Genomic DNA, 56935 nt, shown 5'->3' on the forward strand with positions numbered 1-56935 from the left:
GCCCAGCGTGAACCAGCCGGTCGTGTCCTCGCGCACGCTCAAGGGCGCGACCTGCGCCACCGCGCGTCCCTGGCGCAAGCTGAGTCCGCCGGGACGCACATACTGCAGGCGGTGACCACGCCGCTGCGCTTCCAGCAGCATGGCGAAGGTGGTGTCTTTGGCGATCTTGATGGAGGCGATGGGATCCATCACCACGACGACGTCGAGCGACATGGGCAGCTAAACCTTTAGAACAGGCTGCCGATGGTAACTTCAAGCGGTGGGCGATGGCGCGCCCGGCCGGTCGTGAATGCGCGACTTGCCGGTCGACCTGCAGCCGTACACAGTCGGAACGTCCGCCTGGCGGGCCCCCGGCAACGCACCCTTGACAGTCAATGCGGGTCTTGGGATATACATGCAGTTTCGTAGCGACGCCGGAAGGGAAGAAGCGTCGCGCGTCCGGGGATATTTGCATGACTGAAAACATTGCTGCGGGTGGGGAACTCGCAGGACTGAAGGTGATGGTGATCGATGATTCGAAGACCATTCGCCGCACCGCCGAAACGCTGCTGAAGCGGGAAGGTTGTGAAGTAGTGACAGCGACCGATGGTTTCGAGGCACTGGCCAAGATTGCCGACCAGCAACCTCAGATCATTTTTGTCGACATCATGATGCCGCGCCTGGATGGGTACCAGACGTGCGCGTTGATCAAGGGCAACCAGCTCTTCAAGTCGACGCCGGTGATCATGCTGTCGTCCAAGGACGGCCTGTTCGACAAGGCACGCGGCCGCATCGTCGGCTCCGAGCAATATCTGACCAAGCCGTTCACACGTGAAGAACTACTGAGCGCGATTCGCACGTACGTCCACGCCTGACCAGGGGGAAAGGCAACATGGCTCGAATTATATTGATCGAGGACTCGCCCACCGACAGGGCAGTCTTCAGTCAATGGCTGGAAAAAGCAGGCCATACGGTCGTCGCCACCGACAACGCCGAAGCGGGACTTGAGCTGATTCGCAGCCAGGCGCCCGATCTGGTGCTGATGGACGTGGTGCTGCCCGGCATGAGCGGCTTCCAGGCAACGCGTGCACTCGCACGCGACCAGGCCACCAAGGACATCCCGGTGCTGCTGGTCAGCACCAAGGGCATGGAAACCGACAAGGCCTGGGGTTTGCGACAAGGTGCCAGCGATTACATCGTCAAGCCGCCGCGCGAAGACGACCTGATCGCCCGCATCAAACAACTGGTGCGTTGATGCGTTCTCCATTCGACATTCTCGAAGACTACGAGCGCCGTAGTCTTGCGCACGCCACGCCGCTGCCGGAACGCCAGTTCTCGGCCGACATCTGGCGCGGCGTCGGTTATCGCGTCGGTACCCGGCGATTGGTCTCGGATTTCCGTGAAGTCGCGGAAATCGTGCCGATGCCGCCGGTCACCCCGGTGCCGGGCGCACAGCCCTGGCTGCTGGGCGTGGGCAACCTGCGCGGCAACCTGTTTCCGGTGATCGATCTGAAGCAGTTCCTGGAGGGCCGGCGGACGGTGCTGCAGGAAGGCCAGCGCGTGCTGATCATGCGCCAGAGCGGCGGCGACGTCGCGCTGACCATCGATGAGTTGTATGGCCAGCGCAGCTTCGAGCAGGTCCAGGCGGTCGAACCCGGCGAGCTGGCGCAAGGCCGCTACGCCCACTTCATCGACCGTGCCTTCCGCAACGAGACGCAGGACTGGGGTGTGTTCTCCCTGGCGTTGCTGTCGCGCACTCCTGAATTCCGGCAGGCCGCGGCCTAAGCCGCGACCCCGCCACGTCATACAGATCGAGGTCGAACCATGAGTACCGCCCCGGACGCCCGCAAGACCAACAAGCTCGGCAGCGTCAGCACCAGCTTCTGGCTTGGTTTGCTGGTGTTGTCGATGATCGTGTTCGGCGCCAATACCGGCGTCGCCACCTGGCAGGGCAGCCGCCTTGCCGGTGCCGGTACCGGCGCGGCCGATCTGCAGGTGCTGTCGCAGCAGCTGGCCAACCAGGGCCGCGAAGCGGTGTCCGGCGACCCGAAGGCATTTGCCGCGTTCAAGGAGACCAAGGGCCGCATCGACAGCACGGTCAGCGAACTGGATGGCCGCTACGGCCAGGAAGGCTCGGTCGCCAGCGCGATGGCCCAGCTCAAGGCGACCTGGGTGCCGCTGAGCAAGAACGCCGATCAGGTCATCGCCAGCGAACCGGCGGTGCTCGGTCTGGCCGGCAACGCCGAACGCTTCTCCGGCAGCGTGCCGCAGTTGCAGGCGCAGTTGAACGAAGTGGTGCGCGCGATGACGGTCAGCGGCGCCCCCGCGGCGCAGATATACAACACGCTGCAGCAGGTCGTGGTCGCCGGAACCATGGCGCGCCGGGTGACCGAAATGCGCGCCGGTGGCGCCAATGCCGCCGCCGCCGGCGATGCGCTGGCACGCGACGCGGTGGTGTTCACGCAGATGCTCGAAGGCCTGCGCGCAGGCAACGACGAACTGGGCATCGCCGCGGTGCGCAACCCGGCCGCGCTGTCGGCGCTGGAGCAGTCGCAGGCGCAGTGGGCGACGATGAAGACCGACGTCGATGCCATCCTGGCCAGCTCGCGCAACCTGTTCGCCGCGCAGTCCTCTGCCGCCGCGCTGACCGCCGGCTCGAACAAGATGCTGGACGACAGCAAGAAGCTGTTCGATGCGTTCTCCGCGTTCGGCTCGGTGCGCGATACGCGCCTGTTTCCGAACTTCTGGCTGGGTGTGGTGTCCGGCCTGGTGGCGCTGCTGGCGATCATTGGCTTTGTCTGGAGCTCGGTGCGGGTGCGCTCGCGCGAGCAGGACGTGCGTTACCAGGCGCAGGTGGAATTCAACAGCCGCAACCAGCAGGCGATCATGCGGCTGCTGGACGAAATCAGCTCGCTCGGTGAGGGCGATCTGACCGTCAAGGCCTCGGTGACCGAGGACATGACCGGCGCGATCGCAGACGCCATCAATTACGCCGTGGACGAGCTGCGCCACCTGGTGACCACGATCAACGACACCTCGGCCAAGGTCGCCGTGTCGACCCAGGAAACCCAGGCCACCGCGATGCAGCTGGCCGACGCGGCCGGCCAGCAGGCCAACCAGATCACCACCGCCTCCGAGCGCATCAGCGAAATCGCCGCCAGCATCGAACAGGTGTCGCGCAACTCCACCGAGTCGGCCGAAGTGGCGCAGCGCTCGGTGGTGATCGCCGCCGAAGGTGCCGGCGTAGTGCGCGAGACCATCCAGGGCATGGACCAGATCCGCGACCAGATCCAGGAAACCTCCAAGCGCATCAAGCGGTTGGGCGAGTCCTCGCAGGAGATCGGCTCGATCGTGGAACTGATCAACGACATTTCCGAGCAGACCAACATCCTGGCGCTCAACGCCGCGGTGCAGGCGGCTTCTGCGGGCGAGGCCGGTCGCGGCTTCGCGGTGGTGGCCGACGAAGTGCAACGCCTGGCCGAACGTACCTCCGGCGCGACCCGGCGGATCGAGGGCCTGGTGCAGACCATTCAGGCCGATACCAACGAGGCGGTCAGCTCGATGGAGCAGACCACCTCCGAAGTGGTGTCCGGTGCACGCCTGGCCGAAGACGCCGGTACCGCGCTGACCGAAATCGAGCGCGTGTCCAACGCACTGAATAATTTGATCAAGAACATCTCCATCGCCGCGCACCAGCAGTCGGCGGCAGCGACGGATATCACGCAGACCATGGGCGTGATCCGTCAGATCACCAGCCAGACATCGCAGGGTGCGGAGAAGACGGCCAAATCGATCGGCAACCTGGCCGAGCTCGCTGCCGACCTGCGCCGTTCGGTCGCCGACTTCAAGCTGCCGGCGTGACCACGACGCGCAACGGGAAAGGATCACAGCAGATGGCGCGTAGTCGCGTTACGTCGATGCAGGAACAGACCGGTAGCCGCGTGAGCGGTGCCTCGGTCGTAGGCAGGGGGCTGCAATGAGTGCGCTTCGCGATGCGATGAGTCACGCCGCGCTGGGCTGGGTCAAGCCGGAGTTGGACGAGACGTTGCGCCAGGCGCGCAACGAGATTGAATATTTTGCCGAAGAACCGTCCGACACCAGTCGGATGCGCTTCTGCGCCGGCTATCTGCATCAGGTGCAGGGCACCTTGCGCATGGTCGAGTTGTACGCCCCGGCGATGGTGGCCGAAGAGCTGGAACTGCTGGCCCAGGCCCTGCAGGTCGGCGAGGTGTCCGACCGCGACGAAGCCTGCGCCATGCTGATGCGCGGCACCGTGCTGCTGCCCGATTATCTGGAGCGCCTGCAGAACGGTCATCGCGACATCCCGATCGTCTTGCTGCCGCTGCTCAATGAGATCCGCGCCACCCGTGGTCAGCCGGGCCTCAACGAGAGCGTGTTGTTCGCGTTCGATCCGCAGGCCGGTGTCGCCACCGAGGCCGAGCTGGATCATGCCCGCGGCAGTCTGAGCGGGCGCAATCGCGAGTTGCTCGACACCGTCGGCAACGCGGTCAAGGAAGAATTGCTGCGCGTCAAGGATGCGCTGGACCTGCACCTGCGCACCGGCGGCGAGATCGCCGAACTGCAGACCCAGGTCAAGGATCTGGGCAGCGTCGCCGACACCCTGGGCATGATGGGCCTGGGCGTGGCGCGCAATGTGGTGGTGCAGCAGCGCGATGCGCTGGCGCGCGTGGTCGACGGCCAGGTGCAGATGGACGAAGGCGTGCTGCTGGACATCGCCGGCGCGCTGCTCTACGTCGATGCCTCGCTGGATGACCAGGTCGCCAGCCTTGGCGCCGATGTGGGCGACGGCAACGAAGCCAGCAACAGCGCCACGTCGTCGGAAGTGCGCCGCACCGTGGACGTGCTGGCGCAGGAAGCAATCGCCAATTTCGGTGCGGCGCGTGAGCATTTCGTCGCCTTCATCGAGACCAACTGGGACCACGCCCGCCTGACCGACGTGCCGCATCTGCTCGGCGAAGTCGGCGGTGCGCTGCGCATCCTCGAGCTGCCGCAGGCCGCCGATTATCTGGAAGGCGTGCGCCGCTATGTCGACCTGGAACTGATCGGCAAGCAGCGCGTGCCCAGCGGGCGCCAGCTGGACACGCTGGCCGATGCGATGGCCAGCCTGGAGTACTACCTGGAAGCCCTGCGCGAGCGCCGTCCCGGCCGCGAGGAAATCCTGGACATCACCCGCAACAGCCTGGAAACGCTGCGCTACTGGCCGCTGCCCTCGGGCCAGCCGTCCGACCTGCCGGTCGGTGCCGACCAGCCGGGCAGCGTGGCCGAGCCGCTCGCCGCATCGCTCGCTCAGCAGGCCGGTGCCCCGGCGCTGGCGGCCAACGACGCTGCGCCGACGCCGTCGCTGGAATGGGCCAACGAAACCGTGGTCGAGGCGCCGTTTGCCGCCAGCGTGGTGCACGACACCGGCGCTGCCGCCACCGATACGGTGTTCTCGTTCGACCCGGTCGCCGCCGAAGAAACTGTCTCCGGTCAGGCGCACGTGCCGTTTACGGTTGCGCCGCTGGACCTGTCCGACGATGGCGCGCAGGCGCCCGGCGACTGGCAGCTGGAAACCACCGAGCAGGCCGCACCAATCGCCACGTCAGTGTTCGACCCGGTGTCGGCCGAGCAGGACGGCAGTGTGTCGGCCGATGCCACGCAGGTCAGCTATACCGTGGATCTGAGTGCGCTGGAGCAGGACGACAGCGCCGTGCCGGCGGTTGCCGAGCAGGCGCCGCTGCAGATCGAGCAGATCGCGTTGCCGGGCGATGCCGACCAGACCGAAGCACCGCTGGATTTCATCGCGCAGGCCGGAAGCGGCCGCGCGCAGACCAGCATCGACGATGCATTCTCGCCGCCGCCGTTGCCGCCTGTCGCGCCGCAGGAGCCGGCCGACCCGTTCGTCGAATCCGTGCCCGAACCGCAGCCAGCCCCGGCCGAGGAAGCCGCCGGGCAGGGCGCGCCGCGCGTGCAGCAGGCGGTGGTCAGCGAGTTCGAACTGGACGCCGCGTCGACGGCGTTCCTGGTCCAGCTCGACGCAGCCGCCGCGCAGTTCGAGTTGGAGCGTCCGCAGGCAGCGCAGGCGCCCGATGCCGACGCCCAGGCTGCGAAGGCAGCGCCGGAGCCAGCGGTGAGCGAACCTCTCCAGGCCAGTGCCGATGCCGAGGCCGGCATCTTCGGCGGCTTTGGCGACAGCGATATCGACGACGATATCCGCGATGTGTTCCTGGAGGAATTCGACGAAGAACTGGTCAATCTGGGCCAGCTGCTGCCGGTCTGGCGTGCCGCACCGCACAGCCAGGACAACCTGCGTCCGATCCGCCGCGTCTTCCACACCTTGAAGGGCAGCGGCCGTCTGGTCGGTGCGCACGTGCTCGGCGAGTTCAGCTGGAAGATCGAGAGCATGCTCAATCGCGTGCTCGACAATTCGCGGCCGGCCAGTCCGGCGGTGGTGGCGATGGTCGAGCTGGCCTACGAGGTGCTGCCGCAGTTCAACGCCGCCTTGCGCGACCAGGGCCGCATCAGCGCCGACCTGCCGGCCATCCAGGCAGTTGCCGAGCGTGTGGCCGCGGGCGAAGAGGCCTATTACGTGGCCGCGCCGGCGACGCCGGTGGCGGCGGACGTCGCCTTCGTTCCGGCAGCGGCAGGCCTGTTCGCTGCGAGCGGCGGCACCCCGGCGTCGGTGGACAGCGTGCTACGCGAGATCCTGGAAGCCGAAGTCGCCACCCATCTGGACACCGTCAACGCGTGGCTGCAGGCCAGCCAGGCCGAGCCGCAGTTGGCGAGCGAAGAATTGCTGCGCGCCGTGCACACCATGAGCGGTGCGTTTGCGATGACCGACGTGCCGGAAATCACACTGGTGACCACGCCGGCCGAGAGCTACGTCAAGCGTCTGCTGGCCGCATCGCTGACGCCGTCGCAGGAGGGCATCGACGCCATTGCCGCAACGGCGGCGGCAATCGCCACCACCGTGACCGCCTTGCGCGCCGATGCGCCGTTGATCCCGTCGTTTGCGCCGTTGACCGAGCGTCTGCGCGCACTGGTGGAGACGCTGCCGGAAGCGCAGTGGCCACCACAGGCGTTCCTGGACGAGCTTGAGGATATGGAGGCGCCGGGCGAGACGGCCGTCAGCAGCGAGTCGGCGGTCGAGCTGACCGATGCGCAGGATCTGTCGCAGTATCTGGACGCCAGCGCACTGCCGTCGGATGCGACCGATGCCACCGCGCCCGTGCATGCCGATGACCCGGCGCAGGATGCCGGTGCGCCTGCCGACGCCGACGCCGACGCAGCGATTGCGGTGGACGAGCTGGCCGAGGCCGAAGCCGAAGACACCTCGACGCTTGCGCTGGAAGCACCGGCAGCGCACGAAGAGGCGCACACGGCTCACGTTGCTGCGCAAGATCAGGATCAGGATCAGGAGCAGGGCGTCGAATCGGTCGAGACCGCGCAGGCACCGGCCGGGGATGCACGCGCATCCGATGCCGGGGCGGAGCAGGTTGCCGATGCGTTTTACGGCGATGCAGCCCAGCACCAGCACGCAGACGACGTGGAGTCGCCTGGCACCGATGCGCATAACACGCCGGCTGATGAGCCGGTGGTCGACGCCGATGCCTGGGATGCGACCGGATTGCAGCAGACCGGCAGTGTCGATGCGGCGTCGCATGAGCAAACGGGCGACGTACCGGAAGCTGGCGAGCACGTGGTCGTGGATGAGTTGTCCGACGCGGAAGCTGCGTTGGGTGAGGCGCAGACGCTTGCCACGCCGGAAGCCGGGCATCTCGATGCCGAGCGCACAGACGCCGGGCAGCAGTCGCCGAGCGAGCACGCGGCCGAGCACGAGCACGATCAGTCCGACGGCAACGTCACGGCACACGCCGAGGCGGAGTCGAGTGATGGCGCAACGTCCACCGACGACGCGCCTGTCGAGACCATCGAGGCATTGGAAGCGGTGCATGCGCAGGCACCGTTGGCCGACCAGACGCACGCGGCAGCGAGCGAAGACTGGACGGCGGACACCGCGGCGCGGGACGGCGAATCAGCCGGGCAGGACGACCACGTTTCCACACTGCAGGACGCGGCTATCGGTCTGCAGGCGCAGCACGCGCAGCTGCCTGCCGACGAGGCAGCGCAGCACGCCGATTCCACGTTGCCGCAAGACGCCGACGCGCACGATGCCAACGCGGACGTTGGCGAGCAGCTACAGGTGGAAGACACCGCGCAGTTAGGCGATCAGGCGTCTGCCGAACAGCACGCGCTGTCTGGCGAGCAGGTGCAGCCGCAAGAATCTGCACATGCCTACGAGCCCGCGCAATCGGAAGCGCACGTCGATGCGAGCGAGCAGCACCACTCGGACGCACACGCGCACGCCGACGAAGCCGGATACGTTGCAGAAGCAGAGCAGGCTGCAGAGGCAGGACAAGCCGTAGACGCAGAGCATGCTGCAGAGGTAGAACGGGCCGCAGATGCGGAGCACGCTGCGGAAGTACAGCAGGCTGCCGAAGCGCTACCCGAGCACACCATCGAGTCGGTGCAGGCCTTCGAGATGGCGCAGGTCGCCGACCAGGTCGAAGAGACCGGCGATCCGCAGTCGGAGACTGCGCCAGAGCTGCAGTCGAACGTCGTTGCTGACGCTGATACGGAAACCCATGCCGATGCCGAGTTCCACGCGCAGCATCGCGACGCAGACACAGACACAGACACAGACGCAGACGCAGACGCAGACGCAGACGCAACGCGCGACGCGACTACCGCAATCGATCCTGTCCAGCATCACGAACACGTCGAGCAAGTCGAATACGTCGGGCAAGCCGGACACCTTGAGCAAACCGAACACGTCGAACACGTCGAGCATCCGGAACCCGGCGAATCCGGAGAATCCGCCGCCGAATCCGCAAGCGAACACGAAGACGCCGCAGCCGTGGCCTTCAGCGCGCCGGTGGAAGACACCGCAGCGGCCGATAGCGCCGCCAACGATGTGGGCGCAGCCTTCGATACCGGTCCGCTCAACTTCGACCAGCTCGATGGCGAGTTGGTCGACATCTTCGTCGAGGAAGGCCGTGACCTGCTGGACCATTGCGATGGTCTGATCGCCCGCATGCGCGAAGTGCCGGAAGACCGCGAGGTCCTCAACGGACTGCAGCGCGATTTGCACACGCTCAAGGGCGGCGCGCGCATGGCCGGCATCAATGCCATCGGCGATCTCGGCCATGCGATCGAGTCGCTTCTTGAAGCGGTGGCGGCCAACCGTACCGACATCGACCGCGACGACGTGCGCCTGTTCGAGCGCGGTTTCGACCGTCTGCACCAGTTGTTGACCCGCACCGGCATGCACCGCGCCGTGGCGATGCCAACCGACCTGGTGGACGCCTTCGAAACCCGCACCCGTGGCCGCAATGCCGCAGAGCCCAGCGACGCCGATGTGCGTGCGATCGCCAAGGCGTCGGTGGAACCGGCACCGCTGTCGGCGCCGGTGCCGGTCGAGGGCCAGAGCGAAGAAGACTTCCTGCCGCGCGCGCAGCAGGAACAGGTGCGCGTGCGTGCCGACCTGCTCGACCGCCTGGTCAATCACGCCGGCGAAGTGGCGATCTACCGCTCGCGCCTGGAACAGCAGATGGGCGCCTTCCGCGGCGCGATGGGCGAACTGGATCGCACCAACGCCCGTCTGCGCGACCAGTTGCGGCGTCTGGATCTGGAAACCGAAGCGCAGATCGTGGCGCGCTATCAGCGTGAGCAGGACCAGGGCGACCGCACCTTCGATCCGCTGGAACTGGACCGCTTCTCCACCCTGCAGCAGCTCAGCCGCGCGCTGAACGAATCGGCGGCCGACTTGGGCGGCTTGCAGGGTGTTCTGGAAGATCTCTCGCGCCAATACGACGGCCTGCTGCAACAGCAGTCGCGCGTCAGCTCCGAGTTGCAGGACGGCCTGATGCGTGCGCGCATGGTGCCGTTCGACGGCCTGGTGCCGCGTTTGCGTCGCGTGGTCCGCCAGGCCGCGACCGATACCGGCAAGCAGGTGCATCTGCTGCTGGAAGGCACCCAGGGCGAACTCGATCGCAACGTGCTCGATCGCATGGTCGCGCCGCTGGAACACATGCTGCGCAACTCGGTGGCGCACGGCCTGGAAACGTCGGAGCAACGGCGTGACGCAGGCAAGCCGGAAGAGGGCAGCATCGCGATCCGCCTGCGCCGCGAAGGCTCGGAAATCGTGCTGGAAGTGGCCGACGACGGCGCCGGGCTGGACCGCGAGGCGATCCGTCGCCGCGGCGAGCAGCGCGGCCTGATCGAGCCCGGCCAGGAGCTCAGCGAGGCCGAACTGGATGGGCTGATCTTCGCCTCCGGTTTCAGTACCTCCGAGCAGGTCAGCCAGCTGGCCGGCCGTGGCGTGGGCATGGACGTGGTGCGCAACGAAGTGCGTCAGCTCGGCGGCTCGGTGGACATCCACTCGGTGCGCGGCCAGGGCGTGACCTTCACCTTGCGCCTGCCACAGACGCTGGCGGTCACCCAGGCGGTGTTCGTGCGCATCGGCGATACCACCTTCGCGGTGCCGGTGGGGTCGGTCAGCGGTATCGGCCGCATCTCGCGCAGCCGTTACGAGTCGGGCGAGGGCGGCTATCACTACGCCGGCGAAGAGTACGTGCTGCACGATCTCGGCTCGCTGGTCGGCCAGGCCGCCGCGCGTGCCGATGGTCAGGCACAGGTGCCGTTGCTGCTGGTGCGTGCGGGCGACCTGCGTGCGGCGGTGGCGATCGACCAGGTGCTGGGCAACCGCGAAATCGTGGTCAAGCCGGTGGGCCTGCAGATCGCCTCGGTACCGGGCATCTACGGCGCCACCATCACCGGCGATGGCCGCGTGGTGGTGATCCTGGACGTGGCCCCGCTGGTGCGTCGCTATCTCAGCCAGCCGGCGCGTCCGGCGCTGGAAACCCCGGCCGAATCGCAGCGCCAGGTGCCATTGGTGATGGTGGTGGACGATTCGTTGACCATGCGCAAGGTCACCAGCCGCGTGCTGGAACGCCACAATCTGGACGTCACCACCGCACGCGATGGTGTCGAGGCACTGGAACTGCTGCAGGAGCGCGTGCCCGACCTGATGCTGCTGGACATCGAAATGCCGCGCATGGACGGCTACGAGCTGGCGACCGCGATGCGTGCCGACCCGCGCTTCAAGGCGGTGCCGATCGTGATGATCACCTCGCGCAGCGGTGATAAGCATCGCCAGCGCGCCTTCGAGATCGGCGTGCAGCGTTACCTGGGCAAGCCTTACCAAGAGTTGGATCTGATGCGAAACGTGTATGACCTGCTGGGGATCGCCCGTGTCCGAGACTAATGGCGCAATGGGAACTCCGGTCGCCCTGCTGGGCCGGCCCGGGCAGGCGCGCGAGCGCCTGCGTGAAGCGCTCGGCCTGGCCGGCGCCCACGTGGTGCTGGAAGACGAGCCGTCGGCGGTGGACGTGCAGATGCTGCGCGATGCCGAGCCGGTGGCGGTGCTGGTCGCGCTGGAGCCGTCGATCGAAGACGCGCTCGAAGCGCTGGAGCCGGCCTTCAACATGCCCGGCGTCATGGTGATCTTCGACGAGGCCGAGTTGACCGTGCGCCGCGAGGGCTGGGAAGCGCAGCGCTGGGTGCGCCATCTGGCCGCCAAGCTGCATGGCCATGCAGACGTATTGCCGCCAGGCACCGAGAGCGAGCCGTCGCTGCATCCCGAACCGGGCCTGGAACTGGCGCCGCGGCAGCACTCGGACCTGCAACTGGACCAGCATCTGCAGGCAGCCGCGCACGCATTCGACAGCGTGCCCGGCGATGCCTTGTTCGCACGGGGCGCGGGCACGTCCGAGGCCGCGGCTGCGGCCGACAAGCCGGGCCTGACGCTGGGCGATTCCAGTACCTGGGGCCTGGTCGACGAGGTCGCGGTGGTGGTGCGCCCGCGTGCCGAATTGAACATGGACGCGTTGTCGACCGGCGGGCTGTCGCTGGTGGAACTGGATCAGGTCGGTACGACCACCGGTGCGGTGCTGGTGCTGGCCGGCATCGGCGGCCCGGATGCGATCCGCCGCCTGCTGTCCGCGCTGCCGCCGGAGTTTCCGCGCGCCGTGCTGGTGCGCATGACCCTGGATGGCGGCCAGTACGGCAACCTGGTGCGGCAGATGGGACGCGTGTCGGCGTTGCCGGTCGACCTGGGCGAAGCCGGCCAGGTGATTACGCCGGGCAGGGCCTATGTGCTGTCCGACGACATCGGCGTGCAGCACCATGCCGGCGCGCTGGCATTTGTCGCGCAGGCCGATCCGGCCGGGCTGGTGGCTGCGTTGCCGCCGGCCGACAGCGCGGTGCTGATGCTCAGCGGCGCCAACGAGGCGATGGTCGAGCCAGCGCTGGCGCTGGCCGAGCAGGGCGGCTGGCTGGCGGGTCAATCCGCCGACGGCTGCTACGACCCGGCCGCGGCGGCACGTCTGGCGCGCCAGGGCATTCTGACCGGCGACCCTGCGCAGTTGGCGCGGGCGTTGGCACAGCGCTGGCCGGCGTAAGCCGGGCGCTTCCTCTCAAGATCGGAACAGGTGCGATGAGCTACGCCAACAATGACGAAATCCGCGGCGTCCTGATCCAGGCCGGCAACGAGCGCGTGCTGCTGCCCAACGCCACGGTGGCCGAGGTGATGTCGCGGGTGGCGGTCGAGCCGATGGCGGAGATGCCGCGCTGGGTGGTCGGACGCATCGACTGGTACGGCTGGAAGGTGCCGCTGCTGTCGTTCGCGCGCCTGAGCGGCATGGGCGACGAGCCGACCGCGGTCAACAACAAGGTGATCGTGCTCAAGGCGCTGGGCGGCAATCCGGCGCTGCCGTACTTCGCCCTGCTCACCGCCTCGTTCCCGCAGCTGATCTCGGTGCCGCGCGACGGCCTGCTGGCCGATGCGTCCGAAGATGCGCTGCCCGACGGCGTGCACATGCGCGTGCTGCTGGGCGAGCAGAGCGCATTGCTGCCGAACCTGGATGCGATCGAAGCGCAGCTTGCGCAGGCGCTTGCGGCGATTGCCGCGTAACAAGCGGCTGCTGGACGACGACGCGGCGATGTCGCGATGAGGGGTGGGATGGGTGCAGCAACGGCCAGGTGGGCGTCGCCGTTGCTGGGTGCAGCGGGTGCCGGCATGGCCGATGCTGAGATCTCTTGCTACCTGTGGGCGGCCGTTAGCGCAGGCGTGATCTGTATGCATCAGCCTGCTCCACACAACACGCATGACACGCGCAAGGCGCGCCTGCGGCTGTCATGAGTCTTCCCGTCTTCGCACCCGTCCAGCACGCCGACGGGGTGATGCTGTGCGATCTGGCCGTCGTCGATCCGGCGGCGATGGCCGACTACCACAGCCGTAACCGCGCGCATCTGGCCGCCGCGATGCCGCTGCGGCCGCCGGCGTTCTACACCACCGACGGCTGGCGTCGGCTGAGCATCGCCTACCGCACCGCATTGCCCGGCGAGCGCGAATTGCAACTGGTGTTGCTGCGCGAGGCGCAGGTGATCGGCACGGTCGGCCTCACCCAGATCCAGCGCGGTGCCTTCCAGGGCTGTCATCTGGGTTACGGCCTGGATGCGCAGCAGCAGGGGCGCGGCTTGATGCAGTGGGCGGCCACGCAGGGCATCGCGTTTGCATTCGGTCCGCTGGGCCTGCACCGGGTGATGGCGCAATACGTCCCCGACAACCTGCGCAGTGCGCGCGTGCTGCAGCGGCTGGGCTTTCAGATCGAAGGCTATGCGCGCCGTTATCTGCAATTGAACGGCGTCTGGCGCGACCATGTGTTGACCAGCAGACTGCGTGATGACGCTGACGCTGACGCTGACGCTGACGCCGGTGACGGTGACGGTGAGTCTTTCCGCCCCTGATCGTTGCGGCCGCAGCGCACACGCAGCGGGCCCGACGCAGCGCTGGTTGTGCGCGGATCCGCAGCCCACAGCGCCGCAAGGCGGTTTATCCGCGCGCAGCGCTCCCGCATGATGCAAGGCTGTCGCCGCGCAGTGCGGCTACCTGTTTTCTTTCTGCATGGAGTTCGCCCGGATGATCCAACGTCGTCACTTCCTCAAGAGCGCCACGCTTGGTGCGATCGCTTCCGGCCTGGTCGGGTGGAGCGCGCGTGCGCAGGCGGCCGTCGGTGCCGGCACGGGCGGACGCGTTGCCGCGCTGCCACGCGGCGCGGCGCGGGTGATTTCCACCTGGGATTTCGGCATTGCCGCCAACCAGGCAGCCTGGAACATCCTCGGCAGTGGCGGTATCGCACTGGATGCGGTGGAAGCGGGCGTGCGCGTGCCCGAAGCGGACCCGAGCAATCCCACCGTGGGCCTGGGCGGCTATCCGGACCGTGATGGGCGGGTAACGCTGGACGCGTGCATCATGGATCACCTGGGCAATTGCGGCGCGGTGGCATCGCTGGAAGACGTGGTGCATGCGATCTCGGTGGCGCGCGCGGTGATGGAAAAAACCCCGCATGTGATGCTGGTCGGCGATGGCGCGCGGCAGTTCGCGTTGGAACAGGGATTTCCGCAGACCAAACTGCTCACGCCCAGCTCCGAAGCGGCGTGGAAAGAGTGGTTGAAGACCTCCAAGTATTCGCCGGAAGCCAATATCGAAAACCGCGCCTGGCGCGATGCGAAGCTGCCGGGCGGCAAGGATAATCACGACACCATCGGCATGCTGGCGCTGGATGCGCACGGCAACCTGTCCGGCGCGTGCACCACCAGCGGCATGGCATGGAAGATGCACGGCCGGGTCGGCGACAGCCCGATCATCGGCGCGGGCCTGTATGTGGACAACGAAGTGGGCGGCGCGACCTCGACCGGCGTTGGCGAAGAGGTGATCCGCAATGTCGGCAGTTTTGCGGTGGTGGAAATGATGCGCCAGGGTAAGTCGCCGGCCGATGCCTGCCGCGAAGTGGTGATGCGGTTGATCCGGCGCAAGCCCGAACTCACCCGCACCTTGCAGGTCGGATTTCTGGCGATGAACAAGCGCGGCGAGGTGGGTGCGTTCGCGATCCAGAAGGGTTTCAGTTATGCGGTCTGCGATGCGCAGCGGCAGGACCTGCTGGTGCCCGGCGAAAGCCACTACACCACCGAGCCTGCGGCATGAGCGTGTCGGGGCTGGAAGTGGCGGCCGATTCGGTGGGGTCGGCATTGGCGGCGCAAGAGGGCGGTGCGATGCGGGTCGAGCTCTGCGGTGGTCTGGACGGCGGCGGGTTGACGCCGTCGTTCGGCACGCTGGCGGTGGTGCGTGAGCGATTGCAGATTCCGCTGTATGTGTTGATCCGTCCGCGCGTGGGCGATTTCGTCTTCGACGCGGCAGAGGTCGAGGTGATGCGGCGCGATGTGGAGCAATGCGTGCGGCTGGGCTGCGATGGCGTGGTATTGGGCGCGCTGGATCCGCATGGGCAGGTCGACATGGGCACGATGCGGGTGTTGATCACCGCAGCCGGGTCGCTGGGCGTGACCTTTCATCGTGCGATCGACGTCAGTGCCGATCCGTCGCGCGCGCTGGAAGATGCGATCGCGCTGGGGTGCGAGCGCGTGCTGACCTCCGGTGCGCGTGCGAGCGCGCTGGAAGGTGTCGACACCATCGCTGCGCTGGTGCGGCAGGCAGGCGGCCGCATCAGCATCATGCCCGGTGCCGGGCTCTCCGAGGACAACCTTCGCACCGTGAGCGAACACACCGGCGCCCACGAGTTCCACGCCTCGGCGCGTCGCGTGATTGCCGCGCAGGTGCAGGCACCGCACCCGTCGATTCGCGATCTGGGTGGCGACTACCAACGGACGGATGTCGTACGGGTGCAGCGAATGGTAGATGTGTTGCAGCAACGCTGAGCAACGCGCATGCGCGCCCGGTGACGAGAACTGCGATTGGCACGCTCTTCTCGCGCCGTCTCAGCCTTGAGGCGGCTACCCTAGCCGGCACCACGGGATGCAAGGCCCGACAGATCTGATGTCGCTGGAAGCGCGCGCTGTGCGGCTGGTGGTCAAGAGCGCCGGCGGATTGCCGGGCGGCACGCTCATCGGTCTGGACGCTTCCGCATCGGTGGCATGTTGCGGCTTCTATACGCAAGCTGTCGGCAGCCAGAATCCACCGGTCGTTCTGTCTACTCGCCATCCGAGCCTTCGTGCGCATGCTCGGGCAGATATAGCGGGAAAGAGGGAAACTGCCGACGATCTTGCGGGCGTGCAGCGACGAGCAATTCGCGGGTCTTCCACATCTGTACCGCTTTGGCCAGCGTCGATGCGTCCATTTCGCTTTCTTGGTGATAAACGTATTGTCCGAGATGATCGACGATACCGAGGTGCGCATTTTGCTGCGCCTTCCAGTTGCTCACTGCGGTGTAATGATCGCTCAGGTCTTCACTGGTCATCCCTTCGACTCTAGGCGTGTCACCCGCCATTTGTTGCACCATTGTCTGGAAATCTGGATCCTTGCTTTCATCGAGCATTTTTTTGAGTGCGGCCACCTCGCCGAGCGTGGCAGGAGTTCCCGGAGGCCGCTTGTCTGGACGATAAGATGGGGCGCCTTCGATAAACGGATTTCTTTCGTCATCGATGACAACGCTCAACAGGGCGTGTGCGGTGTCATCGATTTTTTCAAGCGCGTCTTTACGCGCCTGCATGCCGGTGAGTGCAGTGCCAGAGGAAGATGCACCCGCCGGATCGATCGTGGTGGCGGGGTGGGGATTGGCGCCGATGGGGCCGGTGCGATCTTGTCTTGGCGGCACTATGTGCTGCCTGAGTCGATCGAGTTGCGCTTGCAGATGTGGTGGAACACGGATTGTGCAAGCGGCAGGCAGTGCGGAGATTGTCAGAGGCAGTGCTTGCAGTCTGTTGCAGCCTCGCAGGTCAAGCTCTTCAAGCTGCGTCAGCGTATGAATATCCACTGGCAGAGTGACCAACTCGCTGCAGTCCTGCAGGTTGAGTCTCTTCAATGGCGCACGGCCCCTGGCAACCGGGGGATAGTCGCGTAATGCCGAGCCCTGCAAATCCAGTTCTTCCAGCCTTGGCATGTGATGAATGTTGATGGCAAGTTGGGCCAGTGGTGAGTGCATCACCTGCAATCTTTTCAAATTTTCCAGGTGCATGACCGAGGTCGGGAGGATGCGTATTCCTGTGCCCAACAACTGTAGTGCTTGCAGGTTGATCAGCCCTTCGTATTGGCCGGATGCGTTGCGCATTGCAAGATTGCGGGGCAGCTCTGTCAAGTCCGGACAGAAGACAATGCTGAGCTGTCGCAATTGGCTCAGGTAAGAAATGGATGCCGGCAGCGAGCGAATCGGATTCTGCTCCAACACCAATGTCTGCAAGTTGGCGAGGTCTTGCATGGATTGCGGAAGTTCCAATAGGCCCGCTGCACTGATGGTCATGTGTTCCAGGTGGGAAAGACGGTCGGTCTGCTCAGGGAATCGGGGCAGTGGCAGGTAGTGGAGATTCAGCGATGCGACAGCGGGGTTGGCTGCTTCCGCCAACGTGGCTGCCGTTGCCCTCAGAGCTTCCTGCGGATCGGTCTCGACGGTCGGCATGCCGTCGATGGCAGCGCTCCATGCGTTGCGCCATTGCGCATTGGCCGCCGCGCATTCCTGCCGCCATTGCGACAACGCACTTTCGTAGGTGGAAGTCGATGCGCCGTGCTCCAACTGCGCGTTGCCTGGCGCGGCGTGCGAGCCTGGGCGCGCAGCTTCGATGCGCGGCGAGGCCGTTACTGTGGAGTGGAACCGGACCCGTTCTCTGGCGCCCAGTTGTGGCACGCCTGACGAGTGAAAAGCGTCTGCGGGTCCTTCATCTGCTGCCATGTGGTCATCAACTTCGTGAGGATGCGAACGCACGTCCGACCTGGGCTGCCGACCGGAGATTTCGGATGACGCTGGTGTCGATGATGGGCGACGCGGACGGTTGCCGGTTACACGCCCGAGCAGGCCACCAAGCAGGCCTGAACCGCGTTCGGAAACGGCGCGAGGCCGCGTCCGATCGGAGGGCAGCGCGTTTGGGTTGGAGATTTCCTCAGGTGGAAGCTCCGACGGAACCTCTGGCGTGCGTGCCCGACCGATGCGCGGCATCGTGTTTCCTCGTTCGTTGCATGCGGTGTCATGGAAATCATCCGACTGCAGCGCATTGCACAAGGATCTCGGCGCGAAGTCCTGATCAGGGCGGCGAAGCGTCGATGGTGCGGCGGTCAGCAATCGATCGCCCCTGGGTAGGACTGGTGCCGGCAGACGCCGTGCAGGTAGCGCATGCGCCAAGCCGCACTGGATCGATCACGACATGTCTGATGCGTTGACGCTTCCAGGTGTAGCTGATGTGCACCAGACCATCGCGGGTCTGGATCACCGCTGGATAGGAGAACTCGTCTTTTGCGCTGTGCTCCAGCGTGAGTACGCGTTGCCAGTGGACGCCATCGGTCGACAGCGCCACCGCAAGTGTGCCGCGACCATCCCACCAGTCCTTGCCGGCGATGCCGGGGTTGTAGACCAGCAGGGCGCGACCGTCGCGCAGCATCACCGCGTCGGTGCCGGAGTTGGGGTTCTCCACGTCCAGCAACTGCATCGGTTGCCAATGCAGGCCGCCATCGTGCGAGAACGTACTGAACAACCTGTTCTGCTGGCTGCGCCCGAGTACCTGCACGCGCCCGTCCGCATGCAGCAGAACGCTGGGCTGGATCGCACCGATCACCACCGGGTCGTTGAACGGCACGCCGCGTTGCCAATGCGCGCCGTCGTCGTCGCTCCATTCCAGATGCGCGCGCCAGCCGCGGTCTTCGCTGCTGCTGGGCGCGAGGATGCGTCCATTCGACAATTGCACCGGCTTGTTCTTGATCGGGCCGAGAATGCCGTCGGGCAGCCGCTGCGGTGGCGACCAGTGCGCACCGTCATCATCTGAGGTGAGGCGCAGTCCCCACCACTGCCGTGGATTGGGGCCGAGCTTGTAGTACAGCTGCACCGGGCCGGTGCCGGACTGGAACAGCACCGGATTCCAGGCCGGCAGCGCGGCGCCCTCCGCGCCGGCATGCGCGCCATCGGCGATGCGTCGTGGCGACTGCCAGTGCTGCGGGCCGCGTTGGGCGAGCCAGATACCGACATCGGCCGCGCCTTCGTGTGCACCACCAAACCAGGCTGCCAGCAGCGTGCCGTCGCGGGTTTCCAGCAGCGTGGAGGCGTGCGCCTGTGGCGTCGGTGCCGGGTTGGCGATGAACTCGCTGAGCACGATGGATGAGGGCGTCGGCATGGGCGATTCGGCTTGAACTGCGCTGACGGCAAGGCTCGCAACAAGGCAGGTCAGCAGGCGTGACGGGAGCATCGTGGTGAAGTCCTGTGCGGATTTTAAAGATACCTATTTATTATCTATTAAATACCATGTGCTCTGGTCATCCCAGGGGCCGTCGTCGCCCACCACGGCGAGGACCCGCGATGTCGTCACCCCCACTTTGCCCGTTGCGCTGGCTGGCTGCACTCGGCCTGACCGCGTTGACCCTGCCCACCGCCATGCAGAACTTTGCTGCGCCTGCGACGTACATCGCGGAGCGGCGTTGCGAGGATTCAGTCGTACGCGAGCAGGCCGTTATCGAGATGACCCGGTGTGCGGTGTGCCTGGCGCTTGGTCGGCGCACTGCGACGCGGTAAACAGGTGCGACCGGCTTTCAGTGCCGATTGGCGTGCAACGACGCGCAGCGCCGTGTATCCGTCCACTCAGGAGCACACGTATGGCGTTTCCAACATCAGTCAACGACCAGATCACCGATGCTGTCACGCAGTCCAACGTCAAGGTCATTGGCGAGGCGCCTGCAATGGCGATGGGCTCGATCTACCAGAGCATGGCGCATTCGACCGGCATCCTGTTTCAGAACGCGGTATCGGCGCAACAGCAGCAAAACACCCTGTCGCAGGCCGCCACCAGTCAGGGCGTGATGCAGACCTACAGCCTTGATACGACCGCCTCGGCGGCGGATGTGGAGAAGGTCGCGCAAGCGGGTGTCGCCGACAATCTGACCAGTTTGCTCACCGTGCTCAATGCGTTCAACACCGGCAAATAATGGCGGCTGGCGACAGCGGCAGTGCTGTCGCCAATGTTGCTGACACGCGTGCGTCGGTGCACTCAGGCCGCGTCGTCGTCGCGCGCCTGCGGCGGCAGCAGGATCTGCGGCTGCTTGGCCGAGTGGGTCTGGCACAGGAAGGTCATCAGGTGCGCCGCTTCGGTGCTGCCGATCGGCTGGCTGGGCGCCGGCTTGCTGTGGACGTGTTCGGCAAAGGCGTGCTGGGTCTGCTCCGGAACCGCGGAGACAGGGTCTTGCGTAACGGTGGACGACGACATGAAACGCTCCTGGAACTCACGATCTGACCGTCGCCCGATAGGACGACGGGAATGCGCCACTGCCTTCCACAACGGCGTGAGCCGGTGATCTTGCCTGGAATGCGATCAGTCCGATACCGCACAGGTAGCAGACCCTATGCGGGCAGTTGACCTCCAGACAGCGGCGGGCGCGCGGTAGTCTGAAGGCCGGCCAGCCCCGGGAGTGCCAAGCGGGTTGCCTGGCGGTTGGTTTGGCCCATCGGCGGACACGCACAGGCGGCTTGCGATTGCCAAGCCGGCGGGTGCGCGAGCGTCAGCCGCCGGCCATCCGCATGCCCTCTACTCCTTCGGCGTGATCCACACCTGCTGCTGCAGGCCGCGCACGCCGGGCTTGGCGGTGCTGTCCAGGTCGAACACCACCACGGTGTTGTCGCCCTTGCGCTGGAACGGGGCCGGGAAATACAACGCCCGCTGCGGGCCGATGGCCCAGTGGCGGCCCAGGTTGACGCCGTTGGCCCAGGTCACGCCCTTGCCGAAGGCGCGCATGTCCAGGTAGGTGTCGGTCGGCGTGCCGATGGGCAGGCTGCCGCGATGGAAGGCCGGGCCGTTAACGTGGTTGCGGGTCCAGCCGCGGATGCTGTCGGGCGAGCGCATCGGCAGCGGGAAGGCCTGCCAGCCGGTGAGCTGCCAGTTGTCCAGCAGCACCGGGTCGACCAGCCCGGCGCGGCCGTCGGCCATGCGCGGGCCGTAGTTGATGCGGCCGCTGTTTTCGACCAGCACATCCAGCGTGTGCTGGCCTGCCGGAACATCCACGTCGGTGGAGACCTGCTGCAGCCGGCGCTCGACGCTGCCGACCGGCTTCTGGTCGACATACACCCGCGCCACATCGCGCACCTCGCCCAGGTACAGCGCGCCCTTGCGCGGGCCGGTGACGGTGGTGCGGTAGAGGATGTAGCCGTAATCCTGGCCGAAGTGTTCCATCGGCTGCGGGGTGTCGATGGCGATCGGTGCGGGCAGGTTGTCCCACAGCGAGGCCGATTCGCGCAGTTGGGTGTCCGGCAGCGCCGTGATCGCGATCGGCTTGGGCAGCGCCGGCGGCTGCACGCCGGTGACGCGGGCGATGGCGTCGCGCATCAGCGCGAACTTGGGCGTGGGGCGGCCGGCTTCGTCCAGGATGGCGTCGTAATCGTAGCTTGTGGTCTGCGGGGCGTAATGGTCGCTGGGGTTGCCCTGGAAATTGGCACCATTCATGAAGCCGAAACTGGTGCCGCCGATGAACATGTAGAGGTTGGCCGAGTGGCCCTGGCGCAGGATCCACTCCAGCTCTTCGGTCTGTTGTTTTGCATCGGTGCTGGCGTGCGGCTTGCCCCAGTGATCGAACCAGCCAGCCCAGTATTCGCCGACCATGCGTGGTTGCTCAGGGCGGAACTTGATCAACTTCTCGAACGCGCTTTTGGCCTCGCCGGGTGCAAAGTTCACCACCGCCAGGGTGTCCGGCAAGGTGCCGTTGGCGAGCATGTCAGCGCCATCGGAGGTGAACAGCAAGGCGTCGTCGAAGCCGGCCTTGACGTACATGGCGCGGTTGTCGGCCATGTAGGCATGGTCGTCGTCGTAGGAGCCGTATTCGTTCTCGACCTGCACGGCGATGATCGGCCCACCGTTGTGGTTGAGCAGCGGATGCACCTGTTTGGATACGGCATCCAGGTAAGCCTGGCTGGCGGCGAGAAAGCGCGGGTCGCGGCTGCGCACGCGGATGTTGTCCTTGCCGAACAACCAGGCGGGGTAGCCGCCGGCTTCCCACTCGGCGCAGGTATAGGGGCCAGGCCGCAGGATCACGTTGAGGCCTTGTGCGGCGGCCTCGCGCACGAACGCGGCCACATCGTTGTTGCCGGAAAAATCGAACCGGCCTTGCTGCGGTTCGACCAGGTTCCAGAATACGTAGGTCTCCACCGTGTTCAAGCCGAGTGCGCGCGCTTTTTGCAGGCGGTCCTTCCAGTAGGCGCGCGGGATGCGCTGGAAATGGATGGCGCCGGAGAGCAGTTGATACGGCTTGCCGTCGCGCACGAACTGCGTGCCCTGGGTGCCGAAGCTGGGCCAGGTGGTGGTATCGGCGGCGCTAGCGGTGAGGGGAAGTGCGAACGCAAGGGCCAGAACGAGCGGTGCAAGGGTCGTACGCAACATGGGCGATTCTCGGCGGTGACGAACGAAGAGTGACGAGTAAGAACAAGCATCAACCAAACGAAGGCGGCAGATCCTCCTTGTTCGCGCCGAAGGCCAGGTTCGGTTTGGCGCCCATGGTGAATTCCAGCGTGCCGCCAGCGGCCAGGTCGGCATGCCGCATCCAGCTGCGGTTGGTCGGTTTGCCGTTCCAGCTCAGCGACTGCACATACACGTTCTGCGCGCTGCTGCTGTTGGCGACGATGCGCAGCGTGCGGCCGTTGCCGACATCCAGTTCTGCGCGCTTGAACAGCGGGCTGCCGAGGATGTAGTTGCCGCTGACCGGGTCCACCGCATACAGCCCGAGCGCACTCAGCACGAACCAGGCGCTCATCTGCCCGCAATCCTCGTTGCCGGACAGGCCATTGCGCGCGTCGTGGTATTGCTCGCGCAGCAGCCGGCGCACCATTGCCTGGGTCTTGTACGGCTGGCCGGCGTAGGCGAACAGATAGGCCACATGATGGCTGGGCTCGTTGCCGTGCGCGTACTGGCCGACCAGGCCGTCGATATCCGGCGGCGCATCGGCGGGCAGTTCGGAGCTGGTGGAAAACAGCTCGTCGAGCTTGGCGACGAAGCCGTCGCGGCCACCGTACAGGTCCATGTAACCGTACAGGTCGTGCTGGTTGAGGAAGGTGGCCTGCCAGGCGTTGGACTCGGTGAAGTCGCGCCACTTGCTGATGTGGCCCATGCCGCGCGGGTCGAACGGCATGGCCCAGCTGCCGTCTTCCAGCCGCGCCTGCACGAAGCCGCTGTCGCGATTGAACACGTTACGGTAGTTGCGTGAGCGCTCGCGCAGTGCGCGTGCATCGTCGGTGGCACCGGCGGCCTGGGCCAGATGCGCGCAGGCCCAGTCGTCGTAGGCGTATTCCAGCGTGCGGCTGACCGCTTCGTCCACCTTGTCCGCGGGGATGTAGCCAAGCTTGCGGTAATACGCCAGGCCATGGGTGGTGTCGTCCATGGCGCGCTTGCGGTAGGCCGGCCAGGCGGCCTTGTAGTCAATGCCGGTGAAGCCCTTGGCATGCGCTTCGGCCAGCACCACTGCCGAGTGGTAGCCGATCATGCAGCCGGTTTCCACGCCTTGCAGCGGCCAGATGCCCACGCCATCCGGGCATTCGCTGGCGCCGCGCACCAGGCACTGCACCAGGTCCGGCACGCGCTCGGGCTGCACCAGGGTGAGCAGCGGGTGCGCGGCGCGGTAGGTGTCCCACAGCGAGTAGGTGCTGTAGTTGTGATAGCCCTTGGGGGCGGTGTGGATCTGCAGGTCCATGCCGCGGTAACGGCCATCCACGTCGCTGAAGAGGGTGGGCGCGAGCAGGCTGTGATACAGGCCGGTGTAGAAGATGCGGCGTTGCGCATCGTCATCGCTGTCGATGCGCACGCGTGCCAGTTCCTTCTCCCAGGCGGCCACGGCTTGCGCATGCACGCGGGCGAAGTCGAAGTCCGGCAGTTCCGCATCCAGGTTGGCCAGCGCATTGTCGGCGCTGACCGCGGAGATGCCGACCTTGATCAGCAGCGGGGCGTCGGATGCATCCGGGTAATGCAGTGCGGCCTTGAGGTGCACGCCGTCCACGCTGCGCGTGCCTGCGGCCAGCGGCTGGTCTTCGTTGTACAGCTGCACCTGCTTGAACGGCCGCGACAGCCGCATCGCGAAATAGATGTAGCGCCCCTGCGCCCATTGATAGACGCGCCGGCCACCGGTGAGGGTACGGTCGTCGACCACGCGCAGTTGCGCGTCGGTGATGCGGGTGGGGATGCCGGGCTTGTCCTGCATGCCGTGGCACAGGTCCAGCAGCACATGCGCCGGCTTGCCCTTGGGGAAATGGTAGCGGTGCAGGCCGGCGCGCGCAGTGGCGGTGAGTTCGGCATGCACGCCACTGTCCTTGAGCCGCACGCGGTAGTAGCCGGGCGAGGCGGCTTCATCGCTGTGGTCGTAGCGCGAGCGGTAGCCGCTGTCCGGCGCGTCGAGTGCGCCCGGTACAAGCTTGACCTCGCCGGTGGCCGGCACCAGCAGGAAATCCAGCATGTCGCCGATGCCGGTGCCGGACAGATGCGTGTGCGAAAAGCCCATGATCGAGCCGTCGGACTCGTGATAGCCGGAGCACGAATCCCAGACCGCGTTGTAGGTGTCCGGGCTCAGTTGCACCATGCCGAACGGCAAGGTCGCGCCGGGAAAGGTGTGGCCATGGCCGCCGGTGCCGATGAACACATCGACGTGACGGGTGAGCTCGGCGCGGGTGCGCGCATCGGCCGGCAGTGCGTAGTTGCCTGCACGTGCGCGTGCAAGCCCGGGCAAGCCGGTGCTGCCGAACAGGGCTGCTGCGATGGCGCCTTGGAGAAAACCGCGTCGTGTTGCCATGGTGATGTGCTCTTGGATGTCACGAAGTGGGGCGGGCCGTACCCTCATCCGCCCCTCGGGCACCTTCTCCCGAGGGGAGAAGGGAAGATCAAGCGCTCTGCAGTTCCGCGTTGGAAGGGCGGTCGGGCCCTTCGCACAATCAGGCGCTGCGCAGCAGCTGGGGTTTGCGTTGGTGCAGGTCGATGATCAGCTCGCCGAACAAGGTGTTGGCCCAGGCGAACCAGTCGCGGGTGAAGCTGCTCGGGTTGTCCTTGTCGAAGGCTTCGTGCATGAAGCCGGTGCCGGCATGGGTGGTTTTCAGCCACTGCAGGCATTGGCGCAACTGCGCATCGTCGTCGCTGACCAGCGCGTACTGGATGATCGACATCGGCCAGATCGTGCCCATGCCGCTGTGCGGGCTGCCGACGCCTTCGGCCGCACGGCCGCGCGCGAAGTACGGATTGCGTTCGCTCCAGGCCAGCTGGCGGGTGCGCAGGAACACCGGGTCGGCGCGGTCGCAGCAGCCCAGGTAGGCCAGGCTGAGCAGGCCGGGGGCGTTGGCGTCGTCGATGAACAACTGGTTGCCGTAACCGTCCACTTCGAACGCCCAATACGCCTGGCCGTCGCTGTCGCGCAGTTGGCCGAACTGGCGCGTTGCGGTTTCCACTTCGTCGGCCAGCGCGGTGCAGTCGGCGGCGAACTCGGCATCGCGGTGCAAGGCCGTGCTCATCGTCGCCAGCTGGCGCAGCGAGGCCACCGCGAACAGGTTGGCCGGCACGAACAGCGGAAACATGCAGGCATCGTCGGAGGGGCGGAACATCGAGTGGATCATGCCGTTGGGCCGGGTCGGCTGGCCGTAGCCTTCCAGCACCAGGGTCTCGGTCGCCAACGGCGAGGGGCGCTGGAACACGTAGGGGCCGCGGTTGTCCTTGCGCTGCTGCTCGCGGAAGGTCCTGACCACCACCTGCATCGCTGCGCGCCAGTCGTCGTCGAACGGGGCGGCATCGCCGGTGGCGCGCCAGTATTCGTGCGCGATGCGGATCGGGTAGCACAGCGAATCGATCTCCCACTTGCGCTCGCCCACGCCGGGCTTCATCTCGGTGATGTCGTTGAGCGACCACTTCAGGCGCTGGGTCTGGCCATCGGGCAGGAAGGCGTTGGCGTACGGGTCCAGCCGGATGCAGGCGGCCTGGCGCTGGATCAGGCCATGGAACATGCGCCGCAAGGCAGGGTCGCGCCTGGCCAGCGGCACATACGGGTGCACCTGGGCGGAGGAGTCGCGCAGCCACATCGCATGGATGTCGCCGGTGATGACGAAGGTGTCCGGCTTGCCGTTGCGGGTGCCGGTTTCCACCGTGGTGTCCAGCGTGTTGGGGTAGCAGTTCTCGAACAGCCAGGCCAGCTCGGGGTCGGCGATGCGCGCCTTGATCTGCACGATCTGCTGCTCGACCACCTTGCTGATAAAACGGCGCTGCGCCTTGGGCGGGCGCTTGCTGACGAAGTTGCCGACGCCCGTGGAGGTGCCGGCGGCGAAGGCGGGCAGTGCGCCGGCCAGCAAGCCGGCGCCCGCGCTGGCGCCGAGCAGCTGAAGGATGTCGCGACGGGTGTGCATGAGCTGGAACTCCCTGGATTTCAGCAAGTGGTCGACGCAGCGGACATCGTTCCATCGGCGGCATCACGTGCCCGGCCGATGATGAGACCTATGCATGACCAATTCCCGATGACCATACAACGTGTGCGCCGAATGTGCATAGTGCGTCCGCACAATTCGGCGCCGTATGCGTGGCCTGCGGCATTGGTGGTGGCTGGTCCACGTCTATTGCGGTCGTATGACATCGCCTGCCTGCCGTGCAACCACGGTCATCGCGGTGGAAACGTGCGGCGGGATCGGCAGGCCGGCACGGCGCCGACCGGCCTGGTAGTGGAGCCGGCGCGTGCCGCCTCGCCTGATCTCGGGCAATGTCGCCGACCGCAACGTCCTTCCGCTGCCCTATGCAACAGGCGCCAGCCCTCACAGCCGACGCCGTTGCCTGCCGCACACCCACCGCTCATTTCGGCAATGGCGAACGCCCCGAGATCGAAAACGCTGCCGCCTCGCCGACCGCGCCGGTACCGGGTTGGCCACCGCCGACAAACAGCGTGTAATCGCCGGCTTCCACCGCACGCTGCCCGCTGCGATCCACATCGCTCAGGACGCGCGCATCCAGGGTGAAGGTGAGCGTGCGCTGCTCGCCCGGTTGCAGATGTACACGCTGGAAGCCGACCAGGCTGCGCAACGGCGACTGCGGGCGATCCGGATATTGCAGATACACCTGAGCCACCTCATCGCCGGCACGCGCGCCGGTGTTGCGCACGGTGGTGGTCACCTGCAACGGACTGCCAGCCTGCAGGGTTGCAGTGGACAGCTGCGGCGCGCTGTAGGCAAAGCCGGTGTAGCTCAAACCATAGCCGAACGGAAACAGCGGCTCGCCCTTGAAGTAGCGGTAGGTGCGGCCCTTCATGTCGTAGCTGACGTAGGGCGGCAGGTCCTTGGTGGAGCGATAGAAGGTCACCGGCAGGCGCCCGCCCGGGTTGTCGTCGCCGGCCAGCATGCGCGCGATCGCGGTGCCGCCGGACTGGCCCGGATACCACGCCGCCACGATCGCATCGGCATGGGCCTTGGCCCAGTTCAAGGCCACCGCGCTGCCGCTCATCAGCACCACCACCAGCGGCTTGCCGGAGGCCTTGGCACGTTCCAGCAGCGCCTGCTGCGGTGCGGGCAGGGCGATGTCGTTGCGGTCGCCGCCGTCGAAGCCGGGCACATCGATGCGCAGTTCCTCGCCTTCCACATCCGGCGACAGGCCGACGAAGGCCACCACCGCATCGGCCTGCGCCACCACCTGCTCGGCCTCGGCCAGTTGCGCGGCCGCCGGTGCCAGCCACTCCAGGCGCAGGCCCTGGTCCTGGCCGCGGTGTTCCATTTCCAGGCGGATCCTGCGCGGGCGGGTGTCGTCGAAGTGCAGCACGGTTTCCACGCTGCGGCCGTCGGCGTTGTGCATGCCGGCCGGCACATGCTTGTCTTCGGCATTGCCGGCGACCACCAGCTTGTCGTCGATGTACAGCCGCACCGGGTCGTGGCCGGCGCAATCGAAGCAGCGCGCCACCCGCACCGCCAGCGTGTAATCGCCCGCGCTAGGCGGCAACAACTCGCCGCTCCAGCGCACCGCGTAGCGATCGGCCGGCACGCCCTTTGCGGGGGCGACCTGATCCCAGTTGAAACTCACCACGCGATCCTGCCGCACCACGCGCGCAGCACCGGTCATCTCGACGTTGTCGAAATATTCGCCACGCAATCCCGGCTTGCCATCGCTGCACAGCGCAGTTTCCGGAATCATGCCGGGCACGCCCGCGGCCAGCGGCGCACCTTGCGCATAGCTCACCTGTTGCGCACCAAAGCGCTCGCGTAGGCCAAGCAGCGGGGTTACCGGCGTGGACGAGGTGCCCTGGTAGTTGGCTTCCAACGCTGCCAGCGCATCGGCATTCGGGCCGATCACTGCCAGCCGCGTGCCGGCTTTCAACGGTAGTGTGTTGGCCTCGTTCTTGAGCAACACGATCGACTCGGCGGCGGCTTTCAGCGCCAGCGCACGATTGGCGGCGTTATCGATGTCCTTGGCACCGAGCTTTGCATACGGATCCTTGCGTGGTGCTTCCAGTTCGCCCAGGCGATAGCGCGCGGCGAACAGGCGCACCAGCGACTGGTCGAGCAAGGCTTCGTCCACTTCGCCACGTTCGATCGCCGTGCCGAGTTCGCGATAGGCATGCCCGCAATTGAGATCGTGGCCGGCCTTGAGCGATGCGGCCGACGAGCCTGCGTTGTCGGGGCGGAAGTAATGGAACTGGGTCATGTCGTCCACCGCATCGCAGTCGGACACCACGAAGCCCTTGAAGCCCCAGTCGCCACGTACGCGGCCGTTGAGCAGCCAGTCGGCGGCGCAGGCCGGCGTGCCGTGTAGCGAGTTGTATGCGCACATCACCGAACCGGCCTGGCCGTCGATCAGGGCGGCGCGGAAGGCGGGCGTGTAAGTCGCCTCCACATCGCGCGGCGAGACGTCCACGTCGAAGCTGTGCCGGCCCGGCTCCGGGCCGCTGTGCACGGCGATGTGCTTGGGCGTGGCGATGGTGCGCGGGTGACTGAGGTCCTCGCCCTGCAACCCGTGAATGAAGCCCACCGCCAGTTGCCCGGTGAGGAAGGGATCCTCGCCGTAGGTTTCCATGCCACGGCCCCAACGCGGGTCGCGGAAGATATTGATGTTGGGCGACCAGATGGTCAGGCCCGCGTAGCGCTTGTGGTCCTTGCCCGGGCCACCGGCCTGGTTGAACTTGGCGCGCGCCTCGGTGGAGACTACCGTGCCTACTTGCTGCATCAACGCGGTATTCCAGCTGGCGGCCAGGCCGATCGCCTGCGGAAACACCGTGGCGTAGCCATTGCGTGCGATGCCGTGCAGGCCCTCGCTCCACCATTCGTAGGCGGGGATGCGCAGGCGCGGAATCGCCGGTGCATCGTTCATCGCCTGCGCGACTTTTTCCTCGCGGCTCATCTGCGCGACCAGCGCGGCGGCGCGTTGCTCCGGCGCTGCATCGGTTTTCTTTGCGGCCAATGCCGGCGCGCCGACCAGCGGCAGGCCCAGACCCAGACTCAGCGCGACCGCCAGGCGGCATGGAAACACGGACAACGACATCTGCTCACTCCTGCGGGGCGGCGAATGGCCGTCACGCGTTGTTCTTGGATTGCCCGCAGCGAGACCGCGGGCAGCGGTTGGTGACACTTGGCGCAGTGGTGGTTGCTGATCGGACGCCGGATCGAATACGAGACCTGCGCCCGGCACTGCAGTCACTGCGCCACGCGCAGTCTTAGCGGATGGCGCAGCGCCCTGAGGCGAGCGCTGCGCCATCGTCCGACGCCTGTCCCCGGCGCGGCTTACTTCGTCTCGGCCGGCTCCGGCGGCGCGCCGGCCAGCGTGCTCGCCAGATCACGCACCTGCAGCGTGGACTGCAACTGCGCCAGCGCAGCCTTGCTGCTCACGTGCACGGTCAGCGGTTCGCCCGGCAGCAGGTCGAACGCGTTGTCCGACAGCGTGGCATCCACATCGCCGAACGACAGCCAGACCTCGCGCGCCAGCGTGCTGCTGGACAGCGTCAGCGCGTAGCCATCGCCATCGGCGCGCCAATGGCTGTCGATCTTGGCGGTCGGCAACGCCAGCTGCTTGGCCGGCGCGAAGAACACCACTTCGCGCGACAGCAGCTTGTCGCCGTCGAACAATTCGAACACCGCGTAGCTGCGCTTGGGGTCGGCGCTGCCCAGCAACTGCTTGTCGCTGAAGTTGCCCACCTGCAGGCTGCTGAGCGGTTTGACGGTGGCCTTTTCCTCGCGCTTGCTCAGCAGCTTGCCGTCCATGCTCATCACCCGCATGCGCCAACGCGCGGCCAGCGGAGTGGTGCGGTCGGAGACCAGCGACACCTCGGTCTGGCCCTTGTCGTTACGCAGTGCGGCGATCAGCTCCGGCGCGTAGAAGCGGCGGGCGTGGTAATGCAGCGCCTTCCAGCGGCCGTAGTAGTCCACGCTGGACCACGACGCACCCGGCCACACGTCGTTGAGCTGCCAGTACAACGAGCCCATCGACTGCGGGCGCGATGCACGCAGATGCGAGGCGGCCAGGTTGATGCCTTCGGCCTGCATCAGCTGGCTCAGGTAGACGAAGCTCTCGAAGTCCTTGGGCTCGCCGAATTCGCGGCGGATGTACAGCATCAAGCGCTTATTGCCGTTGCCCTTGTCGAACTTCTGATGCACGCGCATCACCGGCGATTCCGGATCCATGTCGCCGGGTTCGGCGAAGGCACGCACGGTGCGCATGTCTGGGAACGACTGCAGGCCGTATTCGGACATGAAGCGAGGTGTGACGTTGAGGTATTCGGTCACCGGCAGCGCGGGGCCGCCCCAGACCTTCCAGTAATGCATGTCGCCATCGTTGGCCTGGTCGGCGGCGCCGTCGAAGTTGGTGCCCGGCGAGGTGGACCAGTACGGCACGTCGCTGTCGTAGGTGGCCACCACTTCGCGGAACACGGTGCCGAACAAGGTGGTCATGCCGCGCTCGATGCGGCTGCGTTCCTCCGGGTCCACCGACTGCTTGAACTTGACCCGGTCGCCCCAGTTTTCCCAGCCGGTCTGCACTTCGTTGTTGCCGCACCACAGCACGATGCTGGGATGGTCGCGCAGGCGCTTGACCTGTTCGATCGCCTCCTGCCGGGTGTTCTCGCGGAACTCCACGTCGTACGGCGGCACTGCGCCGCCGAACATGAAGTCCTGCCAGATCATGATGCCCAGCTCGTCGGCCACCTCGTAGAAGCGGTCGTCCTGGTAATGCCCGCCGCCCCACATGCGCAGCATGTTCATGTTGGCATCGCGCGCGTCCTGCAAGGTGCTGCGCATGCGCTCGGGGCTCACGCGCGCGGGGAACGCATCCAGCGGAATCAGGTTGGCGCCCTTGGCGAAGATCGGGATGCCGTTGATCACGATCTCCATACTCTTGCCGTAGGTGTCCTTCTCGCGGCGCAGCTCCACCGAGCGCAGGCCGGTGACCCGCTTGATCTGCTGGCTGTCGCCATCGGCGTCGCGCACGCTGGCCACGAAGGTGTAGCGGTCCTGCGCGCCGTAGCCGGCCGGGAACCAGCGCTTGGGCTTGGCGATGCGCACCGGCACATCGATGCGGTTCTGGCCGGGGTCGACCACCGCCTGCTGGGTGAATTGCCCGACTTTCTGCCCATCCGGGCCGAGCACGTCCAGCGTCACCTGCACCGGCCCGCTGCGGCCGGCCTGCAGTTCCAGCTGCGCCTGCAATTGCGCACTACCGGCGTCCACGCGTTGCTGGGCGATATGCAGCCCGTCCACGCGCACCGCATCCCAGGCCTCCATGCGCACGTCTTTCCAGATGCCGGCATTGACCATGCGCGGGCCCCAGTCCCAACCGAAGTTGTACGGCGCCTTGCGCACATAGGTGGAGCTGTGGCGCGACTCGGGCTCGTCGCCGAATGCGGAATCGTAGGCGCCCGGCAGCGCGTACGGCTGCTTGGCCAGCCACGGCTGTATCTTCTTGATCGGCGAGAACAGCTTGACCTCGAGCACGTTGTCGCCGCGCTTGAGCAGCGGTTTGGCATCCACCCGCCACTGCCGAAACATGTTGTCGGCGCTCAGCAGCGGCTTGCCGTTGAGGGTGACCTCGGCAAAGGTGTCCAGGCCGTCGAACACCAGCTCGACATGCGCGCGCTTGAGCGTGGCCGCATCCACGTTGAAGCGGGTCTGGTATTGCCAGTCGCTCAGGCCCGCCCACTGGATCTTGCCTTCGTTGTCGCGATAGAACGGGTCCGGCACGATCTTGGCGGCGATCAGATCGGTCTGCACCGCGCCCGGTACCTGCGCCGGCAACCACGCCGCCGCTTTCGGATAGGTCCTGGCCTGTTCCTGGCCCGGCACCAGCCGCACCTGCCAGCCGCTGTCCAGCGGCGTCGCGGTGGGCGGCGCGGCCCAGGCCTGCGAGATGGCAAAGGCCAGGGCAAGCCCGAGGCGGGCGGGGGCGGGTACGCAACGATGACGGGACAGGGGCATGGGTGACTCTCCTTGGATGGATCAGCGCGTGGCGGCGGGGGGCGCCTGCGCGGTGGTTTCAATCAACTGGACGGCGCCGATGGCATGCAGCGGGCCGCGAATCGGCGCGGTGAAGCGCAGGCATAGATCGTGGATGCCGGTGCGTGCAGGCAGTGCAGTTTCCAGCGTGAATTGTTCGCCCAGCGTGGCGCTGTCGGGCAATTGCACGCTGGCGATCAGCTCGCCCTCGCAGCCTAGGCGTACTTCCAGCTCGCCGCGGCGCGTCTTGGCCGGGTACTGCACCACCTTGGATTGTTCGTGTGCCAGGCCGAAGTTGTTCGGCAGGCGTACGGCCTCGACGCGGATCGCGCCGACGCCATCCAGGCGCGCCTGCGGATAGAGGCGGCAGGCATGGAACAGGTCGACGTTGTAGACCGGCGTGTCGGCGCCGGTCATCTCCGGCAACAACGGCAGGCGCAGGCCGAGCGCGCCTGTGTCCACGCAATCGCGCAGGCCCTGGGTGTCCACGCGCAACAGACCGGCACGCTCGAAGGTGCGGCTGCGCGTGGCCGCCAACGCGGTGCCGCCGGCATCGAAGGCGGTGGCCTTGACCGTGGTCGGCAGCTGGATCGCAAACGGCTCCTCGTAGCGCGGCGATGCCGGCGTGGGATCGCTGCCGTCGGTGGTGTAGTGCAGCGTGCCCGCACCGGCCTGGGTGCCGAGTGCCACCTTGGCCGGGCCACCGGCCAGCACCGGGTTGGGGCCGCCTTCCAACGCGATATCGGCGGCGAAGGCGCCGTCGCTGTAGTCGATGTCCAATGCTTTATAACGCTGCAGCTGGGCCGGCATACGCGCCAGGAAATCTTTCCAGTTGCGCGCAGCCGCAGGCGACCAGGTGACTTCGGCCACCGCGGACAGGCGTGGGAACAGCGCGTGGTCGATATGCCACCTGGAAGGAATGTATTCGGTCCACAATTCGCTCTGCGCGCCGAGTACATGCGTGGCCTGCTCGGCAGTCAATGTGCTCGGCACCGGGTCGAAGGCGTAGACCTTGGACAACGGCAGCACGGTCAGGCGGCCGTTGGGCTCGTCGCTGCGCGTGGTCTGCAGGTTGTCCAGATACAGCCAGTCGCCTGGGGCGAGCACCACATCGTGGCCTTGTCTGGCTGCGGTCACAGCACCTTCGGTGCCGCGCCACGACATCACCGAGGCACTGGCCGGCACGCCGCCTTCCAAAATTTCATCCCAGCCGATCATGCGCCGGCCGTGATTGGTGAGGTAGGCCGCAAGCTGTTCGTTGAACCAGCCCTGCATCGCGTGCGCGTCCTTGACCCCGAGCTTGCGCATCTGCGCGCGCACCGCAGGCGAGGCTTCCCATTGATCCTTGACCGCCTCATCGCCACCGATGTGGATATACGCCGACGGGAACAAGGTCAGCACCTCGTCCAGCACGTTGGTGATGAAGCGCAGGCTGCGTTCGCTGGTGTTGAACAGGTACGGGTTGACGCCCCAGTTCACACCCACTTGCGTGCGCTGGCCGGGCACGCCGACTTCTTCCGGATACGCCGCCACCGCGGCCTGCGCATGCCCGGGCATGTCCAGCTCGGGCAGCACGGTGATGTGCAGGCGCGCCGCATAGGCGACGATCTCGCTGATCTGCTGCTGCGTATAGAAACCGCCATAGCGCTCGGGCGTGCCGTGCCGCCCGGCGCCGGGCGGCACGCGCCACGCACCAACCTCGGTGAGCTTGGGGTAGCGCTTGATCTCGATGCGCCAGCCCTGGTCGTCGGTGAGGTGCCAGTGCAGCACATTGAGCTTGTGCGCGGCCATCGCGTCCAGCACATGCTTGACGGTGTCGACGTCGTGGAAGTGGCGGGCCACATCCAGATGCTGGCCGCGCCAGCCAAAGCGCGGCCAGTCGCGGATCGCCACCGCCGGCACGGCGACATCGCCCTTGCGCGCGTCCGGCGTCATCAGTTGCCAGGCGCTGATCGCGCCATAGAACAGGCCCGCGCCATCGCGCGCGGCGATGCGGATGCCGTTGCCGTCCACGTCCAGGCTATAGCCTTCCCTGTGTGCCACCGGCGCCTGCGGGGTGCGCTCCAGGCGGATGCTGTGCGGCGAGGCGCTGGTTTCGGTGCGCACTTCCAGGGTCAGGCCGCGGGTGCGTTGCAACAGGCTGGCCAGCGACTCGGCGCTGCGGCGCACTTCGGCGTTGCCGGTGGGGATGGAGATCACCGTGCCGGTGCCGACGCGGAAACTGCCGGTGCCGCGCCTGGCTTCGGCCGGGGCGGGAATCAGCGGCAGCGGTGCAGTGGTCGCAGGCAATGTCGAGGTGGTGCGGGGATGGTCCGCAGCCGGCGCGGTCGCCGTCTCGCGCTGGCCACACCCTGCCAACAGCATTGCCGCAAACGTCACTGCAAGCAGGCGCCAGGAACGTGGCCGCGATGACAGCGGGCGCGACGACACGCTGCGCAGCAACGGCCGCTGGGAGAATGGTGAGCGCAGGCTCGGTGCGGAGTTCGACATCATGCAATCACATCCCGGTGTGGCGGGGAGAACACGGCAGCCACGCACAGTAGCAAAGCCATGCCGGATGGCGCAGGGACTGGCGCACGCTTCGTCGGGGTGCGCGCAGTGTGCGTGCGGTGTTCTGCAACGACTACGCATCCGCGTCGTTCGCTGCAGGACGGGCGTGGTCAGTGTTCACATCGGCGTGCAGTGGACGCATTCCGATGCGAACACCGACCGCGCCCGTCATGTCGCGCAGCAGTGCGATGACGCGCTTAGCGCTGCGCAGTCGGCAACTCGTCCCACACCTTCGGGTCTTCGGCGCCCAGCACCCAGCAACTGAAACCTTCCAGGCCGTACTGCTTCACCAGGTCGTAGCGTGCCTTGAAGCTACGTGCGTCCGGGCGGAACACCCACTCGCGCATGTCGTCGCGGTAGAAGTAGAACCACGATTCCTGCTCGACCGGATCCCATTGCACGGTGGCGTTCTGTTCGATCGCCAGCGGGAACGATTCGTCGGCATCGATGTAGGTGGCGGAGATGTTCGACGCTTCGGTGCCGTCTTCCTTGACCGGATTACCGGTGTACCAGCGGTAGCCGTAGGTGGCGATGCCGAGCGAGAGCTTGTCCTTCGGTACCTGGGTGATCGCGTAATCCAGGTGCTTCTTCATCCACACCATGCCGTCGACCGGGCCCGGCGTGGTCCAGCGGGTGTGCTGGTCGTAGGTCATGATGCTGACCAGATCCGCGGCCTGGCCCAGCGCCTTGAGGTCGTACGCGCCGCGCCAGTATTCCCACATCCACTTGGAGAACTGGCCGCCTTCGGCATGGCCCGGGGCATTGGGCACCACTGCCACCGACATCTTGAAACCTGCCTTGTGCAGCGCATCTGCGGTCTGCTTGACCATCAGCGTATAGGCATCGCGGTCAGTCCAGGCGATGTTCTCGAAATCGAACTGGAAGCCGTAGTACTTGTGCTGCTTGCCGTGGATCAGCAGCGATTCGATCATGCGCTTCTTGGCGGCTTCGTCGTGCATCAGCTTGTGGAAGCCATCGCGCCCGGTGGTCATCGACAGGATCGGCATCACCCGCAGGTTCTTCTGCTTGGCGATGTCGTACAGGTACATGTTGGGCGTGCCGTTGACCAGGCCGTTCTGGTCCACGCCGTACCAGGTCGGCACCACCACGTCGATCTTGTCGACATTGGCCAGGAACGAGTTGGTCGATTTCTGCGTGTTCATCAGATAGAACAACGCCGTGGGGGTTTTGGCCAGGGCCGGCGCGCACACCAGCGCCAGCGCCAGCAGGATCCAGGTCAATCGCTTGCTCATGAAAACAGCATCCGTCAGGGAGTGGAGGAAGAAGAAAGCTCGATGCGCAGTACGTAGGCGTGCTCGCCGACCGGCTTGGCAGGCAGGCTCAGATGCAGGCCGTCGGCCTGTTGCTCGAACGGCACCTTCTTGCCGTTTGCCAGCAGCGTCACGCCGCGCACGCCGTCGGCCGGTGTAAGCGAGTGGATCACTGCCTTGCCACCGGCCGGCCAGCCGAGTTCGATCGCATACAGCGCGCCATCGCGTGTGGTGAAACGGAAATCTTCGGCGGTGTAGGGCTTGGTCTTGACGTCCTGGAAGGTGCCGCCGACCACCTCGGTCGGGCCTTCGCCATACACGCGCCACGGCTTGCTGTCGTAGATCGCGCCGCCGTTGGTCTTGAGCCACTTGCCGATCGCCAGCAGGATGCCGCGCTCGGTCTCCGGGATCGAGCCATCGGCACGCGGGCCGATGTTGAGCATCAGGTTGCCGTTCTTGGCCACCACGTCGGCCAGCATGTGGATGATGAAGGTCGGCGACTTGTAGGTGTCGTTCTCGATGTAGCCCCACGACGCATTGCTCACCGACGTGTCGGTTTGCCAGTGGGTGGGATGGATGCCGGTCAGCTGGCCGCGCTCGATGTCCAGCGTGCCGGCGCCTTCCGGGAAGGCGCCGAGCTTGTAGTTCACCACCACACCACGGTCGGCTTCGCTGCGTGCCGCGCCCTGGTTGTAGTAGTAGGCCAGCATGGTCGGCAGGCTGCTGCGGAAGGTGGGGTGTGCAATCCACCAGTCGAAATAGATCAGGTCCGGCTGATAGATGTCGATCAGCTCGGTGGTACGTGCCAACCAGTCGTCCAGCCAGGCCTGCGACACCGGCGTCCAGTCATTGGCCACATCGGCATCGTCCTTGCCCGGCAGGCGCACCTGCGCCGGACCGTACAGCGCGGCATAGCGCGGGTCGTTGACGTCTGAATCGAACTTGCGCCCGCCGTCGAAGAACCAGTTGTGCTCGGCGCGGTGCGAGGACAGCCCGAAGTGCAATCCCTGCGCGCGGATCGACCTGGATAACTCGCCCAGCAGATCGCGTTTTGGACCCATCTTGACCGCGGTCCAATCCGACAACTTGGAGTCGTACAGCGCGAAGCCGTCGTGGTGCTCGGCCACCGGCACCACATAGCGCGCCCCGGAGTCGCGGAACAGCTTGGCCCAGCCATTCGGATCGAACTTGGGCGCGGTGAACTTGGGAATCAGGTCCTTGTAGCCGGAACTCGCCTGCGGCCCGTAGGTCGCCACGTGATGGGCGAATTCCTTGGAGCCCTCCAGGTACATGTTGCGCGAATACCATTCGCTGCCGAACGCCGGCACCGAGAACACGCCCCAATGGATGAAGATGCCGAACTTGGCGTTGTCGTACCACGCCGGCGATTGATAGGCCTTGAGCGTAGCCCAGTCGGGGCGGAACGGACCCTTGCGCGCGCCGGCTTCGGCTTCGCGCACCAGGCGCTCGCGTTCGGGTGCGTACTTGGCGGTGGCGCTGAGCCACTGCTGGTCGATCTGTTCCGGGCTGAGCGTGGTGGCGGTAGGCGCGGTGGGCGATTGCGCGCTGAGCGTGGCAGCAGGCAACGCGAGCAGCAGACCGAGCGCGAGCATTCGCGTTCTGGGTGCAGCTCCGGCGTGGCGGCGGGATGGAGCCGCAGGGCGGCTATCGGTCGTCATGGGAACTGCACTCCTTCAAGCGAGACATGTCGGTTGCAGCGCAGCCGGCACGTGGATGGCAAAAGCGGGCCTGGCCATGCTCCCTCAACCGCGAAGGGGCGTGGCCAGTACCACTCCTTGGTACAACATCGAGCTGTGCGCTGCATGCAACGCACAGCTCAAAAAAAAAGCGCGCCACCGTGGAGGGTCGGTGGCGCGCCGGTGCTACATCAGAACTTGAAGTTCAGCTGGGCCTGATAACCGCGGCCGTTCTTGTAGAACGCCGTGGGGGTATCACGGGTGTTGCTGAAGACCCGATAGGTGGAATCGAGCAGGTTGGTCGCGCCGAAGGTGATGCCCATGTAATCGGTGATCTGGTACGAGGCATTCAGATCCAGCTGTTTGTAGGCATCCGCAAAGTCACGCGATGACAGTCGACCGATCTGGGTGAAGTACTTGGAGCGGTAGCTGTAGTTCACGCGCACCGTCCAATCACCGTGCTCCCAATAAGGGATCACGTTGTAGGTGTCACGCGACAGGTATGGCAGGTTCAAGTCGGAACTGGATTCGGACTCGGCAAACGTGTAGTTGGCCTGCAATCCGAAGCCCAGACCGAACGATTGCTGGTAGTTGACCGAGACGCCCTTGACCTTGGCGTCGGAGACGTTCACAGGTGAGGTGACCTGATACGGGCCAGGCTCAGCCGGCGGGCCCGGATTTAGCTGCTGAGTCGTAGTGACATTGACGATGTAAGAGCTGATGTCACGGTAAAACACTTCACCAGACAGCATGCTGGAAGGCGCGAAGTACCACTCTGCAGCAATGTCGTAGTTGGTGGATTCATAAGGCTTTAGGTCGGGGTTGCCGCCGCCAGCAGTGAGGTTGCCTGAGCCGCCATTGCCGTTATTGATGGTGAAAGTGCCGGCCAGGTCGGAATACCGCGGCCGCGCAATAACTTTGGCTGCCGAGAAGCGCAGCACCGCATCATCAGTGACGTCGTAGGCGACATTGAAGCTCGGCAGCGCCTTGCGGTAGTCGTTGGTCTCGGCAACACGGTCAAAGCTATTGCCGGCATTGTTGCTCTGCCAGTATTCGGACTTGTCGGTGGTGTCGACAAGGCGCACGCCTACATTACCGCGCCACTTTCCGGTCTCGTAGTTCAACTGCGTGTAGAAATTCTGAGTGATTTCCTTGACCTGGAACGATGCGCCGAAATCGGTGCGGTAAGGACCCTGCGGCTGTCCGAGCAGATAACGGCGAACCGTCTCAAGGTTCGCAGTTGGCCACGTGGTCAAGTCGCCACTTGCGCCCAAGCCGTCATAGAGGCTGCTCGGTGTGGTGCCCGGATTGAACTGTGTCAGCGACACCGCGTCGGTGGAGTTGATGCGATTGCCGCGCGCGTCCACACCGTTGTTGTGGTTGATGTACTTGTAGCCGAACTGCAGCTTGGTGAACGGACCCCATTCCAGGTCACGCGCCGCATCCCACTGGAAGTACTTCTCGTCGTCCTTGCTCTTCTGGTAGGCGATACCGCCGGCCTGCATGATGCTCGTCTCAGTGCCCGGGACATTGCCCTGCTGGCCAGGTGCCAGGCCAGCCGGATTGCCCGGCAGTACCCAGTTCGAGGCACCGCCATTATCGTAGTTCACCGAGGTGTTCTGACCGTTGAAGGCGTAGTTGTAGCCTCCGTCCTGCATCAGGAACTTCATCAGATACTCGGGGTCCTTGCCACCGGTTGCCTCGGTGTAGCCACCTTGAGTGGTGAACACCCACTTCTCGCCGGACCAGTCGTGACGCAGGTTCAGGCTCTTGGTGGTGACGGTGCTTTCGCGATAGTTCGCATCCAGCTGCGCGTACGGTTGCCCAGCGGCGCCATCGCTGACCGTGGCCGAGGTCACTACGCCGTTTTCCACGTTGGCGCTGGTGATCTTCTGGCGGTCGTCATTACATGCCGGGCACACATACCGCGCCTGGCTGAAGTTGTTGTACTTGCCCTTGATGTACAGGCCGGTCAGGTTGAACTCGTTCTGCTCATTGGGCTTCCACTGCAACGCACCCTGCAGGCCGCTGCGTTCGCGGGTCTGCTGGAAGAACGCGCTGCTGATGCCGGCCGGCACGCGGGCGGTGGCCACATCGCTGCCGTCGCCGGTGATGGTGGCGCTGGCCGGAATGCCTTCGCCGGTGGTGTAGCCGAAGTATTCGATACCGGCGCGCGCCAGGTCCTGCTTGTCATGCGTGGCGGAGATCAACGCGCCGAAGGTCTCGTCGTCGTTCTTCCAGCTCCACAGCGCCGAGCCGCGCGGATTGCCTTCTTCCGAACGGTCGTTGTAGTTGTAGCCGACCGAGCCGCGGATGGTGTTCTTGGGCAGGTCCAGCGGCTTGCGGGTGTGTACGATCACGGTGCCGCCGATCGAGCCTTCGTCGATGCGCGCTTCCGGGGTCTTGTAGACCTCCATCAGGCCGATGATTTCCGGCGACAGCAGGGTGTAGTTGAAGGTACGGCCGCTGGTGTCGGTCGGGTTGCCGCCCCAGTCGCCCGAGGCGATGGTCTGGCCGTTGAGCAGCACGCGGTTCAAGGCCGGGTCGGTACCGTTGATGCTGACTTTTTCGCCTTCGCCGAACTGGCGGTCGACGCTGATGCCCGGCAGGTGCGACAGCGATTCGGCGGCATTGATGTCCGGGAACTTGCCGATGTCTTCGGCGCTGATCGCATCGACGATCGAGTTGGCCGAGCGCTTGACTGACTGGCTCTTCTCCAGCGATGCGCGATAACCGGTGACGGTGATGGTATCCAGCTCGGTGGTCGCCGACGGCGTGGCGGCAGGAGCCTGTTGTTCTTGTCCGGCAGCCATTGCAGAGCCGGAGCAGTACAGAGCGGCGGTGATACAGAGTGCTAACGTCGTGGTGCGGCTGTGCATGGCTAAACCTCGTTGGTTAGTGCTGTGAGCGCGCCGCCTCTGGAAGGCGTCACGCGCTCGGCGTGGCCGGCAAAACAACACGCCCTGACCGATCGCGGTGATCGCACTGGCGCGCGTCGTGAGAGGCCGGTCCAGGTGATTCGCGTGGTAGAGGAGGTGTCCCCCGTGTGGTGAAGCGGTAGAGCGAATGCGACTTCAGTGAGTCGAACATCGGGTGATGTCCCGCTCACGAATCTGGAATGCACCGGCGAGGGAGTAGCCCGTTCCTGAGTACCGAACAGTCCATGGCCCCTCCTGCCAGAACCCCGATTTGGATCGAGTCTCGCGTAGCGTTGACAGCGTTGTCAACACATCGTCACAGATCTCTGAAGCGGCTGCGATTGCGCTGCAATGCAGCATTTGTTGGTGATGCCGCGCACTGCGCCGACGCGGCTGCGCAACGCATCAATAGTAGCGCAGCGTCGCGATCAGCTGTTTCTATGGGGAATGACTCATATGCAGATGGCAGGCCCCGATTTGTGCTGAAATCGCTGCTGCAGGTGCGGATTTTTAGTGGATGATGAAATTGGCGGCATCCTGTTTAAATCGTGATCGCCACGGTTGCGTTACAAGGCGATTACTGACAACGTTGTCTACCCCGTTGCCGTTCGTCGGACAACGGGCATGACGCCAGCCCGCGGCCACTTATCAGGAGAATGCGTGAGCGCAAGCAGTCCAATGGAAGCGGTGGCCTTTCCGCGCCCCGACACCTTCGTTGCCGCAGACGTGGGGGGGACGCATGTGCGTCTGGCGCTGGTGTGCGAAGGCGCCGACCCACGCCAACCGGTCACGGTGCTGGACTATCGCAAGTACCGATGCGCCGACTACCCGGGCCTGGCCGAGATCATGGCCGCGTTCTTTGCGGGGCTGGGCTGCGCACCGGTGCAGCGTGGCGTCATCGCCAGCGCCGGGTATGCGCTGGAAGACGGCAGTGTGATCACCGCCAACTTGCCGTGGATGCTGGCGCCCGAGCAGATCCGCCGCCAGCTCGGCATGCAGGCATTGCATCTGGTCAACGATTTCGAAGCGGTGGCGCATGCGGCCAATTACATGGCCGGCAATCAGGTCATGCAGTTGTCCGGCCCGCAGCAGGGCGCGCCGGGTCCGGCGCTGATCCTGGGCCCGGGCACCGGCCTGGGCGCGGCGTTGTGGATTCCCAACGGCGCCAACCCGGTGGTGTTGCCGACCGAGGCCGGCCACGCCGCGCTTGCCGCCGCCAGCGATCTGGAAGTGGCCTTGCTGCAGGAGCTGCGCCGCACGCGCACGCATGTGGCCACCGAGCACCTGCTCTCCGGCCCGGGCCTGTTGAATCTCTACACCGCACTGGCCGCGCTGCGTGGTGTGCCGGCGCTGCACGCCAGCCCGGCCGAGGTCACCGCCGCCGCGCTGGCTGGCGAGGACGTGCTGGCACGCGATGCGCTACAGGCGTTCTGCGGCTTCATGGGCAGCGTGGTTGGCGACATGATGCTGCTCTACGGTGTGCGCAGCGGTGTCTATCTGGCGGGTGGATTCCTGCCGCAGATCGCCGCATTCGTGGCCGCAAGCGATTTCGTCGCACGTCTGCTCGACAAGGGCGCATTGCGTCCGGCGCTGGAGCAGGTGCCGGTCAGCATCGTCGAGCACGGCCAGCTCGGTGTGATCGGCGCGGCCAGCTGGTTCCTGCAGCACGGTCGCTGAGCGCCCGCGCATCGCCAGGTGCAGCAGTCTGGCTGCACCAAACCGATCAACTCTACATCCTTCGTAGGAGCGCACCCGGGCGCGACGAGGCATTCCCGATAACGCCCGGTCGCGCCCAGGTGCGCTCCTATGAGTCAGCGCGTTATAAATCCCCGAACCGCGACTGCAGCGCCGCAATCGCGGCCAGCCCCGCGGTTTCGGTGCGCAAGATGCGCGGCCCCAATTGCAGGCCGCTGAAGCCGGCCTCGGCGAGGGTCGCGTGATCGCGCGGCGACCAGCCGCCTTCCGGGCCGATCGCCACGATCACATGCGGTTGCGTGCCCAGCGCCAGGCTGCCCAGGCGATGCTCGCCGTGCGGGTCCAGCGTCAGCCGTAGCGCCTGCTGGTCGCTGGCCTGGGCCGCCTCCTGCAGGCCGTGTGGCTCCGCGACCGTGGGAATGCGTGCACGCCCGGATTGTTCGCAGGCCGATACCACCACGCTGCGCCAATGTGCCAGGCGTTTTTCCATGCGCGCCGGATCCAGCTTGACCTCGGTGCGCTCGGCATTGACCGGTACCACCGCCGTCACCCCCAGCTCGGTCGCCTTCTGCAGGATCAGATCCATCTTCTCGCCGCGCGCGATGCCCTGGATCAGGGTGATCGACAACGGCGATTCGTTGCACAGCAGCTCGACCCGGTCCACCACTGCGCGCGCCTCGCGTTTGCCGGCCAGTGTGATGCGCGCGTGGTAGTCGCTGCCGTCGCCGTTGAACAGGATGCAGGCATCGCCCTCGCGCAGTCGCAGCACACGCAGCAGGTGATTGGCCGACGCTTCCGGCAGCGTCACCTCCTGGTCGCAGTGCAGCGGCAGTGCGACATGGGAGCGGGTCAGGCGCATGCAACGGCCTCCTCAATGGCGTGGCGGGTGGTCGCAGCCAGCAGCGCAAGTTGCACTTCGTCCACGCAATACGGCGGCATCCAGTACAGCACGTCGCCGAGCGGGCGCAGCACCACGCCCTTGTCGAGTGCGGCGCGATAGGCCTTCAGGCCCACCCGCGCTGCAGACGGGAACGGCGTGCGCTTGTCGCCGCCCTGGGTGAGTTCGAACGCCACGATCATGCCGGCCTGGCGCACGTCGGCCACCGCGGGGTGTTCGCCGAGCTGTGCAGCCAGCGTGGTCATGTGCGCGGCGGTGCGCTGGTTGCGCGCAATCACATCGTCGTCTGTAAAGATCTGCAGGGTTGCCAGCGCGGCGGCGCATGCCAGCGGATTGCCGGTGTAGCTATGCGAATGCAGGAACGCACGCTCGCGCGAGTCGTCCAGGAACGCCTCGTACAACTGCTGCGTGGCCAGCACCGCAGACAGCGGCAGGAATCCGCCGGTCAGCCCTTTGGACAGGCACAACAGGTCGGGCATGATCCCGGCCTGTTCGCAGGCGAACAGGCTGCCGGTGCGACCGAAGCCGGTGGCGATCTCGTCGGCGATCAGGAACGCGCCATGCGCATCGCACAGTTCGCGCGCACGGCGCAAGTAGGCCGGGTGATACATCCGCATGCCGCCAGCGCACTGCACGCGCGGCTCCAGGATCAGCGCGCAGATTTCACCGGGCGATTGTTCGAACACCGCCTGCAGCGCATCGGCCGCCTGCAGTGCGTAGTCTTCCGCGCTCTGCCCAGGCTCGGCCAGGTAGGCATCCGGCGAGGGCGCAAAGATCGACTCCAGCAGCAACGGCGCATACACGCGCCGATACAACGGAATGTCGCCGACCGACAACGCGCCGATGGTCTCGCCGTGGTAGCCGTTTTCCAGCGCGACGAAACGCGTGCGGCGATGCTCGCCGCGGTTGTGGAAATAATGGAAGGCCATCTTCAAGGCCACTTCCACGCCGGCCGAGCCATTGTCGGCATAGAACACCTTGGACAACGGCGCGCGGCCGGCCTGGCGCGGCGCGATCGCCAGCAGGCGCTCGGCCAGCTGTACGGCGGGCGCATGGGTGAAGCCGGCCAGCATCACCTGCTCCAGTTCGCCAGCCTGGCGCGCGATGGCCGCGCCGATGCGCGGCTCGCTATGGCCAAACAGGTTGGTCCACCAACTGCTGACCGCGTCCAGGTAGTGGCGACCGTCGTGGCCGATCAGCCAGGCGCCATCGCCACGCGCGATCGGCACCAGTGGAAGTGTGTGCGGGTGCTCGCGCATCTGCGTACAGGGGTGCCACAGCACCTGAAGATCGCGTTGCCGCCAATGTTCGTCAGCTTGAGAGGCTGCCGGGTCTGCTAGGATTTCGGGCTCATGAACATGTCGATGCATACGCCTATTCTATCGGTCGGCTCCGCCGCTGCGTGCTACGCATGAGCCCGCGCCTGCCAACCATCCACAAGATCACCGATCTGGGTGACGGGCCGTTCCGTCGCCAGCAGCTGGATCTGGAGTTTTCCAACGGCGAGCGTCGCCTCTACGAGCGCCAACTCAGCCAGGGCCATGGCGCGGTGGTGGTGGTGCCAATGCTGGATGCGCAGACCGTGTTGCTGGTGCGCGAGTACGCCGCCGGCGTGCATCGCTACGAGCTGGGTCTGGTCAAGGGCCGCATCGATGCCGGCGAAACGCCGGAGCAGGCCGCCGACCGCGAACTCAAGGAAGAAGCCGGTTACGGCGCGCGCCAGGTGCAGGTGCTGCGTGCGATGACGCTCGCTCCTACTTATATGAGTCACCAATCCTGGTTGGTGCTGGCACGCGACCTTTATCCCGAGCGCCTGGTCGGCGACGAGCCGGAAGAGATGGAAGTGGTGCCCTGGCCGATCGCCCGTCTGGACGAATTGATGCTGCGCGACGATTTTTCCGAAGGCCGCTCGCTGGCCGCCTTGTTCATTGCGCGCGAGTGGCTGGAGCGCAACCCATGATCCGCATCCCGATGGAGCTGCGCGAAACCGTGATCGCCATCGCCCGCGAGGCGGGGGCGGCGATCATGGATGTCTACGCGCAGGATTTCGCTGTGGAGATCAAGGACGATGCCAGCCCGCTGACCCAGGCCGACCTGGCCGCCAATCGTGTCATCGTCGACGGCTTGCGCCGGGTCACCCCGGACGTGCCGGTGCTGTCGGAAGAATCCGCGCACGTGGCCTGGGAAGACCGGCAGTTCTGGACCAGTTACTGGCTGGTCGATCCGCTCGACGGCACCCGCGAGTTCGTCAAGCGCAACGGCGAGTTCAGCGTCAACATCGCACTGATCCATATGGGCGCACCGGTGCTCGGCGTGGTGCAGGCGCCGGTCGATGGCCGGGTCTGGTACGCCGCACGGGGCGAGAACGCCTACCGCCGCGATGGCGACCGCGACGAGATGCTGCATACGCGCACGCCGGCGGCCACGCCGCTGCGGGTCGCCGCCAGTCGCTCGCATCGCGACGCGCGCACCGCCGCCGCGCTGGAGCGAATGGGCGAGATCGATGTGGTCGCGCAAGGCTCGTCGTTGAAGTTCTGCCGCATCGCCGAAGGCGACCTGGACGTGTATCCGCGCTTCGGCCCGACCTCCGAGTGGGATACCGCGGCCGGCCAGTGCGTGCTGCACGCCGCCGGCGGTGTGCTGCTGGCCGGCGGCACCGGCAAACCGTTCCGTTACAACCGCCGCGACACCTTGCTCAATGGCGATTTCATCGCGTTGGGCGATCCCAATCTGCCGTGGCGCAGCTGGCTGGTGTGAGCATCGCCGACCGCCGCTTGCGCGCTCGCCGGATGGATCCGGCGGCTTTGCGCAATTCCGATGCGGTCATGTCCAGCGCGGTCCTTACCCATCGCCTGCCGCCAGCTGACGCGGCGCGTGCCGGCGGCATCGCCTGGGCACGCCACTCAACTGCACCACACCTGCCAGGAACACACCATGTCTCAGTCCCCGCCGACCGGCGACCTCCAGCGCCTGCTGCAGCTGATGGCGCGTCTGCGCGATCCTGAGCACGGCTGCCCGTGGGACGTGGAGCAGACCTTCGCCAGCATCGCGCCGTATACCATCGAAGAAGCCTACGAAGTTGCCGACGCCATCGATCGCAACGACCTGCCGGGTCTGCACGACGAGTTGGGCGACCTGCTCTTGCAAGTGGTCTTCCATTCGCAGATGGCCGCCGAACAGGGCGCATTCGGATTTGCCGAGGTGGTCGCCACGCTCAGCGACAAGCTGGTGCGTCGCCACCCGCACGTCTTCGCCGAGCAGCGCGCCGACGATGCGCAAGCGGTGAGCGCCAACTGGGAGCAGATCAAGCGCGACGAACGTCGCGCGGCGGGCCATCCGGACGACTCCGCGCTCGCTGGCATCGCACGCGGCCTGCCGGAATGGCAACGCTCCACCAAGCTGCAGGCGCGTGCGGCGCGGGTCGGCTTCGATTGGCCCGGCCCGGCCCCGGTGCTGGAAAAATTGCAGGAAGAAATCGAAGAGCTGCGCGTGGAGTTCGCGCGTGGCCCGGTCGCCGACAATCAGGCACGGCTGGAAGACGAGCTCGGCGACGTGTTGTTTGTCTGCGCCAACCTGGCGCGGCATGCCAAGGTCGACGTGGGTGCGGCGCTGCGGCACGCCAATCTCAAGTTCGAGCGCCGCTTTCGCGCGATGGAAGCACAGGCCCAGGCGGACGGCACCTCGCTGGCCGCGCTATCGCTGCACGAGCAGGAAGCGCTGTGGCAACAGGTCAAGTGCGGCGAACGAGGCGGTGATCCATCTGTGCTCGACCAGCCGGCTGCCGCGACGTGTGTCACTGCCACGCCCGTTGGCGGCGATCGGGCGCGCGATAGGTCGGAGCTGCACCAGGCCGGCAGCGATACACAAGGCTTCGATAGGCCAGGCCGCGAATGAATCTCGCACCGACCACGCTGTTGCTGTTCGCCGCCACCGCGGTCGCCGAGCTGGTCGGTTGCTACCTGCCTTATCTGTGGCTGCGCAAAGGCGGCAGCATCTGGTTGCTGCTGCCGACGGCGTTGAGCCTGGCTATCTTCGTCTGGTTGTTGAGCCTGCATCCCGATGCCAGCGGGCGCGTGTACGCTGCCTATGGCGGGGTCTATATCGCCAGTGCGCTGCTGTGGCTGTGGTGGGTGGATGGGGTGACGCCGACGCGTTGGGATCTGCTTGGCGCCGCCTGCTGCCTGCTCGGCATGGCGATCATCATGTTCTCGCCGCGCGGCGCCTGAGCGCGCACTCGCACCAGCGGTCTGCGCTTCGCAAGCCGCGGCTGCCTGCTCGGTGCGGTGAGAGGCGCAACGAAGACAAGGCGCCCTAGGGAGTGAGCCACAGTGCCGCATGCATGACCGCGGCCGCGGCCGCAGACGCCGAGGCTAGAGCTCGCAGCGGGAACACGTAAGCACTAGGGCATACTCAAGACAAGGACCGACTCGTCACCGCAAAGGGCTGCCCATGTTTCCGACTTCTTTCTTGGCCATCGCCGTTCTGGTCGCTGGCGTCATCGTGTTGTTCAAGACCGTGCGCATGGTGCCGCAGGGGTTCCAGTGGACGGTGGAGCGCTTCGGCCGCTACACCCACACCATGAGTCCGGGTCTGCACTTTCTGGTGCCGGTGGTCTATGGCGTAGGGCGCAAGATCAACATGATGGAGCAGGTGCTCGACGTCCCCAGCCAGGACGTCATCACCAAGGACAACGCGGTGGTGCGCGTGGACGGCGTGGTGTTCTTCCAGGTGCTCGATGCCGCCAAGGCCGCGTACGAGGTCTCCAACCTGGAGATCGCCTCGATCGCGTTGGTGCAGACCAACATCCGCACCGTGATCGGCTCGATGGATCTGGATGAATCGCTGAGCCAGCGCGAGACCATCAATGCGCAGCTGCTCAGCGTGGTCGACCAGGCCACCAATCCCTGGGGCATCAAGGTCACCCGTATCGAGATCCGCGACATCCAGCCGCCACGCGACTTGATCGACTCGATGGCGCGGCAGATGAAGGCCGAGCGCGAGAAGCGCGCGCAGATCCTCGAAGCCGAGGGCTCGCGCCAGTCGGAAATCCTGCGCGCCGAAGGCGAGAAGCAGGCCGCCGTACTCGAAGCCGAAGGCCGCAAGGAAGCGGCGTTCCGCGACGCCGAAGCGCGCGAGCGCCTGGCCGAGGCCGAAGCCAAGGCCACCCAGATGGTCTCCGATGCAATCGCCAACGGCAGCGTGCAGGCGATCAACTACTTCGTCGCACAGAAATATGTGGAGGCCTTCAAGGCGCTGGCCACCGCGCCCAACCAGAAGTTCGTGCTGATGCCGATGGAGTCCAGCGGCATCATCGGCTCGATCGCAGGCATCGCCGAGCTGGCCAGGGAAGCGCTGAACAAGCCCGAGGCGACCAACGTACGCGTGCCGCCGATGCCGCGCGCGGGAGGCTGAGCCATGCGTTGGGACGTGGTGGCCTGGGCGGTGCTGGCGTTGCTGTTGATTGCTGCCGAGACGCTGGTGCCCGGCGCGTTCCTGTTGTGGATGGGCATTGCCGCCGCAGCCGTGTGCGTGCTGGTGCTCGCGCTGCCGGGCATGACGCTGCTGGTACAGATCGTCGCCTTCGTGCTGCTGAGTTTTCTGTCGGTGCAGGTGTATCGCAGCTGGTTTCGCGGCAAGGGCCGGCAGAGCGATCGGCCCTTGCTTAACCGACGTGCCGAGCAGTTGATCGGCCGCTGCGTGGTGCTCGACCAGGCGATCCACGAAGGACGCGGTCGCGCCAAGGTCGACGACGCATTCTGGGTGGTCAGAGGCCCCGATCTTGCTGCCGGCACGCCGGTGCGCATCGTCGGTGTCGATGGTATGACCTTGCAGGTGCAGGCGGCCGGTTGATCGCGCAGGGCATGGGTGGCCCTGTCGATGGATCGATGCTGCAGCGCGGCGCGATGTGTCACGGCAAGGTCCATGGCGCGGCATCGCGCTGCCGCGCCGCCTGCACCGTTCCCCCAAGCACGGCCGGGCGGCGATAATGGTCCTCTTTCCCTTGGACCCGGTGCGCATGACCCAGAAGACCATCCTCAACGACACCCATCGTGCGCTCGGCGCCAAGATGGTCGACTTCGGCGGTTGGGACATGCCGATCCATTACGGCTCGCAGCTGGACGAGCACCACCAGGTGCGTCGCGACGCCGGCATGTTCGATGTCAGCCACATGACCGTGGTCGACCTGCACGGTCCGCGCGTGCGCGAGTTCCTGCGCTACCTGCTGGCCAACTCGGTGGACAAGCTCAAGGTCTCCGGCAAGGCGCTGTACACCTGCATGCTCAATCCGCAGGGCGGGGTGATCGACGATCTGATCGTCTACTTCCTGCGCGAGGACTTCTTCCGCCTGGTGGTCAACGCCGCCACCCGCGAGAAGGACCTGCAGTGGATCGGCGAACAGGCCGCCCGTTTCGAGGTGCGCGTAGAAGAGCGCGGCGACTTTGCGATGATCGCCGTGCAAGGCCCCAACGCGCGCGCCAAGGTCATCGCACTGGTGGATCCGGCCGATACCGCAGCGGCCAGCAAGCTCGGCCGTTTCGCCGCGCTGCAGACGCGCTCGCGCGAGGGCGTGGAGCTGTTCCTGGCGCGTACCGGTTACACCGGCGAAGACGGTTTCGAAATCGTGTTGCCGCAGGATGCGGCGGTGGCGTTCTGGAGCGCGCTGCTCGCGCAAGGCGTCAAGCCGGCCGGCCTGGGCGCGCGCGATACCTTGCGCCTGGAAGCCGGCATGAATCTCTACGGCCAGGACATGGACGACACGGTCAGTCCGTACGAGGCCGCGCTGGCCTGGACGATCGCCCTGGACGAAGGCCGCGACTTCGTCGGTCGCGCCGTGCTCGAGTCGCAGAAGGCGCAGGGCGCACCGCGTCAGTTGATCGGCGTGGTGATGGATGAGAAGGGCGTGCTGCGGCATGGCCAGACCGTGCTCAGTGCCAGCGGCGAAGGCGAGATCCTGTCCGGCACGTTCTCGCCCACACTTGGCAAGGCGATCGCATTCGCACGCGTGCCGGCCGGCAGCATCGACGACCTGCGCGTGGACATCCGCGGCAAGCAGGTGCCGTTGCGCGCGGTGAAGTTTCCGTTCGTGCGCGACGGCCAGGCGCAGCCCGGCGTCCTCGGCGACTGAGTCAAACGCTGCCGGGCATGCAACGTCCGGCAGCGTGCAGCATCCATCGCTGCCAATCGGCTGCCACGTGCGTGCACCTGTCTTGTCGTGCGGTCTAAACTAGCCACCTGTCCCCAACCCATCAGTTTCCCCGGAGCACACCCATGAGCGAGATCCCTGGCGACCTCAAGTTCCTCAAATCCCACGAGTGGGCCCGCGTCGAAAGCAGCGGCCGCGTGACTGTCGGCATCTCCGACCATGCGCAGGGCTTGCTGGGCGACTTGGTCTACGTCGAACTGCCTGGCGTCGGCGACACCGTGCAGGTCGGCAACGGCGCGGCAGTGGTGGAGTCGGTCAAGGCCGCCTCCGACGTCTACAGCCCGGTCAGCGGCACCGTCGTCGAGGTCAACAGCGCACTCACCGACAAGCCGGAGACCATCAACGAAGACGCCTACGGCGATGGCTGGATCTTCGTGGTCGAACTCGACGACAAGGAAGAGCTCAACGACCTGTTGTCGCCGGACGAGTACGCCGAGCTGCTGGAAGACGACGCGCACTGACCTCGCCTCGCCAGTCGCAGATCCGGATGGCCGCTCGTTGGAGCGGCCATTTTTTTGCCTGCGCGGCGGTGGCGGCGCGCCGGTCCCGTTTGGCGATGGCGTGCGTCTTGCCGATCTGCGCGCAACCGGCCAGCGACGGCTGGCGATCGCAGTCCACGCCTTTGCCGATGTTCGACAACGACACACTCGCCAGGACACGCACGCCACATCGTCGAACGCGACGCGACTGTCGCGGTGTCGGATTTCTGACGTGAGCCAGTCGTGAGGAGATGGCGTGCAGCCGGTGAAAAATGTTTGCAGCATCGCGTGCGTCCAAGCTCGGACACGGTGTGCAACGCATGCTGTTGGCAGCGCGTGCGGATGCACGCATGGGGCAAGAACGGCGCAATAAGTTTGCGCATTTCTGCTTGTGCGACGCCTCGAGCAAGGTTGGCGGATAAAAAATTTTCAGCTGGCGGACAGGCGGCGCGCACTGCGGCGAGCAGGCTTGCGCCGCTACGTTGGTGCAGTGGGGAACATCGCACTCGTTTGCCTCGCTAAAAAAAAACAGCACAAAAGAAGTGCTTTTTTGAAAACCCCGTTGCGCGACTGCCTACGAAGGACAGCTACGCGCGCCATCGCGCGACGTCTCTGGAGCATCTCGACAGGACACGTCGCGACGCGGCGTCGAAAAAAAAATGCAAAAGAGTGTTGACAGTAAAAAAAAGCGTGATTAGGTTTCGCCCAGCAGACGTTGCTGCGAAAGAGAGTGAGCAGAATCGACATCAAGCCGACACGCTTGTTCCCGATGTCCACCGAAGCGCTATCCACGGTGGAGTTGGGTCCGCTTCTCTCCAAAAAAGCAGCAGTCGCTCCGATCACGCACCCGCGTCGCTGTTCGATGCGGGTGTTTCTGTATCCGTCCCGTCGCGCATTACCTGCGGACGGTTCCCGACGACGGCGTGCCGTTGCGGGGTTTGCTTCAACTGGGCGTTTCACCTCCATAGTTCACTGACGAGGAGCCAATTACATGGCCACTGCAAAAGCTGCGAAAAAGAAACCCACTGCCAAGAAAGCAGTGAAGAAGACTGCCGCCAAGAAGGCCGTCAAGAAGGTCGCCAAAAAGGCAACCGCCAAGAAGGCAGTGAAGAAGACTGCTGCCAAGAAGGCCGTCAAGAAGACTGCAAAGAAGGCAACCGCCAAGAAGGCAGTGAAGAAGACTGCAAAGAAGGCAACCAAGAAGACTGCCGCCAAGAAGGCAGTGAAGAAGACTGCAAAGAAGGCGACCAAGAAGACCGCCGCCAAGAAGGCAGTCAAGAAGACCGCCAAGAAAGCAGTAAAGAAGACCGCGAAGAAGGCAGTTGCCAAGAAGGCGACCAAGAAGTCCGCCACCAAGAAGACTGCCGCCAAAAAGCCTGCTGTGAAGAAGGTCGCCAAGAAGAAGCCGGCCGTTCGCAAGAAGAAGGCCGCTCCGGTCGCGCTGCCCGCAACCCCGGCGCCGCTGATCTGATCTGTAGTACCCGATCGCCGTAGACATCGAGCTCTCTCCCCGACGCCCAGCGGGGAGGGAGCTTTTTTATTGGCTCGCCCAAGGCGGCCATGATCCGGTGAATGCCGATCGCGCGCAGGCAGCCGCAGCGATCGCCACCGGACGCACCGCGATCCGCGTGCCGGGATGTCAGGCAGGGTGACCGTGCCTATCGCCGCACCCTCGCCACTGGCTATTTGTCACTCGCTTTCTCTGGTCCAACGCTGCCGGTGGGCTGGGCCGCTGCGCCACCTATGCAGCTGGCCACCGTCTATCCCGATCAGTCGTGCTGCCATCGCCTGGTGTCGCGGTGCGATGTACTGGTCGGTGCGAAGCGGGGGAGATGCATTGGGTAGCATCGTGCGGGGGCGAGCTATCCGCCGGCTTCTCGGCGAGGTCTTACGCACGCACTCGATAAGCTTGCCCAGGCGTGCACCGGCATGACCTGCACCGCATGGCGGTGGAGCGATGCCCGGCCTTCCGGCTACTGATGTCAGCATGCCCCGATGCAAGCCTGCAGCCCAGAAACAACACAGGCGGCCGAAGCCGCCTGTGTGCGAGGTCGCGGCAACACCAACTCAGCGCGGCGATGCCACCGACTTGCCGGACGAGGCACCCTTGCCGGCAGGATCGGGACGCTCGGCCAGCATGTTCTCGCTGCCGAAGTCGCCATCCACATCGATATCCAGCCAACGCTTGGCAGGCAGACCCAGCGCACGATCCAGAATGGTCGGCAACATGCCGGAGGGCAGGCCGCTCTCGCCGTTCCACATGATCGCGATGCCGAGATCGCGCTCGGGCAGCAGCGCGACCAGGCCGCGATAGCCCTGCACCGCGCCGGCATGGAAGACAACCTGGTGGCCGGCGTAGTCGAACACGCGCCAGCCCAGCGCGTAGCTGGCAGCGTCTACACGCTCGTGGCGCCAACCCGAGCGCATCTCCCCAGGCGTGGAGATCAGCGGCGCGTGCAGCGTCGCCAGCAGCGGCGCAGGCAGCACGTCGGTGCGGTGGCCGGTGTGCGCGAGCAGCCACTGCGCCATGTCGCTGGCGCTGGCATTGACGCCGGCAGCGGGAGCCAGACGGTAGTAGGTCGGCTTGGGCGTCAGCGACACCCAGCCATTGCGGCTGCGCACGTGCGGGCGCGCCCAGCGCGGGCTGGCCTGGATACCGGCCAGACCCATGCTCGCATCGTTCATGCCCAGCGGCTTGAAGATGCGGCGCTCCACCGACTGCTCGTAAAAGCTGCCCGACGCAGCAAACACCACATCGCCGACCAGGCTGAAGGCGACGTTCTGGTACGCATAGCAATCGCCGGGCGCGCAGCGCAACGGCGCGGCGGCGAGCTTGTGGCTGAGCGAGTAGTAGTCGACGTTGGATTCGATATCGTTGTCGTAGGCATTGCGGGTCAGCCCGACGCGGTGGCTGAGCACCTCGGCGACGGTGAGCTGCCGGGTGGCGACGTTATTGCTGAGCTGGAAGCCGGGCACGTAGTCCACCACCTTGCTGTCCCAACGCAGCACGCCGTCGTTGACCAGCAACCCAGCCATGGTGCCGGCGAAGGCCTTGGACAGCGATGCCAGACGGAACACGGTGTGGGCATCGACCGGCTGCGGGTGATTGACGTCGGTGACGCCGTAGCCGCGTGCGCTCAGCACCTTGCCGCCCTGCACGATGGCCATCGCCATGCCGGGCAAGCGATTGCCGTAGGTCAACTGGTTGGCCATCGATTCGAACGCGGCCACGTCGAAACCGGCCGCCGGGGCAAGCACCTGGCTGGCCGGGAGCGATGCGCGATACTGCAGCGGAGCAGTGGGCGACTGGACGACGGTGGCCGGCAGCAGCGCAGAGGCAGCCGGCGCAGGTGTCTGCGCGGTGGAAGAGAGGGCCAGAGGCAATAACGCCCCGAGCAGCCCGATGGCCAACGGTCGGAACCGTCGGCGCCTGCGCATTTGAGTCATGGTTGTCCCGCCTGTTCCACTGCCTCCGATGATTCTAGCGCCGCGCTTCGCAATAGCACAAACTGCCGGAAGATGAATGGGCATCATATTGATCCTATTGACGATTTTAGGTTCATAAATCGGCCTGCGCGGCGCTTTTCCAGCGCAACCCGGAGCCTGTGGGGAGATAGCTGCAAGCAGCGTGCCGTAGCTACACGCAATCGATCTGGTGCGTCCTGCCCGCTGCTGCTGGTGATGCAGCGCGGCATCGGCTAACTTGCGCGCTTGTTTCGCGGGTGTTGCCGCTGCCATGTCCCTGCTGTCGCGCCCGTTGATGCGAGCGAGCTTTACCCGATGATCAGCCTATCTTCGCCGCGCTCGGCGGCTGGCCGTTTGAGCGCGGCATTGCGCAGCTCGCCGCCGCTGGCGTGGTCGTTCCTGTACTTCTTCTGCCTGCTCAGCGGTTACTACGTGCTGCGCCCGGTGCGCGAGGCGATGAGCGCGTCGGCGGATGTGGAAGCGATCTTCCCCACCGGCATGACCGCTTTCTTCGCCGCGCATGGCGTGCCGCTTAAAGACTTCACCCTGCAGGTGCTGTTTACCTGCACCTTCCTGATCATGGTGTTGCTGCAGCCGGTCTACGGCGCGCTGGTCAGCCGCTACCCGCGCCGGGTGTTCCTGCCGGCGGTCTATGGCTTCTTCATCGCGACCCTGTTGCTGTTCTACGTGTTGTTCGACAGCGGCGTGCCCGGGCGCGGCATGGCGTTCTTCCTGTGGGTGACCGTCTTCAACCTGTTTGCGGTGGCGGTGTTCTGGAGCTTCATGGCTGACGTCTTCAGCAATGCCGAAGCGCGCAATTACTACGGTTACATCGGTGCGGCCGGCACGCTGGGCGCGTTTCTCGGTCCGATCCTCACCCGCACACTGGTCGAGCGCATCGGCATCGCACATCTGATGCTGGTGCCGGCCGGGTTTCTGACCGTGTGCGTGGTGTGCGTGCTGCGTCTGCGCCTGTGGGCGGTTGCGCGCGAGCAGGAGCGACAGCTGGGCTCCGGCGAGGTGCCAATGGGCGGCGATGTGCTGGGCGGGCTCAAGCTGATCGTGCGCGAGCCGTTGCTGCGCTGGCTGGCCTTCATGGTGCTGTTCGGCGTGGGCGTCGGCACCTTGCTCTACAACGAGCAGGCAGCGCTGGTACGCCGGCTTTACACGGACGCAGCGGCGGCCACCGCCTACTACGCGAGCATCGACCTGGCGATCAACGCGCTTACCCTGGTGTTGCAGCTGCTGGTGACGCGCGCGCTGCTGTCGCGTTTCGGCATCGCACCGGCGCTGTTGATTCCGGGCGTGGCGATCACGCTGGGCTATGCCGTGCTGACGGCCTCGCCGTTGCCGATGATGCTTGCGATCGTGCAGGTGATCACCCGCTCCAGCGAATTCGCACTCGCCAAGCCCGCGCGCGAGACCTTGTACACGCGCGTCGACCGGGAATGGCGTTACAAGGCCGGCGCGGCGATCGACACCGTGATCTACCGCGGTGGCGATCTCACCTTCGTCTGGGTGCACAAGCTGGTGTCGGCCTTCGGCTCCAGCGCGGTGTTCGGTGTCGGTCTGCTGGTGGCATCGGGCATGACCCTGGGCGCGTTCGGCCTGCTGCGCGAGGCGCGCAAACTGCCCGCAGAGCGCGATGCGGAGACTGGCAATCAGGTCTCCGACTAGGAGCGGTCAACAAGTGGCCTGGTTGCAGGACCCTTGCTCGCCCACCCTCGCGGGACACGCCGCAAGTACTTCCCAGTAGGCTCTTACGCGGGATCCATGCCGCGTAAGGTCCCGCGACGGTGGGCGGGCAAGGACCTGTGAAGCTAGTCGGTGTGCATGGTGTTAAACAAAACAGCCGGCAACCGGTGCGCTGTCCTCGCCCGCGCCTGGACGCTGTGTGTTTGCTGCGGGGTCCTTGCCCGCCCACCATCGCAGGACACGCCGCAAGTACGTCCTTGTAGCAACTGTGTTGTTGGAGGGGGTTCTGACCGTTCTGGAAGCCGGGCACGGGAGCGCCGGCCGCTGGTCAGCAGCCGACGGCTTCATCGAGAGCATGGACTCTCAGGTCGGGACGGTTTGGACGTCTGCGGCGTGAGCGTCTCGTACTCGCGCGTTGAGGATGACGAGCATCTTGCGCATCGCCGCCACCACGGCGACCTTGCCGGGCTTTCCGCGTGCCCGCAGCGACCGATAAAACTCCCGGATCGGCGGCTCGTGCTGGATCGCAGACAGGCACGCCATGTACAGCACGTTGCGGACCTCGAGCCGCCCGCCGCGGAACCTC

Annotated in this window: 38 protein-coding genes and 1 pseudogene (1 of these 39 cut by a window edge); 22 read left to right on the plus strand and 17 right to left on the minus strand. The window is 65.8% G+C overall.

The features are described from left to right. On the minus strand, positions 1-213 hold the 5' portion of the coding sequence (gene gshB, locus LL972_RS00695; RefSeq protein WP_228325979.1) for a glutathione synthase. The gene continues 738 nt to the left of window position 1, outside the view; 213 of the gene's 951 nt are visible here — the first part of the coding sequence; it begins with the start codon at positions 211-213; its stop codon lies beyond the left edge, outside the window. A 239-nt stretch (positions 214-452) separates the two neighbouring features. On the opposite strand from gshB, the gene pilG reads away from it, so the two are divergent. The 10 genes from pilG to LL972_RS00745 all read left to right on the plus strand — a co-directional run bounded on the left by pilG (position 453) and on the right by LL972_RS00745 (position 15813). Beyond that, positions 453-854: a twitching motility response regulator PilG gene (gene pilG / locus LL972_RS00700; RefSeq protein WP_024711139.1), complete on the plus strand. Its 402-nt coding sequence runs from the start codon at positions 453-455 to the stop codon at positions 852-854. Between the two features lie 17 nt (positions 855-871). Beyond that, a complete protein-coding gene (locus tag LL972_RS00705; protein ID WP_006450735.1) occupies positions 872-1234 on the plus strand; it encodes a response regulator in 363 nt (120 codons plus the stop codon). Then, the gene (locus LL972_RS00710; RefSeq protein ID WP_003482487.1) at positions 1234-1764 is read left to right on the plus strand and encodes a chemotaxis protein CheW; all 531 of its coding nucleotides are present in this window, start codon (positions 1234-1236) and stop codon (positions 1762-1764) included. The genes LL972_RS00705 and LL972_RS00710 overlap by 1 nt, the downstream gene beginning before the upstream one ends. Positions 1765-1803: 39 nt before the next feature. Continuing rightward, positions 1804-3840: a methyl-accepting chemotaxis protein gene (locus LL972_RS00715; RefSeq protein ID WP_228325980.1), complete on the plus strand. Its 2037-nt coding sequence runs from the start codon at positions 1804-1806 to the stop codon at positions 3838-3840. A 115-nt stretch (positions 3841-3955) separates the two neighbouring features. Beyond that, the gene (locus LL972_RS00720) at positions 3956-11305 is read left to right on the plus strand and encodes an Hpt domain-containing protein (protein ID WP_228325981.1); all 7350 of its coding nucleotides are present in this window, start codon (positions 3956-3958) and stop codon (positions 11303-11305) included. Positions 11306-11312: 7 nt separating this feature from the next. Further along, positions 11313-12500, plus strand: a complete 1188-nt coding sequence (locus LL972_RS00725) for a chemotaxis protein CheB (protein WP_228325982.1) — start codon at positions 11313-11315, stop codon at positions 12498-12500. Positions 12501-12535: 35 nt separating this feature from the next. Beyond that, on the plus strand, positions 12536-13012 hold the full coding sequence (locus LL972_RS00730) for a chemotaxis protein CheW (RefSeq protein ID WP_228325983.1): 477 nt from the start codon (positions 12536-12538) through the stop codon (positions 13010-13012). A 224-nt stretch (positions 13013-13236) separates the two neighbouring features. Continuing rightward, the gene (locus LL972_RS00735) at positions 13237-13848 is read left to right on the plus strand and encodes a GNAT family N-acetyltransferase (RefSeq protein ID WP_228325984.1); all 612 of its coding nucleotides are present in this window, start codon (positions 13237-13239) and stop codon (positions 13846-13848) included. A gap of 172 nt (positions 13849-14020) precedes the next feature. Then, entirely contained in the window at positions 14021-15085 is a 1065-nt protein-coding gene (locus LL972_RS00740; protein ID WP_228325985.1) for a N(4)-(beta-N-acetylglucosaminyl)-L-asparaginase, read from the plus strand. After that, the gene (locus tag LL972_RS00745) at positions 15082-15813 is read left to right on the plus strand and encodes a copper homeostasis protein CutC (RefSeq protein ID WP_228325986.1); all 732 of its coding nucleotides are present in this window, start codon (positions 15082-15084) and stop codon (positions 15811-15813) included. Before LL972_RS00740 ends, LL972_RS00745 begins: the two co-directional genes overlap by 4 nt. A 272-nt stretch (positions 15814-16085) precedes the next feature. On the opposite strand, the gene xopL is transcribed toward LL972_RS00745, so the two are convergent. Continuing rightward, positions 16086-18041 carry a type III secretion system leucine-rich repeat domain-containing effector XopL gene (gene xopL / locus LL972_RS00750; protein WP_429002101.1) on the minus strand — a complete coding sequence of 652 codons (1956 nt, stop codon included), beginning with the start codon at positions 18039-18041 and terminating at the stop codon, positions 16086-16088. Positions 18042-18126: 85 nt separating this feature from the next. Continuing rightward, complete coding sequence (locus LL972_RS00755) at positions 18127-19278, minus strand: sialidase family protein (protein ID WP_228325988.1); 1152 nt, start codon at positions 19276-19278, stop codon at positions 18127-18129. A 403-nt stretch (positions 19279-19681) separates the two neighbouring features. Between LL972_RS00755 and LL972_RS00760 the strand changes: the two genes are divergently transcribed. Continuing rightward, positions 19682-20011 carry a RebB family R body protein gene (locus LL972_RS00760; protein ID WP_228325989.1) on the plus strand — a complete coding sequence of 110 codons (330 nt, stop codon included), beginning with the start codon at positions 19682-19684 and terminating at the stop codon, positions 20009-20011. 62 nt (positions 20012-20073) lie between these two features. On the opposite strand, the gene LL972_RS00765 is transcribed toward LL972_RS00760, so the two are convergent. The 10 genes from LL972_RS00765 to LL972_RS00810 form a co-directional block, all read right to left on the minus strand. Continuing rightward, entirely contained in the window at positions 20074-20289 is a 216-nt protein-coding gene (locus LL972_RS00765; RefSeq protein WP_016904393.1) for a hypothetical protein, read from the minus strand. 318 nt (positions 20290-20607) lie between these two features. Continuing rightward, on the minus strand, positions 20608-22449 hold the full coding sequence (locus LL972_RS00770; protein ID WP_228325990.1) for a glycoside hydrolase family 35 protein: 1842 nt from the start codon (positions 22447-22449) through the stop codon (positions 20608-20610). Between the two features lie 49 nt (positions 22450-22498). Further along, positions 22499-24841: a GH92 family glycosyl hydrolase gene (locus LL972_RS00775; RefSeq protein WP_228325991.1), complete on the minus strand. Its 2343-nt coding sequence runs from the start codon at positions 24839-24841 to the stop codon at positions 22499-22501. A gap of 139 nt (positions 24842-24980) precedes the next feature. After that, positions 24981-26432 carry a glycoside hydrolase family 125 protein gene (locus LL972_RS00780; RefSeq protein WP_228325992.1) on the minus strand — a complete coding sequence of 484 codons (1452 nt, stop codon included), beginning with the start codon at positions 26430-26432 and terminating at the stop codon, positions 24981-24983. Positions 26433-26868: 436 nt separating this feature from the next. Next, positions 26869-29538: a glycoside hydrolase family 3 C-terminal domain-containing protein gene (locus LL972_RS00785; RefSeq protein WP_228325993.1), complete on the minus strand. Its 2670-nt coding sequence runs from the start codon at positions 29536-29538 to the stop codon at positions 26869-26871. A 239-nt stretch (positions 29539-29777) separates the two neighbouring features. Beyond that, the gene (locus LL972_RS00790; protein ID WP_228325994.1) at positions 29778-32459 is read right to left on the minus strand and encodes a beta-mannosidase; all 2682 of its coding nucleotides are present in this window, start codon (positions 32457-32459) and stop codon (positions 29778-29780) included. Positions 32460-32480: 21 nt separating this feature from the next. Further along, positions 32481-34970 carry a family 20 glycosylhydrolase gene (locus tag LL972_RS00795; RefSeq protein WP_228325995.1) on the minus strand — a complete coding sequence of 830 codons (2490 nt, stop codon included), beginning with the start codon at positions 34968-34970 and terminating at the stop codon, positions 32481-32483. Between the two features lie 254 nt (positions 34971-35224). After that, entirely contained in the window at positions 35225-36280 is a 1056-nt protein-coding gene (locus LL972_RS00800; protein ID WP_039516090.1) for a glycosyl hydrolase family 18 protein, read from the minus strand. 14 nt (positions 36281-36294) lie between these two features. Further along, positions 36295-37977, minus strand: coding sequence for an alpha-L-fucosidase (locus LL972_RS00805; RefSeq protein ID WP_228325996.1), 1683 nt, complete (start codon positions 37975-37977; stop codon positions 36295-36297). Between the two features lie 209 nt (positions 37978-38186). Beyond that, positions 38187-40874 carry a TonB-dependent receptor gene (locus LL972_RS00810; RefSeq protein ID WP_228325997.1) on the minus strand — a complete coding sequence of 896 codons (2688 nt, stop codon included), beginning with the start codon at positions 40872-40874 and terminating at the stop codon, positions 38187-38189. 717 nt (positions 40875-41591) lie between these two features. Here LL972_RS00810 and LL972_RS00815 point away from each other — a divergent pair. Further along, positions 41592-42590: a glucokinase family protein gene (locus tag LL972_RS00815; protein ID WP_228326019.1), complete on the plus strand. Its 999-nt coding sequence runs from the start codon at positions 41592-41594 to the stop codon at positions 42588-42590. A 142-nt stretch (positions 42591-42732) separates the two neighbouring features. Here the strand turns inward: LL972_RS00815 and LL972_RS00820 are convergent, their stop codons facing one another. Next, positions 42733-43467 (minus strand): 16S rRNA (uracil(1498)-N(3))-methyltransferase, encoded by a 735-nt coding sequence (locus tag LL972_RS00820; protein WP_228325998.1) that lies wholly within the window; start codon positions 43465-43467, stop codon positions 42733-42735. After that, positions 43458-44876 (minus strand): adenosylmethionine--8-amino-7-oxononanoate transaminase, encoded by a 1419-nt coding sequence (bioA, locus tag LL972_RS00825; protein WP_228325999.1) that lies wholly within the window; start codon positions 44874-44876, stop codon positions 43458-43460. Before bioA ends, LL972_RS00820 begins: the two co-directional genes overlap by 10 nt. Before the next feature lie 41 nt (positions 44877-44917). Here bioA and nudE point away from each other — a divergent pair, with 41 nt between their 5' ends. From nudE to LL972_RS00870, 9 genes are all read left to right on the plus strand, one after another. Then, positions 44918-45466: an ADP compounds hydrolase NudE gene (gene nudE, locus LL972_RS00830; protein ID WP_181120127.1), complete on the plus strand. Its 549-nt coding sequence runs from the start codon at positions 44918-44920 to the stop codon at positions 45464-45466. After that, positions 45463-46263, plus strand: coding sequence for a 3'(2'),5'-bisphosphate nucleotidase CysQ (gene cysQ / locus LL972_RS00835; RefSeq protein ID WP_228326000.1), 801 nt, complete (start codon positions 45463-45465; stop codon positions 46261-46263). The genes nudE and cysQ overlap by 4 nt, the downstream gene beginning before the upstream one ends. 177 nt (positions 46264-46440) lie before the next feature. Next, positions 46441-47400 carry a nucleoside triphosphate pyrophosphohydrolase gene (gene mazG, locus LL972_RS00840; RefSeq protein WP_228326001.1) on the plus strand — a complete coding sequence of 320 codons (960 nt, stop codon included), beginning with the start codon at positions 46441-46443 and terminating at the stop codon, positions 47398-47400. Further along, positions 47397-47732 carry a YnfA family protein gene (locus tag LL972_RS00845; RefSeq protein WP_228326002.1) on the plus strand — a complete coding sequence of 112 codons (336 nt, stop codon included), beginning with the start codon at positions 47397-47399 and terminating at the stop codon, positions 47730-47732. The genes mazG and LL972_RS00845 overlap by 4 nt, the downstream gene beginning before the upstream one ends. 223 nt (positions 47733-47955) lie before the next feature. Continuing rightward, positions 47956-48918, plus strand: coding sequence for an SPFH domain-containing protein (locus tag LL972_RS00850; protein WP_228326003.1), 963 nt, complete (start codon positions 47956-47958; stop codon positions 48916-48918). 3 nt (positions 48919-48921) lie between these two features. After that, positions 48922-49356, plus strand: coding sequence for an NfeD family protein (locus LL972_RS00855; protein WP_228326004.1), 435 nt, complete (start codon positions 48922-48924; stop codon positions 49354-49356). Positions 49357-49522: 166 nt separating this feature from the next. Continuing rightward, the gene (gene gcvT, locus LL972_RS00860) at positions 49523-50632 is read left to right on the plus strand and encodes a glycine cleavage system aminomethyltransferase GcvT (RefSeq protein WP_228326005.1); all 1110 of its coding nucleotides are present in this window, start codon (positions 49523-49525) and stop codon (positions 50630-50632) included. Positions 50633-50775: 143 nt separating this feature from the next. After that, the gene (gcvH, locus tag LL972_RS00865; RefSeq protein ID WP_228326006.1) at positions 50776-51171 is read left to right on the plus strand and encodes a glycine cleavage system protein GcvH; all 396 of its coding nucleotides are present in this window, start codon (positions 50776-50778) and stop codon (positions 51169-51171) included. Between the two features lie 1009 nt (positions 51172-52180). After that, entirely contained in the window at positions 52181-52660 is a 480-nt protein-coding gene (locus LL972_RS00870) for a hypothetical protein (RefSeq protein ID WP_039519650.1), read from the plus strand. A 596-nt stretch (positions 52661-53256) separates the two neighbouring features. Here LL972_RS00870 and LL972_RS00875 read toward each other — a convergent pair. Beyond that, positions 53257-54600 carry a serine hydrolase domain-containing protein gene (locus LL972_RS00875; RefSeq protein WP_228326007.1) on the minus strand — a complete coding sequence of 448 codons (1344 nt, stop codon included), beginning with the start codon at positions 54598-54600 and terminating at the stop codon, positions 53257-53259. Positions 54601-54969: 369 nt separating this feature from the next. Between LL972_RS00875 and LL972_RS00880 the strand changes: the two genes are divergently transcribed. Then, positions 54970-56331 carry an NTP/NDP exchange transporter gene (locus LL972_RS00880; protein ID WP_228326008.1) on the plus strand — a complete coding sequence of 454 codons (1362 nt, stop codon included), beginning with the start codon at positions 54970-54972 and terminating at the stop codon, positions 56329-56331. 381 nt (positions 56332-56712) lie between these two features. Here the strand turns inward: LL972_RS00880 and LL972_RS00885 are convergent. After that, positions 56713-56935 (minus strand): annotated as a pseudogene (locus LL972_RS00885) (IS110 family transposase); the annotation flags it as partial.

The sequence above is a fragment of the Xanthomonas campestris pv. asclepiadis genome, from assembly GCF_020784175.1.
Classification (GTDB): domain Bacteria; phylum Pseudomonadota; class Gammaproteobacteria; order Xanthomonadales; family Xanthomonadaceae; genus Xanthomonas; species Xanthomonas campestris_D.

Coding starts and splice junctions, on each gene's coding strand:
- pilG (WP_024711139.1), top strand. CDS start 453: ATGACTGAAAACATTGCTGCGGGTGGGGAACTCGCAGGACTGAAGGTG.
- LL972_RS00705 (WP_006450735.1), top strand. CDS start 872: ATGGCTCGAATTATATTGATCGAGGACTCGCCCACCGACAGGGCAGTC.
- LL972_RS00710 (WP_003482487.1), top strand. CDS start 1,234: ATGCGTTCTCCATTCGACATTCTCGAAGACTACGAGCGCCGTAGTCTT.
- LL972_RS00715 (WP_228325980.1), top strand. CDS start 1,804: ATGAGTACCGCCCCGGACGCCCGCAAGACCAACAAGCTCGGCAGCGTC.
- LL972_RS00720 (WP_228325981.1), top strand. CDS start 3,956: ATGAGTGCGCTTCGCGATGCGATGAGTCACGCCGCGCTGGGCTGGGTC.
- LL972_RS00725 (WP_228325982.1), top strand. CDS start 11,313: ATGGGAACTCCGGTCGCCCTGCTGGGCCGGCCCGGGCAGGCGCGCGAG.
- LL972_RS00730 (WP_228325983.1), top strand. CDS start 12,536: ATGAGCTACGCCAACAATGACGAAATCCGCGGCGTCCTGATCCAGGCC.
- LL972_RS00735 (WP_228325984.1), top strand. CDS start 13,237: ATGAGTCTTCCCGTCTTCGCACCCGTCCAGCACGCCGACGGGGTGATG.
- LL972_RS00740 (WP_228325985.1), top strand. CDS start 14,021: ATGATCCAACGTCGTCACTTCCTCAAGAGCGCCACGCTTGGTGCGATC.
- LL972_RS00745 (WP_228325986.1), top strand. CDS start 15,082: ATGAGCGTGTCGGGGCTGGAAGTGGCGGCCGATTCGGTGGGGTCGGCA.
- xopL (WP_429002101.1), bottom strand. CDS start 18,041: ATGCCGCGCATCGGTCGGGCACGCACGCCAGAGGTTCCGTCGGAGCTT.
- LL972_RS00755 (WP_228325988.1), bottom strand. CDS start 19,278: ATGCTCCCGTCACGCCTGCTGACCTGCCTTGTTGCGAGCCTTGCCGTC.
- LL972_RS00760 (WP_228325989.1), top strand. CDS start 19,682: ATGGCGTTTCCAACATCAGTCAACGACCAGATCACCGATGCTGTCACG.
- LL972_RS00765 (WP_016904393.1), bottom strand. CDS start 20,289: ATGTCGTCGTCCACCGTTACGCAAGACCCTGTCTCCGCGGTTCCGGAG.
- LL972_RS00770 (WP_228325990.1), bottom strand. CDS start 22,449: ATGTTGCGTACGACCCTTGCACCGCTCGTTCTGGCCCTTGCGTTCGCA.
- LL972_RS00775 (WP_228325991.1), bottom strand. CDS start 24,841: ATGGCAACACGACGCGGTTTTCTCCAAGGCGCCATCGCAGCAGCCCTG.
- LL972_RS00780 (WP_228325992.1), bottom strand. CDS start 26,432: ATGCACACCCGTCGCGACATCCTTCAGCTGCTCGGCGCCAGCGCGGGC.
- LL972_RS00785 (WP_228325993.1), bottom strand. CDS start 29,538: ATGTCGTTGTCCGTGTTTCCATGCCGCCTGGCGGTCGCGCTGAGTCTG.
- LL972_RS00790 (WP_228325994.1), bottom strand. CDS start 32,459: ATGCCCCTGTCCCGTCATCGTTGCGTACCCGCCCCCGCCCGCCTCGGG.
- LL972_RS00795 (WP_228325995.1), bottom strand. CDS start 34,970: ATGATGTCGAACTCCGCACCGAGCCTGCGCTCACCATTCTCCCAGCGG.
- LL972_RS00800 (WP_039516090.1), bottom strand. CDS start 36,280: ATGAGCAAGCGATTGACCTGGATCCTGCTGGCGCTGGCGCTGGTGTGC.
- LL972_RS00805 (WP_228325996.1), bottom strand. CDS start 37,977: ATGACGACCGATAGCCGCCCTGCGGCTCCATCCCGCCGCCACGCCGGA.
- LL972_RS00810 (WP_228325997.1), bottom strand. CDS start 40,874: ATGCACAGCCGCACCACGACGTTAGCACTCTGTATCACCGCCGCTCTG.
- LL972_RS00815 (WP_228326019.1), top strand. CDS start 41,592: ATGGAAGCGGTGGCCTTTCCGCGCCCCGACACCTTCGTTGCCGCAGAC.
- LL972_RS00820 (WP_228325998.1), bottom strand. CDS start 43,467: ATGCGCCTGACCCGCTCCCATGTCGCACTGCCGCTGCACTGCGACCAG.
- bioA (WP_228325999.1), bottom strand. CDS start 44,876: ATGCATCGACATGTTCATGAGCCCGAAATCCTAGCAGACCCGGCAGCC.
- nudE (WP_181120127.1), top strand. CDS start 44,918: ATGAGCCCGCGCCTGCCAACCATCCACAAGATCACCGATCTGGGTGAC.
- cysQ (WP_228326000.1), top strand. CDS start 45,463: ATGATCCGCATCCCGATGGAGCTGCGCGAAACCGTGATCGCCATCGCC.
- mazG (WP_228326001.1), top strand. CDS start 46,441: ATGTCTCAGTCCCCGCCGACCGGCGACCTCCAGCGCCTGCTGCAGCTG.
- LL972_RS00845 (WP_228326002.1), top strand. CDS start 47,397: ATGAATCTCGCACCGACCACGCTGTTGCTGTTCGCCGCCACCGCGGTC.
- LL972_RS00850 (WP_228326003.1), top strand. CDS start 47,956: ATGTTTCCGACTTCTTTCTTGGCCATCGCCGTTCTGGTCGCTGGCGTC.
- LL972_RS00855 (WP_228326004.1), top strand. CDS start 48,922: ATGCGTTGGGACGTGGTGGCCTGGGCGGTGCTGGCGTTGCTGTTGATT.
- gcvT (WP_228326005.1), top strand. CDS start 49,523: ATGACCCAGAAGACCATCCTCAACGACACCCATCGTGCGCTCGGCGCC.
- gcvH (WP_228326006.1), top strand. CDS start 50,776: ATGAGCGAGATCCCTGGCGACCTCAAGTTCCTCAAATCCCACGAGTGG.
- LL972_RS00870 (WP_039519650.1), top strand. CDS start 52,181: ATGGCCACTGCAAAAGCTGCGAAAAAGAAACCCACTGCCAAGAAAGCA.
- LL972_RS00880 (WP_228326008.1), top strand. CDS start 54,970: ATGATCAGCCTATCTTCGCCGCGCTCGGCGGCTGGCCGTTTGAGCGCG.